Raw genomic sequence first — 57,671 nt, forward strand, 5'->3', positions numbered from 1 at the left:
TAAAACCGAATGAAGTAGCTGAAATGGCTGACTTTTTAATTTCAGAAAAGGCTAAATCTATTTCAGGACAAATTTTCGAAATGGATTATGGAATAGTAACTTTTAAATTATAACAACAAACTAATAAACATGATAAAAGAAATAAGAAGCTACGAAAAAATTGAACAATACGATACCGAAATAACAGAAACATTAGCCGATAACTATAGAGTAATTATTGAAAATCTAGGAGAAGATGTAAACCGAGAAGGCCTGCAAAAAACACCAGAACGTGTTGCTAAAGCCATGCAATATTTAACACACGGATATGAATTAGATCCGTTAGAAATTTTGAAATCGGCATTATTTACCGAAGATCACCAACAAATGATTGTGGTAAAAGACATTGAAGTATATTCTATGTGTGAACACCACATGTTACCTTTTTTTGGAAAAGCACATGTAGCGTATATTCCAAATGGAAAAATTGTAGGACTCAGTAAAATTCCAAGAGTGGTTGATGCCTATGCCAGAAGAATGCAGGTTCAGGAACGATTGACTGATCAAATTAAAAATTGTATTCAGGAAGCCTTGAATCCGCTTGGTGTTGCTGTTGTAATTGAAGCACAACACATGTGTATGCAAATGCGAGGAATTCAAAAACAAAACTCTGTTACCACGACTTCTTCTTTCACTGGTGCTTTTGAAAAAGACAAAACTAGAAAAGAATTTATTAGTTTAGTTTCGAATAAATTAAGTTAACTTTAACTCGTTGGGTAAAATTGCTTTGGATAATAAATTTTAGTCGGTTAAAGTAAGTTTTCAAAAAATGCGAACAGCTTTTTCTGAAAATTTGCATCGAATACAGGGAAATTTAGAATAAATGTTCTCGACAAATTTTATGCTTCATTCCATTGCACAAAAAACATTCAAACTGAAATTTTTGATAATTTTACCCAACGACTTAACTATAATTAAAAAACATGAAAATTCTCTTAACAGGTGCAACAGGCTACATAGGAAAACGACTTCTGCCCATTTTAGTAACACAGGGACACGAGGTTATTTGTTGCGTAAGAGATAAAAATCGGTTTTATTGCCCCAAGGAATTTGAAAATAACGTCAACGTGATTGAAGTTGACTTCTTAAATAATCAAAGTTTAAGTGCCATACCAAACAACATTGATGCGGCTTATTATCTAATACATTCCATGTCCGGCGCTGCTTCTAATTATGATGAATTAGAAAGTCTTTCGGCTAAAAATTTTGTCGAAAGAGTCAATCAAACATCTGCTAAACAAGTTATTTATTTGAGCGGAATTGTAAACGACCAATCGTTATCCAAACATTTATCTTCCCGAAAAGCCGTAGAAACCATTTTGAATACTGGGAAATACGCCACCACAACCCTAAGAGCTGGAATTATTGTGGGTTCTGGCAGTGCTTCTTTCGAAATCATTCGGGATTTAGTGAACAAACTTCCTGTTATGATTACCCCAAAATGGCTGAATACTAAATGCCAACCCATTGCTATCAATGATGTGTTGGATTTTCTATCTAAATCTTTATTGAATCCACTTACATATCATCAAAGTTTTGATATTGGCGGCCCTGATATTCTTACGTATAAAGAAATGCTTTTGGCTTTCGCCAAAGCTAAAAATCTAAAAAGATGGATTATTACGGTTCCAATAATGACACCCAAATTATCTTCGTATTGGTTGTACTTTGTTACTTCAACATCATACAAACTGGCCGCTGCATTAGTAAGTAGCATGAAAGTAGAAGTTATTTGTAAAGACAACAAAATAAACCAACTGCTACATATTGAACCAATGTCCTATGAACAAGCCTTGTCTAGGGCTTTAGTAAAAGTTGAAGAAGATCAAGTAGCATCAAGCTGGAAAGATTCCCTCATTAGTGGACGATTCGAAAATAATCTTTCAGATTTCCTTAAAGTACCCAAAAAAGATTGTTTTATCGATAGAAGAAAAATGGAAATTGAGAACCGGGAATTCACAATTGAGCGCATCTGGTCCATTGGTGGAGAAACCGGCTGGTATTATGGCGATTGGTTATGGAGCATAAGAGGTTTTGTAGATAAACTATTTGGTGGCGTTGGATTAAGACGTGGCCGAACTAACCAACACAGTATTCGGTCGGGAGATGTTCTGGATTTTTGGAGGGTATTGTATGCTGATAAAGAAAAGGGGAAATTAGTGCTTTTTGCCGAAATGAAATTACCAGGAGAAGCATGGCTAGAATTCAAAATTATAAAAAACACCCTTTATCAATCGGCTACTTTTAGACCAAGAGGAATTTGGGGCAAATTATATTGGTATTCAGTTTTGCCATTTCATGGCTTTATTTTTAAGGGAATGTTAGAGAAATTGATTCGCTAATTTTTCAAAACATATTAAGTTCTATAGGCTTAATTTTCTTAAATCCCTTAATGGTCTAAAAATATCGCAAAACATTTACTTCAAAATCCCTGCTTTATAAGTAGCAATCGCTCGATCTCGAGCCATAGCATGATCGACCATAGGCTTTCCGTAACCCAAATCAAATTCGGGAATCCATTTTCGAATGTATTGTCCTTTTTCGTCAAATTTTTTCAATTGAATATCAGGATTAAAAACGCGGAAATAAGGCGCAGCATCGCAACCTGTTCCTGCGGCCCATTGCCAATTTCCTACATTGGCAGACAAATCATAATCCAATAATTTTTCGGCAAAATAGGCTTCTCCCCATTGCCATTGAATTAACAAATGCTTGCATAAAAAACTAGCCACCACCATTCGAACCCGATTGTGCATGTAACCCGTTTCATTCAATTGACGCATACCTGCATCGACCATAGGATAACCAGTTGTTCCGGAACACCAGCGTTTAAAATCTTCTTCGTTATTACGCCACTGAATTCCATCGTAAGCTGATTTAAAATTTTGAGTCATTACTTTAGGAAAATGATACAAAATTTGCATAAAAAACTCTCTCCAAATTAATTCACTCAAAAAAACTGCATTATTTTGGGCTGCAAAACCTACCATTTCACGAATACTTACTGTACCAAAACGCAAATGTGGAGAAAGATATGAAGTAGCATCCACAGCTGGAAAATCTCGAGTATCCTGATAGGTTGTAATTCCTTTAAAAGAATACGGTTTTACTTTTATTTTACTTTCGACAAAACCAATTTGTTCTAAAGAAGGGAAAGGAAAATGACTTTTAAAAAAATTAGAATAATAAATTGTAGTATCATATTCTAAAACAGTCTCTTTGTTGTAAGCCGCTAACCACTTATTTTTGTATGGTGTATAAACGGTATAAGGCAAACCATCCTCTTTAGTAATTTCTTTTTCCTCAAAAATCACTTGGTCTTTGAAAGAAAAACTAATCGTATTGTTGTTCTCAAATATTTGACAAATAGATTCGTCTCTTAGAATGGCATAAGGTTCATAATCTTTATTAAAAAAAACTTCTTTGACGTCAAATTGAGTAATTAATTCTTGCCAAATGTCTTGTGTTTTTCCTTTTTTGACCAATAAAGAACTCCCACTTTTATGAAGTGCTATATTAATTTGTGCCAAAGAATCGTGAATAAAACCAACTCTAGCATCATTTTTAGGCAAAGAATCTAGAATAGCATCATCAAAAATAAACAGAGGAATTACGGGGTATTTTGATTGCAAAGCATGAAACAACCCAATATTGTCCTGAAGCCTCAAATCACGTCTGAACCAAAAAAAGGAAACAGCAAACTTTGTCATTACTTAGCGTTAAATAATTCGTTTACTTTTTTCTCTCGGTATTCAAAAATTTCTTTGAGTTTATTTTTTACAATCAAAGTATTCATAATGCGACCAATAAAACCCAAAGGCAAAGCATAATGAACTAAATCAGTCATTTTAACTCCATTTTGAGTGGTTTCAAAAAAATGCTTGTGATGCCACAAAACATAAGGTCCAAAACGCTGTTCGTCAATAAAATAACTATTTTCTTTAACAAAAGTAATTTCGGTAACCCAAGGCAATTTGATTCCTAAAAGTGGGGAAACTTTGTATTGAATAATTTGTCCAGCATACATGTTTTTCTCATCAAAATCTGTAATCTGAAATCCCATTGTCTCGGGAGTTATTTTTTGTAAGTTACGTGGACTAGAAAAAAAAGCCCAACATTCTTCAAGCGTAGCGTTTACATGTTGAACTGTTTGTTTAGAATATACTTTCATTTGGTGATTTAAATTAGTTTGTGTTAGAGGAAACTTGATGGTCGAAAAAGATTATATTTTATAGTATTTAAAGGGTACAAAAAGCATCCCAAAACATTCGCCATCTTCTTTACCAAGGTGCTTGTGGTGCACTTTATGAGCTTTACGCAAACCTATAAGATATTTGTTTTTAGTATTCTTAAACCACTTAAAACGTTGATGAATTAAGACGTCATGAATCATAAAATAACATAAACCATAAAGCATAATACCTAATCCTATGAAAAATAAATAATTCAAACCTCCTTCGACACCATAATAAAACAATGTAATACTAGGTATTGCGAAAATGACAAAAAAGATATCATTTCGTTCAAAAACATGCTCGTATTTAGGTTGATGATGATCGGCATGGAAATACCACATTAGTCCGTGCATCAAGTATTTATGAGTTAACCAAGTAACTCCCTCCATGATTATAAAAACACCTATAGTAATCAAAAATGAAATCATTTTTTTGCTTTTTTAAATTTTTAAATTATTGAACCAATCGCAATTTATAAGTAACAAACGACTGTGCTAAAAGTGTAGCTTTAGTATAATTAGAAACTCGTATTCTGGTACTTCCTATTTCCTTACATGGCGTATTTTCTAATTTTTTTAGCAATTTTTTGTAATATACATAGGCGGTGTAAACGCCAAACTTAGCTTCAATAGGCAGTTTAACAATACCTTGATAGGCCACCCTGAAATCTTCGTTTATTTCATTGATAATCATTTCTTTAGATTTTTCATCAAAAGAATTCAAATCTACACCAGGAAAATAATTTCGATTTAAAATCAAGTTATCATCTTTAAGATCGCGTAGAAAATTTACTTTTTGAAAAGCAGAACCCAATCGCATGGCTTCGTCTTTCAAAGCCTCGTATTTACTGTCTTTTCCATCCACAAACACTTTTAAGCACATAAGTCCTACTACATCAGCCGAACCGTAAATGTATTCTTCATATTCACTTTTAGAATTATAATCTAACTTGACTAAATCCATTTTCATACTTTTCAAAAAAGCCTGAATCAAATCGTCTGATATATTGTATTTTTTTACCGTTTTTTGAAACGAATTCAAAATAGGATTCAAACTAATTCCAGAATGGTATGCTTTGTAATAATCGGTTTCGAAATCATTAATCAAATTTTCTTTGTCAAAACCATGAAAAGAATCTACAATTTCGTCAGCAAAACGTACAAAACCGTAGATACTATAAATGGCATCTCTAATACTCGGCGAAAGCATATATACCGCCAATGAAAATGAAGTACTGTAATCCTTAGTAACTAACTTACTACATTTAAAGGAAACATCGTCAAATAGTTGTTTCATAAACTATACTTTTAGAAATTGTTTGTCTATTAAATTAGATACTAACTTTCCAGAAATCAATGCCGGAGGAACTCCCGGTCCTGGTACGGTTAGCTGTCCTGTGAAAAATAAATTTCGAACTTTTTTACTTTTTAGTTTTGGTCTTAAAAAAGCAGTTTGTAATAATGTATTTGCCATTCCGTATGCGTTTCCTTTGTAAGAATTGTATTCTTCGACAAAATCGTTTTTACAGAATGATTGTTTAAATATAATATTTTCTTTTACTTTCTGTTGCGTAATAGTTTCAAAACGCGATATTATTTTATCAAAGTAGCTCAATCTCAACGCTTCTGAATCATTAATTCCGGGCGCTAGTGGCACTAAAAAGAATGCTGATTCCATGCCTTCTGGCGCAGCTGTTTTATCTGTCAACGAAGGGAAATTAGCATAAAACAATGGCTCGGATGGCCATTTAGGCTCATCATAAATATCTTTAGCATGCTGATTAAAGTCGGTGTCAAAAAACAGAGCATGATGCGAAATATTGTTTATTTTTTTGTTGAAACCAATATAAAATAACAAAGACGAAGGCGCAAACACCCTAGTGCTCCAATATTTTTCATCATATTGACGATATTCTTTCTCTAATAGGGTTTCGGTATGATGGTAATCAGCACCACTTAAAATCAAATCTGATTCGATTCTTTTTCCATTTACAACAATAGCTTTAGCTGTTTTATTTTCGACAATTATTTTTTCAATATTTGAATTTATAAAAAATTGTACTCCTAATTCTCTAGCCAAACTTTCCATAGCACGCACCACATCAAACATCCCTGTTTTAGGATGCCAAGTTCCAAGTCCAAAATCGGCATAATTCATAAAACTATAAAAAGAAGGCGTATTAGATGGCTTGGCTCCAAGAAATAAAACTGGAAATTCTAAAATTTGAATTAACTTTTCATTCTTAAATTTCTTGCGGACATCTCTACTGATATTGCTAAAAAACTGACCAATTTTCTTTGTCGTTTCAAACGTAACTAATTCTAACGGAGAAACTCCAGGGCGATACACTAAATCCTTTATAGCAATATCATAATTGCTTTTGGCTTCAGCCATAAAATCACGAAGTGTTGTACCACTCCCTTTTTCAATAGCTTCAAAAGTTGCAACTATTTCATCTAGATTATCAGCAATAGCTATAAATTCATTCACTCCAAAATACACACGATAAGCGGGTGACAATTTTATAAGCTCATAATAATCTGATGTTTTCTTTCCAAAATCGGCAAAAAAACGATCAAAAACATCTGGCATCCAATACCAACTCGGTCCCATATCAAATGTAAAACCATCTTTTTTCAATTGTCTCGCCCTACCTCCTATTGTTTCGTTCTTTTCAAAAACTAAAACTTCGTATCCGCTTTTTGCTAAATAACAAGCTGCTGACAACGCAGAGAACCCTGAACCTATAATTGTAATTTTTCTTTTCATTTGTTTAACAAATATATAAAATTATTAAACAAAATTACAGCCTAACTGTTAATTCTGCTATTGAATTAAAAACAGATATCTTCTTTAAAAGTGATTCTGATTTAATATCTGAAACTAACCTTCCAGTAAACCATAATTCAGTCGAATCATCTAATAATTCATCCACCATTTCTTGAACGTAATCATTGACTTCATCTCTATCCGGTTTTACTGTCAAACAAGAAACATAAACAATGGAATCAAAATGTTTTTTTAAATCTTTCAAACTACTAATAGGCATACTTTCACCTAAATAAATACTTTTGTAGCCCTCTAACAAAATTTCATAATGCAAATACATTAGACCTAATTCGTGAATTTCATTGAGAGGTAGCGACAAAACAAAAACTTTGTCCTGTCTAGAGGCTTGTAAAACCTGCAGTTTTTCTGAATTTAAAATTATTTTTTGCCTAATCAAATAACTTACAAAATGCTCGTGAGCGGGCGAAATAGTATCAGTTTGCCACAATAAACCAATTTCTTCCAGTAGTGGAATAAACACCTGATGAAAAATTTCTTTAAAGGATTTTTCTTCCGACAGCCAATTGTACGTGTTAAAAAAAAGTTGTTGATCAAAATTCATCATCGCCATTTTAAAAGCATTGATAGCGTGATTTTTTGAGTTTTTAGTAGATATAATTTGTTTTACAAGTACCGGGATTTCAGTTTCAGCCAGAGAAGCTATTTTTGAAATTTTATAACCGTAATCGTGTAAAAAAGTAATATTGAGTAGTTTTTGCAAATTGCATAAATCATACAATCTAATATTTGTATCAGTTCTCATAGGTTCAAGAATTTGATATCTTTTTTCCCAGATACGGATAGTATGTGCCTTTATTCCTGAAAGATTTTCAAGATCCTTAATGCTAAAAACATTTTTTATATTGTTCATTTATTTCTGTATAACATTAAACAAATGTACGTATTTTTTATTATTAATGTGATAGGAATAGTAAATTTAAATAATAAAGACCATAAAAGCAGTATGGCATAAAAAATATATCACACAATAAACCTCTTTACCATCTAATATAGAACTATACTAAGGACAAATTGTTATAAATAATGTTATTGTTTGAATTAAGTAGTATTTTTGGCAGCAAACAAATGAACTTTAAAAAAATAATATGAAAAAAGTATGCTCCCTTATAATCCTATTTAGTCTTTTTAGTTGTGCCGAAATGCAACAAGTACTCAGTCAGATGCCTCAAGCAGGTACAATGGGAATGACTGATATATCCGGCGGACTAAAAGAAGCCTTAAATAATGGTATCACAAAGCAAGTCAGTAAATTAACTACTACAGATGGTTTTTATAGAAACGAAGTTGTGAAAATCTTACTTCCAGAAGAGTTAAGAAAAGTAGATACAGGATTAAGAAGAATTGGATTAAGTGCTTTAGCTGACGAAGGTTTAAAAGTAATGAATCGCGCTGCCGAAGATGCCGTAAAAGAGGCCACACCTATATTTATTGATGCGGTAAAAAACATGTCTTTTGCAGATGCAAGAGGGATTTTATTAGGCAATGACACTTCTGCTACCAATTATTTAGAAAATAGTACTTCGACATCTCTATACAGCAAATTCAATCCTGTTATCCAAAACTCTTTCACAAAAGTGGGAGCTGATAAAGTCTGGACAAACATTATTACTAAATACAACAGCATTCCACTAGTAACTAAAGTCAATCCAAATTTGACGGACTATGTTACAAAACAAGCCATGAATGGTGTATTTAAAATGGTAGCGGTTGAAGAAAAAAACATTCGAACAAATATCAGCGCCAGAACATCGCCTTTATTACAGAAAGTGTTTGCTATGCAAGACAACAAATAAAAACCCATTTTTAAAACCAGTTGTTTTGTAAAAAAATAAGATTAGTTTTGATTTCTTAAAACATAAATAATAGAATTAATTTCGATAAACAGTTAGTAAAACAGGATTATCGAAAGAATGAAATAATGATAAAAATGCAAAAAATAACCATATTGATCCATTGCGAAGATCAAAAGGCAATTATCGCCTCGGTAACTAATTATATTGCTTCTATCGAAGGAAACATCATTTATCTGGACCAGCATGTTGATGCTAATGAAAATGTTTTCTTCATGCGTTTAGAATGTGAATTCAGTACTCAAAACTGGGATTTAGAATTAATAAAAAAAGATTTTCAAGTAAATCTAGCTGATAAATTTAATATGTCATGGGAAATTTACACCCAAGAATACAAACCCAGAATGGCACTTTTTATTTCTAAATACGATCACTGTTTATATGACATCTTAGGGCGATATAGCGCTGGAGAATTGCCATTAGAAATTCCGTTGATTATTAGTAATCACGAAGATTTAAAAGCAGTAGCCGATCGTTTTGGAATTCCTTTTCATCATGTTCCTTTTAACAAACACATCAAGGAGGAAGGAGAGAAACAACAAATTGCATTATTAAAAGAATACAATATCAATTTTATTGTACTAGCCCGATACATGCAAATTATCACTCCTAATTTGATAGCATTGTACAAAAATAAAATTATCAATATTCATCATTCGTTTTTACCTGCATTTCCAGGAGCGAAACCGTATCATTCGGCTTTTGCCCGTGGCGTTAAAATTATTGGCGCTACAAGCCATTATGTAACCGAAGAATTAGATGAAGGACCAATTATTGATCAAGATATCACTCGAGTTTCTCATAGTCATTCTATTGAGGATTTTATTGTAAAAGGACGTGACTTAGAACGCAGCGTGTTGGCTAGAGCCATAAAACTTCATGCAGAACGTAAAACAATGGTTTACAATAACAAGACTGTAATTTTCTCTTAAATAATATTGTTATTTATTGAAAAAATATTTAAAAGTTAACTTATAACCAACAAAGTAATAACATATCCTTAACAGCTTATCCCGCCGTTATGTGGCATCTTTGCAATGTAATGAACTGGTTATTTATTATATTTGGTTTTGGTTAGTTAAAACAGTGCTAGTATTTTTGAAATACTAGCACTTCTTTATTTAAGGACTTTCTTGTTTTATTTATTAAGATGATTTAGAAAAAATAAACCTCCTAAAATCAACACTTCTGTTGATTTTAGGAGGTTTATTTTTTTAGATTTAGATTCGCAAACAAAGAGCTAAACTTATTATAAAAAGAACTTGAAATTTAATGTGAGAACATCATAACTTTGCGAAAAAATTTCTGCTATGAATGGACTTTTGAAAGAGACAACTGAAATTAAGAAACTACAAAACGAGTTTAAAATCCTTACTGGGATCATACAGAAGGAAACGAATACAACTAAAAAAGAAACAAAAAGAATTGGTTCTTGAAGAATGTGAATTATAAGTTTTGGTGCAATTTTTTAAAATAATCTAACGCTTTTAATAATCGACTTCCATGCCAAGAAAACATTTCTCCATCGACTAGAATTATATTTGATAGGCTACAAAAATGAGTCATTTCTAATGCCTCTTTCTCTTTGAAAGGATACGGTTCTGAAGAGAGTAGTACCAAATCTAAATCATCTACTGTATTTATTTCCTGAAGATCAATCACAGGATATCTGGATAGGTTTGCAAAAACATTCTCAAAACGGTTTAATTGCAATAATTCATTAATAAAATTGTTGGAACCCGCAACCATATAGGGATTTTTCCAAATAAAATAAGCTACTTTCCGAATTGGTTTTCTGTCGATAAATTGCTTAAAATCGCTCAAAGCAAAAACTAAACTGGCATTCCATTGCTGGGCTTCTCGAGTACAATCAAACAGATGACCAAAATCGCTTATCATTTTTAAATTATCTTCAATGGTAACAATATCAGTTACCCAAACGCTGCATATCAGGCGAAGATTTTCTACTATTTCTAAAGTATTTTCTTCTTTGTTGCAAATAACAATATCGGGAGTCAGCGCTTTAATTTTATTATAATCTACTTTTTTTGTTCCTCCAACAATTGCTTTTTTAGTTATTAACTTTTCTGGATGAATACAAAATTTCGTAATCCCCACAATTTTTGACTCTAAACCTAAATCCACCAACAATTCGGTTTGCGAAGGAACTAAGGAAATAATACGTTGTGGCACTTTATCAAAAGTATGTAAGATTCCAATATTGTCGATTAATGAGTACTGCTCCAATAGATTCAATTTAAAATTTGAATAAAAAAACCACTAAAAAGCATTGCTTCTTAATGGTTCTATATGAATTAAAAAAACTAATTTTTATTATTTAGATTCCAATATTGCTGCCATTTCTTGTTGGATTTTCAAAGCTTCTTCTCGCGCTTTGTCTGCAAAATCAACGTCTTTAGAAGCGTAAATAATTCCTCTGGACGAATTAATCAGCAATCCTACATTAGCATTCATACCGTATTTGCAAACTTCAGATAAACTTCCGCCTTGAGCGCCAACACCGGGAACTAGTAAAAAACTATCGGGAACTATTTTTCTGATTTCGGTAAAATATTCTGCTTTGGTTGCTCCTACCACATACATTAAATTCTCACTGTTTTTCCATGTTTTAGAAGTTTCTAAAACACGTTTGTACAATTCTTTCCCGTCCGTATCAAGCGTTTGGAAATCAAAAGCCCCTTCATTAGAAGTTAAGGCTAACATTATGGTATGTTTGTTTTCGAAAGCTAAAAAAGGTTCTACTGAATCTTTTCCCATATATGGAGCAACAGTAATACTATCAAAATTCAAATCTTCAAAAAAAGCTTTGGCATACATGGAAGAAGTATTTCCTATGTCACCTCGTTTAGCATCAGCAATGGTAAAAACATCAGGATAATTTTCGTTGATGTAATTGATCGTTTTTTGCAAAGACCTCCAACCTTTTATTCCATAAGCTTCAAAAAAAGCAGTATTGGGTTTGTAAGCAACGGCTAGATCATGAGTTGCATCAATTATTGCTTTATTAAATTCAAAAATAGGATCTTCTAATGCTAAAAAATGTTGAGGAATTTTATTTAAATCGACATCTAATCCTACGCATAGGAACGATTTTTTAATATTGATTTGCTCAATTAGCTGCTGTGTAGTCATTGATTATTTTTTACAAAACACAAAGTTACAAAGCCATTCCTTATTTCTATAAGAATTAGATAAGTTTATCTATAAAATTTTAATTTTTGATGAAAAACTTATTTAGAAAAATTCTTAATTAAGAAACTCTTTTATTACTTTTACTAAAACTTATAAAAATATTAACCTTGAAGTTATTTTTAAAAACAGATACGCATTTTCTAATCAAAAAAGTATTAGAAGAAAAATTAGATGTATTTAAAATTAAGTACAATCTAATTAATAATAATGAAATTTTATTTTTAGAAACTATTGACACCGCTATTTATGATAAAATAGCTTCGGTATTGAATGACTATGGTTTTGAAATTATTGAAAATCAGAAAAACATTATTGTTCAAAAAATAAAAGAAACTATTATCGAAATGATTTTTAACGATGAAGCACCGGCGGTAAAAAGTTCTGTTTATTTAGCCGAAAAATTAAATCATAGTTATGGTTATCTTTCGAATATTTTTTCGGAAGTTACCTATACTTCAATTGAGAATTACATCATTATTCAGAAAATTGAATATGTAAAAAAACTCATTGCTCATCATGATTTGACTTTAACCGAAATTGCTTTTAAGCTCAACTATTCTAGTGTTGCGCACTTAAGCTCGCAATTTAAAAACACTACTGGAATTACTCCTTCGGCATTCCAACGTATCATGAAAAAACGTACCCAAATTACCAATCAAAATATAAACTAAACCTAATCCTACTATGCAAAAAGATTTCATCTTAATTACACTTGCAGATGATGACGAAGACGACAGAATGTTTTTTACAGAAGCCTTTGAAGAGTTAAAAATCAATACTGTTGTAAACACTGTAAATAATGGTGTGGCTTTAATGAATTTCCTTAATGCTCCCGAGAGTATTTTGCCTAATATTATTTTCCTGGATTTAAATATGCCTTTGAAATCAGGTATTGAATGTTTAAAAGAAATTAAAGCCGATCCCAAGTTTAACAATATTGTGATTGCCATTTACTCGACTTCCTCATCTGAAGAAGATATCGAAGACACTTTTGTACTTGGTGCCAATATTTACATAAAAAAACCAAATCATTTTGGAAAGCTAAAAGAAGTTTTATCAGAAGTAGTTACCCTTAACTGGCAATATATTACTTCGGGATTAGATAAAGATAATTTTTTATTACGTATGTAACCTATGTTTCAATCTAAGTTATTTAATTCTATTGGATTTATCAGAGCTGTGTTTTTAATTGCTTTTTTTATTTTAATTTTTTTAGCATCTGTAACTTACAGACATATAAAAGAATTAGATAAAATAAGTGATTCGATTATTAACACTTATGAGATTTCTATCGAATTAGGACAACTTATCTCTCATATAAAAGACGCCGAAACAGGTCATCGCGGTTATATTATTACTAATGATTCGCTCTATTTAGAACCATTTATAAGTGCGAGAAACAAGATTAATCATTCTTTTCAAACTCTAAACAATACCGTAAAACACGACACTACAAAACAAGAACGACTCAAGCGGATATATGATTTAGTAGACAAACGTTTTTCTTTTTTTAAAAACCGTTTTTCCAGTAAAAAAGAATTCAACACTGATTTTAAAGATGGAAAATTAGTTATGGATTCCTTAAGAACGGAGATTGATAGCATGCTAAGCACCGAAAACAAACTTTTGAACTTAAAAGGAAAACTCTATAAAAACAACAACTCCAATACTCCTTTAATTATTTTCTCCACTTTCCTAATTTCTATTTTGATTTTAGGCTTGGGTTATTTGCGCATTATTAAAAACTACAAAGATTTAATGAATCAAAACATTAGATTAAAAATATTTGACGAATCGAGTAAACAAGCCGAAATACTTGGAAAATACGGAAGTTGGATGTTTAATTTGGAAGATAGAACTTTTAATTATTCTGATAATAAATTTCGTTTGTTAGGCAGCATTCCACAATCTTACCTACCCACTTTTGAAAATTTATTAGATAATATCCATCCTGAAGACAAAGAAATTCTTTCGGACGCTTTTGAACAAATAGAAGAAAATGAAAGTTTCCCATTGATTCGGTATCGAATAATTAAAAAAGACACGCTCGATATACGTTATTTTAGAACTACTGCTAGAATATTTATTGACCGATTAGGCCATAAAAACGTTTTAGGTACTACTCAAGACATTACCGAAGACTATCATAAAACCCAGTTAATAAAATTAAGAAATAAAGAGTTAGAACAAAACAACAAGGAATTAACTGAATTCAATCATGTGGCGAGTCATGATCTACAGGAACCACTCCGGAAAATTCAAACTTTTATCTCTCGAATTGAGGATCGAGAAAAAGAGAGTTTATCTCAAACAACAAAAGGGTATTTTGAAAAAATTCAAGAAGCTTCTAATAGAATGCGTATCTTAATTGACGATTTATTACAATATTCCAGAACCAATCGTTCCGAAAATAAATTCGAAATTACCAACTTAAACACCATTGCCAATAATGCTATAAGTGAACTTTCGGAAAATATTGCTGAGAAAAAAGCAGAAATAATTTTTGAAAACCTCCATGAAGTTCATGGTATTCCCTTTCAACTCGAACAGCTTTTTATCAATATTATAGGAAATTCTCTAAAATATTCAAAAAAAGATGTGCATCCAGTTATTACAATAACTTCATCTAAAGTAAAAGGTTCTAAAACCCCTATTTTAAATGACAATTCGAAAAGAGAATATATAAAAATTACTTTCAAAGACAACGGACTTGGCTTTGAACAAAAATATGCCGAAAAAATATTTTTGCTTTTCAATAGATTACATGACAAAAACGAATTTCCTGGAACAGGTGTTGGATTAGCTATTTGCAAAAAAATAATTGAAAACCATAAGGGTTATATTTTTGCCAAAGGTTTACCTAACCAAGGCGCAACCTTCAAAATTTATTTGCCTATTTACAAAACAACAATTGTATAATATTATTAAAAAATCATATAAATTAAATTAAGTGAATTTTATTTATTTTTGCACAAATCCTTAATGATGAACTCCCTAAAATTAAAAAACTATATTTTATTTTTTATACTGCTCTGTATCTGCAGTATGATGCTAACATACTGTAATAAAAAAACGAAAGAAATAGAACAAATTCAAGAAATAGAAACAATAGACGATGGAGAAAAAACGGTTGTTAATACAAAAATAAGTGAACCTGTCCTAACTCAAATTACAGAATCGAATTTAAAAATAGTAGCTATTGCCCAAAAAGCTCAGGAAGCTACCATGTCTAACAGAACTAGAACTATTTTAGTAGAAATTGAAAAAAAACATCTCCAACTAAAAAATAAGATTCGAAAAATTGCCAAAGATAATTTTATCATCATCCCAAACACCTTGTATGATACCAGATTAATAAAAAATTTTATTGCAGAAATAAACACTACATCTTATTTAAAAAAATTAGAGAATTCGTTGCTTATGGAATTAGATCTTTATAATGAGATAAACTTAAACAGTCAAAACAACGATTTAAAAAAATTAACAGAAGAAGCAATTCCAGTTATCAAAAAAAACATAGCAATTGTTAAGACCGAACAAAAACGATTAGAATAAGTACTAAAGAACGAAAAACACAGAACTTACTTTTTTTTAGTTACAAATACATTTATAGAAATAAAATTTGACGAAACACCTTTTATAAGGTGTTTTTTTATTTTACTAGAATATGGAAATTTTATAAAACTCTAAAAATATACTGTAATAAATATGATTCAGAGTTGTTGCAACTTTGTACCGTAGCCTAGGAACTACTTAAACTTTATAATTAATCATTAAAAATACAACTATGAAAAATTTATTTTTATCTGGAATTGTTTGCCTATCATTTGTAAGCTTTACTAAAGCACAGGAACTGAGTCCTTCCATAGGTATTAAAGGTGGAGTTAACTTTACTAACCTTTATACTGAAGACGTTGATGATAACAATGTTTTAACCAGCTTCAACGCAGGTTTATTTGTTAATTTGCCTGTTACTTCGGCAGTATCGATCCAACCTGAGCTTAACTTTTCTAGAAAAGGATCTGAATTAGTTTATGACAATGCTTTTGCATCAGGAACAACAAAATTAAAGCTGAACTATTTAGAAATGCCCGTTTTATTAAAACTTAATGTAACACCTAATTTCAATGTTCATTTTGGTCCTTATGCCGCATATTTAATAGACGGACAAGCTACTAATGAGAGTGACAGTGGTTCTTTTAATTTTGAAGAAAACATTGACAACGACGACTTAAACAAATGGGATTATGGTTTAGCAGCTGGTGTTGGACTTGATTTTGGTTCAACTTCATTAGGTGTTCGTTACAATTATGGATTGCAAACCATTGGTAAAGAAAGAACTTTTGCAGGTCAAACTTACACATTTCCAGACTCAAAAAATAGTGCTTTGAGTGTGTATGTTGGTTTCAAACTTTAATATTTATTAATCAAAAAAAAACAATCATGGGAAATATTCTCTATCTAGTCGCAGTATTATTAGTTATATTCTGGGCTTTAGGATTCTTCGTTTATAGCATTGGAAGTTTAATACACATCTTATTAGTAATAGCTATTATTGCAGTATTGATGCGAATTATTAGTGGCAGACGACTTTAATTAATACCATTTTTAAATAATTAATAACTTAAAATATAAAATTATGAAAACAAATAAAGTAATATTAGGTGTAATTGGCGGATTAGCAACAGGAGCAATTTTAGGAGTTCTTTTTGCGCCAAATAGTGGAAAAAATACAAGAAAAAAAATTGCTGATAAATCTAAAACCCTTAAAGACAACACAAAAAAGGATTTAGACAAATTGATGCAAAAATTAGAAGACAAATACCAATCTGTTTCTGAAACTGCAAATAATTTTTTGCATGAAGGAAAAGCGAAAATAGAAAATGAAATGGCTAAGAAGAACTAAGCTCTATTATTTCATACCATAACTTTTTACAAAAAAAATAGAATTCAAATACAATACATTATAAAATGAAGAATGCAATTAAAAATTTAGCTTTACTAGCTATATTAGTCCTAGGTACTACAAAAGCTGTAGCCCAAGATATCCCTAATGATACCTACGAACAAAAATTCAAATTAGGTATAGGAGCTACCGTGGGTTATCCCTTTCAAGATCCTTATAAATTAAATGTTGGTGGTGATGTGCGTTTACAATATGATTTATCAAAACAATATTCGCTTACAGCAACCACAGGTTTCAACAATTTGTTTGTTACTGGAGACAATAATGATTTAGGATACATCCCTGCCAAATTAGGATTTAAAGCTTTTGTTCTAAAGGACCAATTCTATTTAATGGGTGAAGCTGGTGCTGCTTTTGCAGTAACAAACAATCATAATCAAACCTCTTTGTTGCTTAGTCCAAGTATTGGTTATGCTACAAAATACATCGATATTAGTGTACGCTATGAGTACCTACCAGATTTTCCTACAGTAGAAAACAATACTGCTGATAAAGGATTAGGTCAAGTGGCTTTGCGTCTTGCATACGGATTTAATCTGTAAAAAAAATAAGCGAGTTACATTTTTTGAATGTTACTCGCTTTATAAAACATTTTTTAATTAAAACTATTAAACTATGAAAAATTTAAATAGATATCTTACATTAATTGCTCTAGCTGTAATTGTAACTTCATGTAAGGATGAAAAACAAGAGTTAGCTAATCAAAAAGTAGAGGATTTTAAAAAGTACGTGGACTCTATAAATGACGTAGCTACCGAAAAAACTTCTGAAAATTGGGAAATTATCCAAGCAAAATACGATAAAACTAAAACGGAAGCACAAGAAGCTATTGATCAGTTAGAAAACAAAATGGATATGGATTCCATTATGTTAAAAACAAATAATAAATACGAAGAATACAAAGCAAAGGTAATTCTAGAAAAAGATGCTATTGTAAGAAACAATTTTAGAAACAGTTTCTTTACCACAAAAGTTAATGACGATATGAAATTTGAATGGGTAAACAAAGACAATATTGCCGACGTTTATTCAAATTTTGTAAATACTGCTGAGAAAAACAAAGATTCTTATTCTAGAGAAAATTGGGATGAAATCAAGTTATTGTATGAAGCATTAGATACCAGAAAAAATACTGTTGAAAAAGAAGGTTTATCTTCAAAAAACAACATCAAAATTGCTGGTCTCAAAATAAAATTTGCTACCATGTATAGAATTAACAGAGCATCTGCTAAATCAAACGAAAATATTGAAGCTAAAGAATAATTTTAGTTAATACATAAGTCAAAACGGCTTCAATTTTTTAGAAATTGAAGCCGTTTTTAATATAAAAAAAGCCCTAAACTTTCGTTTAAGGCTTTCTACATAATTTTTGATTGTATTATTTTCTACTTCTGATTTTTCTAGCCAAAAGTGTGTTTTGTAATAACATAGCAATGGTCATTGGCCCCACTCCTCCTGGAACGGGAGTAATGAAAGATGATTTTTTGCTTACTCCATCAAAATCAACATCTCCTTTTATAACATAACCTTTAGGATTTGATGCATCATCCACACGAGTAATTCCCACATCAATAATAACTACCCCCTCTTTTACCATATCGGCTTTTAAAAATTCTGGAACTCCTAAAGCCGTAATAATAATATCAGCATTTTTAGTGTATTCTTCTAAATTTTTAGTTCTACTGTGTGTCAATGTTACTGTTGAATCTCCAGGATATCCTTTGCGACTCATTAAAATACTCATTGGTCGACCCACAATGTGGCTACGTCCAATAACTACAGTATGTTTTCCTGAAGTTTCTACTTTGTATCTTTCTAACAACTGCATGATTCCAAATGGTGTTGCTGGTAAAAATGTTTCCATTTCCAAAGCCATTTTTCCAAAATTAGCCGGGTGAAAACCATCAACATCTTTATCGGGATCAATTGCCATTAATATTTTTTCTTCGTCAATGTGTTTTGGCAAAGGCAACTGAACGATATAACCATCTAAATTATCATCTTCATTCAATTCTTTGATTTTTGCTAATAATTCCCCTTCTGTTGTTTCTTCTGGCAAAGCCACTAAAGTAGAATCGAAACCAATTTGCTCGCAAGAACGCACTTTACTTCCTACATAAGTCAAGCTAGCTCCGTTGTTTCCCACTATTACTGCAGCTAAATGAGGAACTTTTTCTCCATTGGCTTTCATTTGTTGTACTTCGACAGCAATTTCTTTTTTAATGTCTTCCGAAGTTTTTTTTCCGTCTAATATTTGCATAAGAACAGTTTGTTGTTTATCGTTTTTAGTTTGTTGTTTTTGATGTAATTTCAAATCTGAATTCTGTAAACTGCTCACTGAAATCTAAAATCTGAATACTTTTTTACTTCATCCCCGGCATACCTCCTGGCATTCCTTTCATTCCGCCCATCATTTTCATCAGGTTCTTTCCACCTGGCCCTTGCATCATTTTCATCATTTTACTCATTTGGTCAAACTGTTTCATCAACTGATTTACTTGCTCAATCTTAGTTCCAGAACCTTTAGCAATTCTTGCTTTTCTTTTTACATCAATCAAAGCTGGTTTTTTTCTCTCAATTGGAGTCATCGAATATATGATAGCTTCAATATGCTTGAAAGCATCATCTTCGATTTCTACATCTTTCATGGCTTTTGAAGCTCCTGGTATCATCCCAACCAAATCCTTCATGTTACCCATTTTCTTTACTTGTTGAATTTGAGTTAAGAAATCATCAAAACCAAATTCATTCTTAGCAATTTTCTTTTGTAATTTTCTAGCTTCCTCTTCATTAAATTGCTCTTGTGCTCTTTCTACCAACGAAACAACATCTCCCATTCCAAGGATACGTTCCGCCATACGATCTGGATAGAAAACATCAATAGCTTCCATTTTCTCACCAGTACCTACAAATTTAATTGGTTTATTAACCACCGATTTAATAGACAAAGCAGCTCCACCACGAGTATCACCATCTAATTTGGTTAAAATAACTCCATCAAAATTCAAGATATCGTTAAACGCTTTTGCAGTATTTACCGCATCTTGTCCTGTCATCGAATCCACAACAAACAAGGTTTCCTGTGGTTTAATTGCAGCGTGAACACGAGCAATTTCGTCCATCATTTCCTGATCCACTGCTAAACGTCCCGCAGTATCGACAATTACTACATTAAAACCATTTTCTTTAGCATGCTTAATTGCATTTTGTGCAATTTCAACTGGGTTTTTATTCTCTGGTTCTGAATATACTTCAACACCAATAGCATCTCCTACAACATACAACTGCTGAATAGCCGCTGGACGGTAGATATCACAGGCAACCAAAAGTGGTTTTTTATTCTTTTTTGTTTGAAGATAATTAGCCAATTTTCCAGAAAAAGTAGTTTTTCCAGAACCTTGTAAACCAGACATCAAAATTATAGAGGGAGTTCCTTGCAAATTAATTCCTGCTACATCACCTCCCATTAATTCAGTCAACTCATCTTTAACCAACTTTACTAACAACTGTCCTGGTTGTAAAGTAGTTAACACGTCCTGACCTATGGCTTTGTCTTTTACTCTGGCAGTAAAATCTTTGGCAATTTTAAAGTTCACATCGGCATCCAACAGCGCACGACGCACTTCTTTCAAAGTATCGGCAACATTTACTTCGGTAATTTTACCGTGACCTTTTAGTATATGAAAAGCTTTATCTAATTTTTCGCTTAAATTATCAAACATAGTATTGTTTTTTTTGGAGTTGCAAATATAAGATAAACGGTTAAAGTTAAAAAGTTTAAAGTTCAAAGTTTTTTAGACTTCTCTTATTTTTTTCTATTCGAGCCCAAACTAAAAAGAGGCTGGAAAAATCCAACCTCTTTTTGACAAAAAAATAAAAAAACCAAGTAATTAAGTTCATGAACACTTTGTTGATAGGAACACCAAAGCGTAAACGCTAATTCAATTCTTAAAAGTGAAACAAATATATAACTATTTTTATTTATTCTAAATAAATACTGAGTATTTTATTTGGCTTTTTATATTCCCTAAAACACATAATTACAACTAATTAAAAACAGAAAACTTAATTATTTAAAAAAAAATAAAAATCTGGTAGGGTAAATGATTTTCAAAATGTTTCATTAACAAACGATAACTATTTAAATTTAAAAAAAATGAAAAACAAAAATTTATTACTCGCCATTTTAGGACTTTCCTTATGCACTGTATCTTGTAGCAACGATGACACAAAAAATGAAGGAGAGAATGTCAAACTTATTGCTAAATCAACCTATGGGAGCAATAGTGTAAAAACTGCCAAAACAACTGCAAAAAACAACTCGACTGTAGAGGTAACTTCCTTTAAAATTAACATCAAAGAAATCGAATTTGAAATGGACGATGACTTTTCTTCAGGAGATGGTTTTTATGATGATGATGATGACATCGAATTAAAAGGACCTTTTGAATTGAGTATTCTTGGTGGAGCAACAGAAATTGTAGGTCTAAATATTCCGAATGGAGTTTATGAAGAAGTTGAATTTAAAATACACAAAAGCAACAATAGTTCCAGTGATATGTTTAACAAATCAATAAAAATGGAAGGAACTATAAATGCTGTTCCGTTTATTTTTTGGCATAATGTAGAAGAAGATTTTGAAATTGATTACGAAGACACCAATCAACAGCTAGTAGTAACCGAAAATGCAAAAGTAAATGTGGTCTTTGATTTTGATTTGAACGCAGTACTTGCCAACGTTGATTTAAGCAGTGCCGTTGATGGGAACAAAGATGGTATCATTGAAATTAGCCCAAATGATCCTGATGGAAATCGCTCATTGGCTAACAAAATAAAAGATAAAATTAAAGATTTTTGTGATCTAGAAGACTAAAATTTTCTGCCAAAAACTTAATGTTATACCTTAAAAAAACCGTTGCTTAATAGCACGGTTTTTTTTGTTTCCAAAAGTTGGAAGAAACATTTTAATCAATACGAGATGATTTTTCATTAATCGATTAAGATTTAACTACTCCGTTCATTGCATAAATATGAAGTAATTTTAAATGTAAACTGTTGTTTTGATTAGGAATACATTGGCTTAAAAAAAGCATAACAAAGGGTCAAAAAAAAGCCTTTTGAAAAACTCCTATAACAAGCTAATCAAATAGAAACTTTATTGTAACCAACATTCAATTCTAAATAATACAAGCCAAAAAAAAGCAAGACTTTTGAAAAACTCCTTTGACAAGCTAATAAAATGGAAACTTTATTGTAACCAACAATCAATTCTAAATAATACAAGCCAAAAAAAAGCAAGCCTAGAGATAAAGCTTGCTTAATAAAAGTCAATCGCCTTTGGGCAGAATGTATCTTTAATATTGCTATTGATAACGGGTTAATTTTTTGAAAGAGTCAAATAACTCGGATCGTCATCATCGGTATTTTCTTTAAATCGAATAGAATTATTAGAAAATTCTATGACTTTCCAATCTTCCTCTAATTCAGACAAATCATCATCCATAAAAGAAAAGTCTATAAAATCTCCAGAAGCAATTGTTGTGTAAGACCATGATCCCGTTGAATTTTGATTCGTTTTTATAACAGAAGTCGTATTATTGGCATTAAAAACAAAAGAATATCCTGCATACTCATCGGTTTCATCGTCATCATCATCATAAAAATAACCTACACGCCATGAACCTGATTTTAATATTTCTAAAAAAGAAGCTGTACTACCGCTATTGCATTGTGGAATGGCACTTTCGATAAAATTCTCCAAAGCGTTATTGTCAGCTATACTAATTGAATTTCCTAGGGCATTAACTCCCATTATAGGATACGTGATTTCAGTAAGATCTGTTTTTTTTAAATTAGTTACAAAACTAAAAAACTGACTGCTATTTCGTAAAACAAGCGTACTGGCCAATTGATTATTCACATCATACAAGTTCAAGGTTATTGGATACACGATCCTTACACAACTTATTTCGGCTAAATTCGATTCTGGAGTACAGTTGTTTTTCGCATTCTGAAACTCAAGCGATGTATTAATGTTTTTTACAGTACCATTTTTAAACACAATGGCTATGGGATAAACAAAATTAACTATATCATCATCAGTAGTGGAAACATCCTTCTTATCTTGTACGGTTTGATAATCACTACTAGTATTGACAACAATTGTTTGGGAATTTACTATAACAGTAACGGGCAATTGCACTGCAAAACAACTCGTTCCATCCAAAACATTGTCTAAAAAAGTAGGAACCTGAGTCATTCTAGCAATAAGTTGAGTCAGGGGAGAATTAGCAACCAAAGCATTAGGCGCTGGGTCATTGGCACCACCAATTATTATTTCTTCTTCACGTTGACAGCAAATCAACAATGCAAAAGATAAAATAACCAAAAACAGAAGTTTTACTTTCATGATATAAAAGGAATTACAAAGTAAATTACGTTTCATTAAACATACAAATTTAGTCTATTTTACTAAAGGCTACATCAAACTTAAACGTAAAATCAAAAATCATTTTTTTTCAAATACACTCTAAAAGTTCCTAATACAAGGACTTTATTTTCAAAAAAATCACACCACTGTTCGCACTATTTTTTTGAATTCGTGTATATTTGTATATACAGTAAACAGATGAATAGCAGCTTACCCTACCCTTACGTTAATTTTTATTCGATTTAGTATGTCTGAAATTTGTCAAGAATCTATTTTTTCAGCTTTTTTTAAAAAGCATGTTGTTTCGCTACGCAATTTTTTAATATACAAATTTGGTCAAACAGAGCAAGCAGAAGATTTGGTACAAGATGCTTTTATCAAACTTTGGCAAAATTGTGCTGATGTGCCTATTGATAAAGCCAAATCTTATTTGTACACCTTAGTCAATAATGCTTCGCTTAATGTGATAGCACATGAAAAAGTAAAATTAAATTACAGCAACACACACTCAAATGCCGAAATAGAGTACAAAAACCCTGAATATATTTTAGAAGAAGAGCAGTTTAAAAACCAATTACTAACCGCTATCGAACGCCTTAATGAAACCCAGCGAGTTGCTTTTTTAATGCATCGAATTGACGGAAAAAAATATACCGAAATAGCCGAAATATTAAACATCTCTGTCAAAGCAGTTGAAAAACGCATTCATTTAGCATTAACCGAATTACGCAAAGAATTTAAAAATTTTAAGTAGGGTAATTACACTCTCAATTGTTATAGTAGAAAGCAAAGCACATGAAAGAAAACTTTACATTAGCAAAATGGCTAGACGGTACAATAGCTGACGAAGATTTAGCACAATTGAAGCTAGAAGAAGATTTCTTGGTACTTGAGAAAATAAAAAAGCATTCGGCAAATTTACAAACCACAGGCTTCGATCCTGAGGCTATGTTGCAAAGCATATTGGATGCTAAAGAAACGGTAATTCCAATCCAACAGCAAAATGTTAGCAAAAATCCTTTTGCCCTATTTTTAAAAATAGCTGCGGTTTTAGTAATAGTATTAGGGATCTGGTTGACGTATGATGCGACCAATCCGGTAACATATACTGCTACTAACGGCCAACAAACCCGTTTTGTTCTTCCCGATCATTCTCAAGTAATTTTAAATGCTGGTTCTCAAATTACCTACACCAAATGGAACTGGAATTCGAATAGAAATCTTGATTTAAAAGGAGAAGCTTTTTTTAAAGTCGCTAAAGGACAAAAATTTACGGTACACACCGCATTAGGAAACGTATCGGTTCTAGGAACACAATTTAACGTAAAATCCAGAAACAAAAGACTTGATGTAAGTTGTTTTGAAGGAAAAGTAGCTGTTGCTTATAGTGATAAAATCGAAAAAATAACAAAAGGACAATCAGTAACAATACTAAACAATCAAAAAGTAACTACTACAGCTACCTACCAAAAGCAACCCTATTGGCTAACCCAAAAACTACATTTTGAACAAGCTCGTTTACAAGACATACTGCAAGAAGTAGAACGACAATACAACATAACAATTACGTACAATACCAACATAAGCAACCAATTATTTACTGGAGAAATACCTGCTAACAACATCAAAGTGGCGCTCCAGATGATTAGTAGTACTTATGGAGTAAGCATCAACAAAAAAGACGATAAAAACTACCAACTCATTGAATCTTTTGAAAGTAAATAAATCGATTGCTGCACTTTTTTTGCTGTTAGTTATTTTTTTTGATGCCAAAGCCCAAAACAAAGCGGCTTTCGAAAACTTGAAAACCGTATTAAAAAAAATAGAAAAACAACATCAAGTTCATTTTAGCTACCTCGAAAAAGATGTTGCTGGAGTCTCTGTACAATCGCCAGCAAAAGAAAAAACAATTGAGAGTAAAATCGATTTTTTAATCCAAGAAACTGAGTTAAATTTTGAATTTATCACTAGCAATTACATCGCTATTAGTCACAAATCCAAAACAACAACAATTCGGTTTCAACTGAAAGATGCAACAAACACAATACCAATTGAAGCGGCAACTATAAAAATTAACGGCAGCAAAAATACTATTACCAGTGATGCCAAAGGACTATTTGAAATAGACCCAAAAACCGTTTTTCAAATTGAAATTTCACACATAAACTATCTCAGCAAAGGAATCACAATTAACACAAACGAAACAGCAAAACCACTAAATATCATCTACTTATATCCTTTAGTCAACGAGTTAAAAGAAGTCGTAACAGCAAACATATTAACCAACGGAATTTCAAAAAAAACAGACGGGAGCTTAGAAATCAAACCTAAAAAATTTGGTCTGTTGCCTGGTTTAGTAGAACCTGATGTCTTTGAAACTTTAAAACAAATTCCGGGAATCGTTAGTGCCGATGAAACTTTATCCAACCTCAACGTGAGAGGCGGAACCCATGATCAAAATTTATTTTTATGGAATGGTATTCGCTTGTTTCAAACAGCACATTTTTTTGGATTAATTTCGGCCTTAAATCCTAATCTGGCTCACAATATTAAGATATTTAAAAATGGAAGTTCTGCTTTTTATGGAGAAGGCATTTCGAGCGTAGTCGATATCGCTACTCAAAACCGAGATTCCGAAAAAGACCCCACCAGCATTGGTGCCAATTTAATTAGTGCTGATTTTTTTACCCAAATAAAAATAGCTCCTCAAACAGCTGTCGAAATCAGTGCCCGACGCTCGCATACCGACGCATTCCAATCGCCAACTTATAAAAGTTATTACAAAAAAATATTTCAAAACACGGCTATTTCGAATGTAACCAACAATGAAATAGTGGATTATAATAACAAAGAAAATTTTTATTTTTATGACGCTACTGCTCAGATTACACAAAAAATAAATTCTAAAACGCAAGCAAATCTATCCTTGATTGCCATTTCTAATTCACTCGAATTGAACGAGTTTAAAACCGAAAACGACATTCTTGTGACCAAAAATAGTAGTTTAAAACAAGCCACTTATGCAGGAGCACTTAGCGTCAACAGCTATTGGAACTCCAATTTTAGAACCGAGTTAGAGGCTTATGCTTCTGTTTACAATATCAATTCCACCAACGAATCTATTACAAATAATAGAAATCTAAATCAAGAAAATACGATTGTTGATACTGGAATTCGAATTAAAAACTACAATACCATCAGCAATACTCTAAAATTTCAGTCAGGTTATCAGTTTAATGAAATTGGGATTCGAAATTTTGACCAAATTAATATTCCTGCTTTTTTTAGAAGTGTAAAAGAAGTACTCATTTCGCATGCCTTGATTGGTGAGCTTTCGTACCAATCAAACAATAATAAAATCAAAACTACTCTTGGAGTTCGCAATAATTACATGGCTTCATTGTCTAAAAACAGCGTGGAACCTAGGCTGCAATTTCACTACAACTTTTCAGATTCATTTTCGACAGAAATTCAAGGAGAAAGAAAAAGCCAGTTAAGTTCCCAAGTAATTGATTTACAACAAGATTTTTTAGGTATCGAAAAACGCCGATGGGTGTTGGCCAATGATGCGGATATTCCTGTCATGTTTAGCAATCAATGGTCTGTTGGATTTACTTTTAAAAAAAATCAATGGTTGGTTATTTTAGATAATTTTTACAAGCAAGTATCGGGAATCACTAGCAAAAGTCAAGGATTTCAAAACCAATTAGAGTTTTTGAGAATTAATGGAAATTATACCGTTTTAGGCACCGAATTATTGGTTCAAAAGCGAATTCATCATTTTACAACTTGGATGAGTTATTCCGTTTTAAGAAACGATTACGAATTTGAATCGTTTAATCCTAGCATTTTTCCGAGTAACTTTGAAATTAATCACAACTTGACCACAGCATTGATTTATGACTATAACCAAATGAAATTAGCACTTGGCAGTACTTTTTTTTCTGGGAAACCGAATACTTTACCACTCAGCACAACAGCTATTTTTCCTACATTGGACAAACCTGAAATTGCTTACGATTTGCCCAATTCCTCAAATTTGACTAATTATTTTCAAATTAATGTATCAGGAAGTAAAAGTTTTAAGTTCAATAAAAACAATGTCTTGACAGTAGGCGTATCGGTTCAAAATATTTTTGATACCAAAAACAATATCAATCAAAACTTTAGAATCAACAACAATTTAAACACCATAGAAAAGGTCGATACCTATTCGTTATCACGAACTTTCAACGCTTTTCTAAGGTGCTCACTATAAGTTGTAAACCGCAATTTACATTCGCTCAGGAACATTAATTCCTAACAATTTAAACGAAGCAGCAATAGTATCGGCTACTTTTTTGGACAGTTGCACTCTGAATATTTTAATGTCTAAATCGGCTTCCCCTAGAATTGGTACAGCCTGATAGAAGGAATTGTATTCTTTTACCAAATCATAAGTATAATTAGCCAATAAAGCCGGACTATGATTTTGTGCTGCGTTTTGAATTACTTCTGGAAACAACTCTAATTGTTTCAATAATTCTTTTTCTTTTTCGTGCAAAGTCGTTACTGTTGAAACATTCGAAAAATCAAAATCAGCTTTTCTTATAATCGATTGGATTCTGGCGTACGTATATTGAATAAACGGACCTGTATTTCCAGCAAAATCAACTGATTCTTCAGGATTAAACAAAATACGTTTTTTAGGATCTACTTTTAAAATGTAGTATTTCAAAGCTCCAAGACCAATAGTTTTGTACAATTTAGTTTTCTCTTCGTCTGAATAACCGCCTAATTTCCCTAATTCTTCCGAGATTTTTTGAGCCGTATCGGTCATATCCTGCATCAAATCATCAGCATCAACTACAGTTCCTTCACGAGATTTCATTTTTCCCGAAGGCAAATCAACCATTCCATAAGACAAATGGAAAAGATTTTCAGACCAGTAAAAACCTAATTTTTTCAGAATTAAGAACAAAACTTTAAAATGATAATCTTGTTCATTTCCTACGGTGTAAACCATTCCGCCTACATCTGGGTAATCTTTCACTCGCTGAATTGCTGTTCCAATATCTTGCGTCATATATACTGCAGTTCCGTCAGAACGCAATACAATTTTTCGATCTAAACCTTCATCTGTCAAATCAATCCAAACTGAACCGTCAGGATCTTTTTCGAAGATTCCTTTCTCTAATCCCATTTGAACTACATCTTTCCCTAACAAATAGGTATTGCTTTCGTAGTAATAACTATCAAAATCAACCCCCATACTTTTATAAGTTGCAGCAAATCCATCATAAACCCATTGGTTCATTTTTTTCCAAAGCGCTATAACCTCTTCATCTCCTGCTTCCCATTTTAACAACATTTCCTGGGCTTCAAGTATAATTGGCGCTTGTTTTTTAGCTTCTTCTTCTGTTTTTCCCTGAGTGATTAATTGGTTGATTTCTTCTTTGTAAGCCTTATCAAAAGCCACATAAAAATTCCCAACTAATTTATCTCCTTTTAATCCCGTTGATTCCGGTGATTGGTCTTTTCCAAATTTTTGCCAAGCCAACATCGACTTACAAATATGAATTCCTCTATCGTTAATGATTTGAGTTTTATAGACTTTTTTACCCGAAGCTTTGATAATTTCAGCTACCGAATAACCCAATAAATTATTACGAACATGACCTAAATGTAAAGGTTTATTCGTGTTAGGCGAAGAATATTCTACCATTACCGCCTTGTCTTCTGGATTTGGAGTCACAAAACCATATTGCTCATTATCTTTAATTCCGTTGAAGAAATTCAAATAATAAGCATCAGAAATAACAATATTCAGAAAACCTGAAACCACATTAAAACCACTTACCTCAACTACATTTTCAACCAAATAGTTTCCAATTTTATTTCCTAACTCAACCGGATTACTCTTTGTGATTTTTAACAAAGGAAAAATTACCATCGTAATATCGCCTTCAAATTCTTTACGTGTTGCCTGAAATTCAACTTTATCAATCGAAATATCAAATAAAACCTGAATTGCGTTTTTTATAGATGGCGTAAGCGTTTGTGATAATGTCATTATGTTGTTTTTAGGTGGGCAAATATAATTCTAATTCGTGAATTTTGGTATAGCAAATTACACATTATATCATATTTAATTATTATGATAATAAAACACTAACAAAACGCCTATTGAATGAAAAAATATTACTTTTGTGCTATGTTAAACACAATCAGAAACAAGAAAGGACTTCGTTTATTTTGTGCTTTTATGGCACTCTACCTACTGAATTGTAGTGTGGATACTAGTGACATTCGTCCAAGTTATGTTCCTGAGGATTTAAGTTTTAACGACCAAGAAAGTCTTATCGAAATTATTGTCGAAAAAGTTTTTAAGTTTGAAAATGCAATACCTGAAAACGAAGATACTGATACCGAAAACAACCACATTTTAAAAAAAACAATCTCCAGTGCTTTTTATATTCTACCCAGTTTTAAAATAAATAACAACGAAGAAATCTACGATTCCAATTCAGGTAACATAAATTATAACGAGACCCTTGTACTGATACCTTATTTCGAAATTTACTCTCCTCCACCCGAAATTTAATTTGTTTTTTCATGTTTTTATGCGATTTTGTTTTCTTTTTTTAGAAAACAAAGCATTTTTTGTACCATAGTGATTAGAACTAAATCATCATCAATATTGGTATAATATTCAACAAAATAAAACCAATTAAAATGACAAACAACACTTTAAAAACGGCTTTTTTTTCACTATTAGCCCTACTCTTAATTATTTTCAATACTAACGCTCAAACAGAAAGGGAGTCAAAAAAAGCTACTCTTGACAGTCTTTATATTCAAGAAGTAGAAAACAAACACGAACTAGTCAAAGTTTTACATGCCGAACCCTTATATATTGATTTAATACGAGATCTTGGTGCCCGAAAAGGGGAAAGAGAATGGAATGTTGGTCTTGGACTTACTGATAATAACACTTATGACGAATATTTAGCCTTAGTAGAATATGAATGGGCACCCATCGATCGACTGGGATTAGAAGTAGAACTTCCTTTTACTTTTTATCCTTCGGCTAATTCAACAAACGTACCAAGCAGTAAACTTAATGGCCTAAAACTGGCCACTCAATATTCCTTTTTTGTATCCGAAAAACTAAAAACATCCATGGCAATAGGTTATATTCATGAATTTGAATTAACTGCCTTCAATAATTATAACAGTAGTAAACTTTTTACTGGAAACATTTATAATCCTTTCTTTGTAGTGGCAAAACGTTGGGGAAATAATTTCCACACCCTTTTGTACACTGGCCCTGCTATCCAGCATCACTTTGACGATCATCAGTCAACCACTACATCATGGCAAATCAACAGCAATTTTCACTATATGATTCCAGGAACTAGAAATTTTATTGGTTTGGAATTCAACAAAGAAGTAACATCCAATGATTTTGAAATGACCATAAGACCACAAATGAGAGTAGAAGTCACTGATCATCTTTTGGTTGGTATTGTTACGGGAATTCCTATTAGTAGAGAAAACGAACGATTTAGCTCTTTCTTGAGATTAATTTATGAGCCAAAACATTAAATAATTAAGAAACCCCAATTTTAAATTTTCAAAATTGGGGCTTTCTTTTTTATCTAAAAATCAACTGCTTTCTGTCTTCCTACTCCCATCTTCCTACTTCCAACTTCCATCTTCTACCATTTAATAATAGCACTTGCCCAGGTAAATCCGCTACCAAAAGCAGCCAAAACAACAGTATCACCTGATTTTATTTTGCCAAGTTCCCAAGCTTCAGTCAATGCAATAGGAATCGAAGCGGCAGTTGTATTACCGTATTTTTGAACATTATTATAAACCTGATCGTCATTCAAACCGAATTTCTTCTGGATATACTGCGAAATTCTCAAATTAGCCTGATGCGGAATCAGCATGTCAATATCGGAAACTTTTAAATTATTAGCTTCTAAACCTTCATTAATGACTTCGGCAAAACGAACTACAGCGTTTTTAAATACAAATTGCCCGTTCATGTGTGGAAAATAACTTTCGTCATTAGGATCGTTATCAGCTAAAATATCATTCACCCAGCGGCCGCCCATCCCTGGAGCTGTCAATACCAATTCTTCAGCATGAATTCCTTCGGAATGCAAATGTGTTGACAAAATTCCTTTCGATACATCTTCTTCACGACTTAAAATTGCTGCTCCTGCTCCATCGCCAAAAATCACCGAAACGCCGCGTCCGCGAGTAGTCATGTCTAATCCGGAAGATTGTACTTCGGAACCAATGACCAAAATATTTTTGTACATTCCTGTTTTGATATATTGGTCGGCTACCGAAAGTGCATAAACAAAACCCGAACATTGATTTCTAACATCTAATGCTCCTATGGTTTTTAATCCCAAATCTCGTTGTACCAAAACCCCTGGTCCTGGAAAATAATAATCCGGACTTAGAGTAGCAAAAACAATAAAATCGATATCATCGTTGGAAATCCCAGAACGTTCAATAGCAATTTTAGCTGCTTTTACGCCCATAGAAGTGGTGGTGTCTTCTCCTGGAATGATATGTCTGCGTTCCTGAATTCCGGTTCTTTCCTGAATCCATTGGTCATTGGTGTCTATAAGTTTTGTCAAATCGTCATTAGTAACCACATTCGAAGGTACATAAAAACCTAAGCCCGAAATTTTGGAATGATACATAGCTTTATTGTTTAATTTAAAAATTAAATATAATAAAAAAACCAGTCTAAAAACTGGTTTGCGCGTTCAATTAGGGTTTATTTCATTAAACGGTTTGATCTTCTACAACGGCGTCAACAGCATTTTTTTTAACCGATTCAATACCGTTCTCACGAGAAGCAACTGACTCATACATTTCACTACTTCCAATAATTTGACCATTAGCAGCCTTTAGATTAAAGTAAGGTTTGCCATTTGAAGATTCTTTACGATCGTAGCGACCATCTTCAGGCGCATTTTTTCGAACCGATTCGATTCCGTTATCACAAGCAGTTTTAGTTGTATAGCCTTCACTTGCTAAAATTGTCTGACCATTCCCTGCTTTTAAATTAAACTGAAACTCACCATTAGCTCTTTTTGTAATTACAAATTTCCCCATTTTCAAAAATTTTTAATTTATTGATTATTGTTTATGATAAATACTTATTTTACAATATTTTAATTAAAATTAATAAAAAAAATGATACGAAAATTTAAAATTTCACCTAAGAAATCATCAAATTAACTTCTTGATTCATTTCTAGAGGAGATTCGTGTTCGAAAAAAATTACTTTTCGATCAAAAACGGCTTTGATAAGGTAATAACTGCCTTTAAAATAAGATTGTTTGACTAAAACATTCATCAAACCATTTTCGGCTATTTTTAATTGATGTGGATACAATAAGACCAATTCATCCAAATCTTCATCAACTGTTATTAATTGGGATAATTTGAGTTCGTTTACTTCTCCAAAAAGAGAAGCCACATATTTATTAATAGGATTGTTGTATAAATCATGAGAATTGGCTTTGTCAACCATTTTTCCGTTTTGCAACACTATTGTTTCATCAGCAAATGAAAGTGCATCGGTACTATCGTGAGTGGCAACTATAACCGTGATTCCTTCTGCTTTTAGGTAAGCAAACAAATTACGTCGAAGTGCATTTTTTCTAAAGTTATCAATATGACTAAAAGGTTCGTCCAATAGTAAAACTTCGGGTTCTAGCGCTAAAACTCTAGCCAAAGCCACACGTTGTTGTTGACCACCGCTTAAGTATTTTGCTTTTACATTGGCAAACTCGGTCATTTCTACAATTTCAAGTAATTCTTTGATGCGTGCTTTTTTCTGATCTGGAAACGCATTCGACAAATATTTTCCCACATTCTCCGCAACAGTAATATACGGCATCAAGTCAAAATCCTGTGACAAATATTTCATATATGGCATTCCTGGAACTAGATTAAAACTGGTTCCTAAAACCTGCTGTTCGTTCCAAAAAATTTGTCCTTCGTCTAAATCATACAAACCATAAATTAATTTCAGTAAAGTACTTTTACCACAACCGCTTTCGCCGATTACAGCAATATTTTGTCCTTTTTCAACTGAGAAATGAATGTTTTGAACCACTGGTTTTTCGGTATAACCAAAGGAGATATTTTGAACTTGAAGCATTTTAAAAGAATATTTTTTTTGAGAGTGCAAAGATAGATTTCTTTACTATAAAAAAAGGATAAAATATAGAAATATCTATAAAAACACATCACAGAGAATCTCAAAATAACAACCATAAATTGCACAAAATTTCACAAATTAATCTATAGAAATTTGTGCGATTTTCGGTTAAAAAAAAAGTCGTTCCAAAAACTGGAACGACCTAATCTTATTTTATATAAAATACTAAAAACTAGTTTCCTGCTTCTTTCTCTGCATCTGCTTTCATTTTAGCATTAGCCGTAATTGCAAATTCTACACGACGGTTTTGGCTTCTTCCTTCTACAGTACCATTATCTGCAATTGGGTCAGCAATTCCCATTCCTGTAACACTAAATCTGCTAGAAGAAATTCCTTTGCTTACCAAGTAATTTTTAACTGAAGCCGCACGCTCTCCCGAAAGTTTCATGTTAAAATCTGCTGGACCAGTACTATCCGTGTAACCAAAAATAGTAATATCTGTGTCTGGATATTCGTTAAAAACAGCAACTAATTTATCTAGGTTTGTTTTAGCAGCAACAGTCAGACTTGATTTATTAGTATCAAAACGCACTGCATTTTCGTTCAAAACCAGTTGGATTCCCTCACCAATTCTTTTTACCTCAGCACCCGGAATGGCTTGATCAATTTGTCTAGCTTGTTTATCCATTTTATTACCAATAACTCCACCGGCAACTCCACCAACAACTCCACCAATTACAGCACCCATAGCCCCTTTTCCACCTTTTCCAAGATTATTTCCTAAAATCCCACCAATAATTGCTCCACCAGCTGCGCCAATACCAGCACCTCTTTGTGTTTTATTAGTGTTTTTTATTGCTTCACAACTCGTAAAAACTGAACCTGCAATCATTACTATAGCTAATGCTAATACGGATATATTTTTCATATTTATTTCTTTTTGTTACTTTATAATTTTCGGGATTAGTTTACGCGTTGAAATTGGTAAACAACATTGGTTAATTTTCCACCCACATCGATTCTGTCAATCAATTGGAAAGAGCTTTCTGTTAAATTAGCTACACTTAAAACATAACCATCTCTCACTTTTTTAGCTTTTTCGCCAGCATCTAAAACTTTCAAAACAAATTCTCCATTAGAATTCACAAACCATGTAATAGGTGAGCTAAAAGTAGGACAATCGTATTTAGTTAAAGCCATTGTTCCTTTATTGTTGTTAGAAACAAACTTCCAAGTACTTCCTTCAAAACATTTTGAATCAGCGATCTGAAAAGAATTTACTTTAATATATTCTGAACCTGGATAAGACACAGAACTAATTACCCAATTTCCCTTTACTCCAACTTGGATTTTCCTATCTAACTTAGTTGCAGTAACTGAAGATGTTTTGCACGAAAATAAGGCAAGCGCAATTGCTGTAATAAAAAATATTTTTTTCATCGTTTTTATCATTTTAATATTAAACTTAAAGCAAAGATACAATCTAAATTCACACATTTTGTTTCAAAATGTTATTATTTTATTACACAATTTACTGTTAAGACAATTTGTCACTTCCATTAGAATTGGTACTTTATTTGAAGAATCTCAAACAGATTGTAAAACATTATAAAAATTTTAAATATGACAACTGGAAAAATTAACGTTTCTGTGGAAAATATCTTTCCACTTATCAAAAAGTTCTTATACAACGATCACGAGATCTTTTTACGTGAATTAATTTCGAATGGAACAGATGCAACATTAAAATTAAAACACCTAACCAATATTGGTGAAGCTAAAGTAGAATATGGCAATCCAATACTTGAGGTAAAAATTGACAAAGAAGGCAAGAAACTTCACATCATTGACCAGGGAATCGGAATGACATCAGAAGAGGTTGAAAAATACATCAACCAACTGGCTTTCTCAGGTGCCGAAGAATTCTTAGAAAAATACAAAGACACGGCTAAAGATTCAGGAATTATTGGTCATTTTGGTCTTGGTTTCTACTCTGCTTTTATGGTAGCTTCTAAGGTGGAAATTATCACTAAATCATACAAAGACGAGCCTGCTGCACACTGGATTTGCGACGGAAGTCCTGAATTCTCATTAGAACCAGCTGACAAAACGACTCGTGGAACAGAAATTATCCTTCACATTGCCGAAGATTCATTAGAATTTTTAGAAGAACACAAAATCAAAGAATTGCTGAACAAATACAATAAGTTCATGCCAATTCCGATTAAATTTGGAACTAAAACCAATACTTTACCAAAACCGGAAGATGCTCCTGAAGATTACGTAAACGAAACGGTTGAAATTGACAACATCATCAACAACCCAAATCCAGCCTGGACCAAACAACCAGCTGATTTAAATGAAGAAGATTATAAAACCTTCTACCACGAATTGTATCCAATGCAATTTGAAGAGCCGTTATTCAACATTCACTTAAATGTAGATTATCCGTTCAACCTAACAGGAATTTTATATTTCCCAAAATTAGGTTCGGATATGCAAATTCAAAAAGACAAAATCCAATTGTACCAAAATCAGGTTTTTGTAACGGATAATGTAGAAGGAATTGTTCCTGAATTTTTGATGATGCTTCGCGGAGTAGTGGATTCTCCAGATATTCCTTTGAATGTTTCCCGTTCAGGATTACAGGCAGATGGAGCAGTGAAGAAAATTTCGAACTACATCACTCGTAAAGTAGCCGATAAATTGAAAACTTTATTCACCGAAAACAGAGCCGATTTTGAAGCCAAATGGAACGACATCAAAATTGTTTTAGAATACGGAATGCTTTCGGAAGATAAATTTTATGAAAAAGCAGGTGCTTTTGTATTGTACCCAACGGTAAACGACAAATATTTTACCCTTGACGAACTAAAAGAAAACCTAAAAGATACGCAAACCGACAAAGACGGAAAACTTGTTATTCTATACGCTGGAAACAAAGAAGCGCAACACGCTTACATTGAAACAGCTGAAGAAAAAGGATACCAGGTTTTGCTCTTGGATTCGCCAATTATTTCGCATTTAATTCAAAAATTAGAAGCCGATAATCAGAATCTGACTTTTGTTCGTGTAGATTCAGACCATATTGATAACCTAATCAAGAAAGAAGAAACTACAATTTCTAAACTTTCTGATGAGGAAAAAGAAAGCTTAAAAACATCTTTAGAAACTTTTGTCCCTAAAACCTATACGGTTCAACTGGAAGCTTTAGACAGTCAGGCAGCGCCATTTATCATCACGCAACCAGAATTTATGCGTAGAATGAAAGAAATGAGTCAAACTGGCGGTGGCGGAATGTTCGGAATGGGCAACATGCCAGAAATGTATAATTTAGTAGTCAATACTAATTCGCCTTTGGCATCTACTATTCTAAGTACAGAAGACAAAACCGCTCAGGAAAGCTTAGTCAAACAAGCCTTAGACCTGGCCAAATTATCTCAAAACTTACTTAAAGGAGAAGCTTTAACGGCTTTTGTAAAGCGTAGTTTTGAGTTGATTAAATAGTTTATTTGGTTATTTGGTTATTCGTTTAACTGATGCAACACAACCTGCTAGTGCAAACTGGCAGGTTTTTTTGGTTTTAAGATATTACAATCTTTTCTAAAATAGCTTTTGTAGTTTCTATAACCCTGTTAGCGTTTAAAACGCTAACAGGGTTGAGTTGCAAAACATTCATTTTAAAAAATAAATTCTGTAAGAATATTTTAATATATTTGATTTAAAGAATAACTCAAAAAAGAATAAAAATCAATTATGGACAATTATAATGTAGAAATATGCACCAATTTAGTGAATTAGTTTATAGAAGTACTGCATTTTCTCTAGGGACATTAGAGGAAATAGAATCTAAAGTAATTGAAGAATTACAGACAAGTGGTGGTTCCACTACTCTTGTTAAGACTCTACAAATGATTCAATTGCAAAAGACAATCATCGCAATTGGTATATTTTCTTTATTTGAATCTATTTTACAAGAAGATTTAAGTTGCAAGAATGGATTTGAAGAAGCGAAAAAAATTATTTATCAATCTGGAAATACTGAACTTAAAAACCGTTTTGAAGATTTTATCTATGCCATTAATACTCTAAAACACTGAAAAGGCAGAAGTTATAATGCGTTAGTTGCTAAATCAGGTTCATTATCTTTTAAAGTAAAACTGTCCAGAGAAGATTTTTTTGATGAAGGTGACGTTTCTGAAATTTCGACTTTAATTGAAGTAAATGATGAATTTGTATTGGACTGTGCAAGATTAATTGAGGAGGTTTATGATGAAATTAGAAAAGTAAATCCAGACTCTTTTATTTAAAACCCGATAGCGTAGATTTACAATCCCTCAACGAAAAGCAACTTTGTCGAGTTACTAAATGAGATTCCTCATTCTTCGGAATGACAAGATAGCGGATAAAACTGCTTAAAAACGTTCTTTTACACAAACTAAAACCGCCCATTTTGTCATTCCGACGAAGGAGGAAACTCCACAATACTTTTCCATCCAGATGGTAAAGATTTGCAATTCCACAAAGATGAGCAACTTTGTAAAGTTACTAAACAAGATTGCTCCGTTCCCCGCAATGAATAGATTGTAGGTATAAGAAAACGAAAAATGAATTGGGCTGGGCTTTAGACCAGTTTCAAATAAAGATTTCCAAATGGCTTTAGCCTAAAAAACAACTATTTTGGCCAAAACCATAACTTGTAAATTATTTCATCGAGCTAGAGCCAAATGTCATTAAGTTAAGGATAGAATGATAATTTGATTGCAGATTTTTGATTAACGATTTTTGATTTCAGATGTGCGAAACTCGTAAAATCGAGGGATTTTTATTTACAAACACAAAAATCTGAAATCAGCAATCGTTAATCTTCAATCAAAAATCCCTTAACTTAATGACATTGAGCTAAAGCCATACGCAATTCATACCTTTACATAACCCGATTTGATTAAAACCATGCTCGAAAAACAAACCTTATATTTTAAAAATGCTTCCGAATGGAGGGCCTGGCTGCATGAAAACCACGATAAACACAAAGCGGTCTATTTGATTTTTTACAAAGTAGCACACGAAGCCGAAAGCATGCGTTGGGAAGAAGCCGTAAAAGTGGCTATTTGTTACGGTTGGATTGATTCTACGGTTAGAAAACTGGATGAACACCGAAGACAACAACTTTTTACTCCCAGAAAAGACAAAAGTATTTGGAGCAAAATAAACAAAGGATACATCGAAGATTTAATTGCTGCCAACTTAATGCACGAAAGTGGTTTAAAAAAAATAGAAACTGCCAAGAAAAATGGTTCCTGGAAAAGTTTAGATGCAGTGGAAAACCTAGAAATCCCAGAAGATTTACAACAGGCTTTTGCTAAAAACCCAGTTGCTTTTTCAAATTATGAAAACTTCAGCAAATCTTATAAAAAAAATTATTTATATTGGGTAAGCCAAGCCAAACGCCCAGAAACAAGACAATCTAGAATTACTCAAGTCATCGATTTGTGCGAACGAAACTGTAAAATGAGAGGATAAAAATCATTTAATAATACAACTGTCACACTGAGCTTGTCGAAGTGCTTTTTACAATATAAACGATGTCTTAGACTCCCGAAGCTTCGGGACAGACTGACATTACAAAACAATTATCATTATGAAAAAGAAATTATCATCATCAGAAACCGAAGCACTTTTAGAAATAGTGAAAGAGCGTTTTGAAAAAAACAAGAATCGTCATGAAGAAATGGAATGGAATAAAGTTCAAACTAAATTGGAAGCGAATCCTGAAAAACTGTGGTCGTTAAATGAAATGGAAAGAACAGGCGGCGAACCAGATGTTGTCCATTATGATAAAAACACTGATGAATATACTTTTTATGATTGTTCGGCTGAAAGTCCAAAAGAACGCAGAAGTCTTTGTTACGATCGTCAGGCATTGGATTCCAGAAAAGAAAACAAACCCAAAAATAGTGTGATGGATTTGGCTACGGCCATGGGAATTAGACTTTTATCACAAGAACAATATAGAGAGTTGCAAAAATCAGGAAAATTCGATACCAAAACATCGAGTTGGATTGAAACGCCTGCCGAAATTAGGAAATTAGGTGGCGCTCTTTTTGGTGATTTCCGTTACGGGAATGTATTTATTTACCATAACGGCGCTGAATCGTATTATGCTGCCCGAGGATTTCGTGGCGCTTTAAAAATTTAGATAATTTAAAATTTTATTAATTGATAAACTCAAAAAAACATGATGTACACTTTAATTGGAATGAGCTTACTTTTTATTGCCATCGGATTTATTGTAACCGAGAATAATGCCAAATACTTGCTTGCGGGATACAACAACATGAATGACGAAGAGAAAAAGAAAGTAGACCTAAAAACATATATTACTTATTTTAGAAAGTTTCATGTTTTTTTAGGCTTTTCGTTTTTCGTCATTGGAATGCTTGTGACTTATTTTATTGATGAAAACGTTACAAGTATTTTCATTGCAGTCTACCCTATTGTAGCCTACATTTATTTTATTGCCACAAGTACTAAATATTTTAATGCCAAAAAAAATAAATTTGGAGCTTACCTTCTAGCAGTAGTTTTGATTTTTATAGTTGTGATATTTATTCGTGATTATAAAGAAACTAAACTCATTTTAAATTCCAATTCAATTGAATTTCAAGGAAATTATGGCGAAATCGTACCTTTTAGTACAATCAAAAGCATTCAATTAGTCCATGAAAAACCAAAAATTATTCGAAGAACTAAAGGATTTTCTGCTGGAACTATTAAAAAAGGCTATTACAAAACTGATAAAGGCGAAGTAGTAAAACTAATTTTAAATGCCGAAAACAAACCTTATATCCTTATAACCAAGTCGGATGGTAAGAAAATTTATTATGCTGCAAAAGAAGAATCAAACGAAAAATTGTTTGAGCAAATTAAAACGATCCCCGCAAAATAACACCAAAATAAAAGCAGGTATTCTATAATTTTAGAATACCTGCTTTGTAACTATTCAGCATATTCATAATTTCCAGTCTCCAGCTTTAGCTGGAGGAATAGGGTCAATGTCGAATTGGCTTTAGCCAAAATAGTCTGCTTTTTGGCTAAAGCCATTAAAAACCAGCTGAATTTTATTCCTCCAGCTAAAGCCGGAGGCAATTAATGTTTTAAATTAGGATATGCTGAATAGTTACCCTGCTTTTTTATAAATACAATAGATATTGAATTCTCTATTAGAATTTTAAAATATACAATCGGTTACCATCTCTTTCTGTCCCTTTGGTTGGCGAAAGTGTTTTGGCTTTAATTTTATTTGTAGCATCACTCCAAACTCCGAAATCATCGTCATTAATAATACCAATTGTATTTGAGTTTATTAACCAAATACCTTCTAATTTATCATGTGGATAATCCCCTAAATATTTAAAAACATCTACCGCAAGCGTTTTTGTAACTGGCTTAATATTGGCTGCTGCCAAATCTTCCCAAGTATTAGCTTCTAATGCTTTTCCATTCACTAAAAGACCATTTTCAGCATTAAAATCAGTTCCTGAAACATCGGTAGCTTCGCTAATATCAATTTTGTAGATATGTTTCATCACTGCTCCGTCCCCACTAAAATTACCATCTCTTTCTATAATTAAAAATTGAGTAGCACTCAAAGCAGTAATCTCTGAATTGGAATTGTTATCAATTTCTTGTTTGTATAAATATTGTTTGGTTTTTGCTGTTGCAATATCAAAAGTAACGATACGAGTTAAAGTTTTATTTATTGCTCCAACGTTAGACGGGTTATACAAACGAGATTGCATAATCCCTACTAAAGTTTTTTCATCTGGAGTTATTGCTAAACCTTCCATTCCTCTGTTTGCCCATCTTTTAGCAAAAACTGCTGGCAATTTACGAGTTCCAGTATTGATTCCCACTGGACTAATTCTTTCTAATTGCACTCCTGTACTACTGTAATGTACAATGTGTGGCCCATATTCGTCAGATACCCAAAAAGTACCATCTTTCATTGCTACTAAACCTTCAGAATCCAAACCGTATTCATCAGTAGTTAATACAGCGCCAGTTAAATCATAAGCTATTTCTCCTGTTGAGCCAAAACCAGCAGGATTTGGTCTTCCACTAATTGGAGTTCCCGATGGTGTTTTAAAAAGTATCTCTGCTAACTTTTCTACCGTTCCATCATTATTTAATCTAAAATGACCAATGCGTGGCGTGTAATTAGGCGATGGGAAATATTTTCCACCAGTAGCATCTGTATTTGGTCCTCTGTCAGTCATAGCATAAAATTCTCCTTCCTTTTTTGGATGAGCACAAGCAGCCGAACCAAAACCGCCATTGCGAATTTCTACATTGTTACCTGTACCCAATACAGTATAAGGCAAAGCAATACCTGTATTAGCAACAACAGGAAGCACAAATTTGTCTTTATCTTCATTATTGTCACAAGAAGAAATAACAGCTGCTGAAAGCAAGCATAGAGTAAAATTTAAAATTTTCATACGAATTACAGTTTTTGTTAAAGCAACAAAATAACAGATGAAAAAGGGCTATACAGTTAAGAATAGGTTAACAAATCATAATTTTATGACAAGAATTTTACTTACAAAAATTTTAGAATTCAATATCTTACCTTTCAAATTTTAAACCGGTTGAGTCCCTTACTAAAAAACAAAAAAGCCGTCTCGCTTTTTATAACGAGACGGCTTTTCGATATCTTCAATATATTAAAGACCTAATCGTACGCTTGGGGCACGTACACCTATTTGGGTTTTCACCGAAGTATTACTCGGTGTTCTTTGATAATTAGGTTGGTTGTACTGGTAATAATAAAATCTTGCGTGGCTGTAAAAAGCATCGCTGTGATGACAATGTGTATCGCAGGAATAATGATGCGAAGCATAAACGTCTTTCTTACTGGCAATATAAGCACGATAGGCTTTTCTATTCCTTTCCTTCAACTCTTTTTCGTAGGCTTTTTGTTCTTTCCAAAAGGCTTTTTCCTCGGCTTTGGTTTTAGCCGTAAATGCCAACTCAAATTTCGCGTCTTCGGCTCCTCTTTGTTGGTAATATGTAATTTTAGTTTCAGCCTGTACATTATTTTCTTGTGCCTGTACTGTTCCTATCGTTCCTAAAAAAAATAGTGCTAATATGGTTTTAATCGTTTTCATAATTTTTATTTTTAGTTAGCGTTATATTATTATGCTAATAGTAAGACAACTATAAATTGATTTACCCCACCCTGAAAAAATTAAATTTTGCGTTATAATTGAATAAAAAAATAACTCATTAAACCTTTTCCTTTCTTTATTATCTTAATTAGTAACAACCTAGAAAACAAACCATCCCGAAGCTTCGGGACTAAATCCCATACATTATGAATTCTAATTCACTTTGGTCCCTCCGTTTAGGCTTTTCAAACAAGCAGGCAGCAGCAATTGAAAAAATGGGAATCAACAAATTCCTGGACGCTTCATTCAAAACTAATTTTGACAATAGTATTCCCGATTTTTTAAAAGACAGCCCAAAAACATTAGCCGATTTTCGAGAACTAAGACAAAAAAGCCGTGCATTAAACCAAGATCAAAAACAAGAATTTCAAAAACAAGAAGGACTTATTTCAATAGAAATGAAATCCTGGTGGATTAATAAAATGATGACCGAAAGCTATCCGCTACGTGAAAAAATGACCTTATTCCTGCACAATCATTTTGTATCCACTTACCAAAAGGTTAAGATCAATTATTGGATTTTTGAACACAATCAACTGCTTCGAAAACATGCTTTTGGCAATTTTAGAGAATTGACGAAAGCCATGGTAAAAAGCAATGCCATGCTGCGCTATCTGGACAATGTGGACAATCGAAAAGGCAAAATCAACGAAAATTTAAGCAGAGAATTACTCGAGCTTTTTACTCTTGGCATAGGGAATTACAGCGAAGAAGATATCAAAAATGGTGCAAAAGCATTAGCCGGTTTGGGCGTGGGAGATCATGGCGGTGTTTATCGAGACAAACTCACAGACGATTCTGAAATTACCTACTTAGGACAAAAAGGACATTTTAAATCGGATGAAATTGTAGCTATTATTTTTGAACAAAAAAACAGTCCTTACCTTTTTACTAAAAAAATATTGCAATGGTTTATTTACGATAATCCGAGTCCAGAATTGGTGAGGTATTATGGCGATTATTTTAGAAAAAAAGATTTTGAAATCAAGCCCTTGTTAGAGAAAATTTTTACCGAAGAATTTGATAGAAATACGGGAGGTTCAAAAATTAAAAATCCTTTGGAATACAATTTACAACTGATTTCAGAATTACATATTACACCAAAAACCACCAGACCAATTGTAGCTTTTCTAAAAAGCCAAGGCATGGATTTATTAAACCAACCCAATGTAAAAGGCTGGGAAGGTGGAAAATCTTGGTTGACTTCACAAATTTATTTGCAGCGCAACAATCTTGCAGATTTGTATTGCAGCGGACGAGAAAATTTCAATCAAAAAGCAGCCGCAAACATGATGATGGACGAAAATCCAAATAGTAATCGTCCAGGAGCTAGAAAAACAACCATCCATTTGGATTGGAACAAAGGAACGAACAAGCAAATCATTAGTGATTTATCCGACAGATTGCTGTTTCAAGTAGACAGTGACGCCCAGAAAGATTTTGAAACCATCTTAAAATACGATTTTGATGCCCAGGCTCAAAACGCAGATCAAGCGGTTTTAAGACTTTTTAATGCCATAATAAAAGAACCTGAATTTCAATTAATTTAAAAGTAAGCAACTAAACCAATCAATCATGAACAGAAGAAATTTTCTATCGCTTACAGGAACATTAACAGGCGGAACCTTGTTGCTTCCTAATTTTTTGTTTTCTTATGGTTCTCAAAAAAACCTGATTATAGGGGAACAATGCCTCGTTTTTATACAATTGAACGGTGGAAACGATGGTTTAAACACCTTCATCCCTTTTGATGATCCTTTGTATTATGATTTACGTCCAAAAATTGCCATTACAAAAGAGGATGTCATTTCGAAAACCAAAGGAATGGGATTTCACCCTGCCTTGAAAGGATTCGCCCAAATGCAGCAAAACGGAGATTTATCGGTAATTCAAAATGTGGGTTATCCTGAACCGAATCGTTCTCATTTTAGAAGTCAGGAAATTTGGCAAACCGCCTCTGATTCTAATAAATATGTGAATGAAGGCTGGCTGGGTCGTTATCTTGATTTGCAATGTGTAACCCATACTCCAACGGCGGGAATTAACATCGATTCTATAGACAATCTTTCTTTAAAAGGAGACAGCCCCAATTCTATTACCGTAAAAGATCCCAACCGATTTAAGATAAAAAATATCAAAGAAGAAACAGGCGTGTTATCTGAGAATTCTTCGTTGGATTTTGTTCGAAAAGTAGCCAATTCCGTTTTAGAAGGATCAGAAGAAATTCAAAAAGCATTGACCAAATCGACTACTGAAATTAGTTATCCTAAAAGTGCATTGGGTAAAAATCTGGAATGGATTGGCCGATTGATCAAAGGTAATTTGAATTCGAAAGTCTATTACACTTCGCAGGGAGGTTATGATACTCATGACAATCAATTGGTAATTCAAAACAACAAATTCAAAGAACTAGATGGCGCGATTTATAGTTTTTATCAAGATTTGAAACAATCCAATTTGCTTGAAAATGTAACCATAGTTGTTTTTTCAGAATTTGGACGAAGAGTCAAAGACAACGGCAATGGAACCGATCACGGAACTGCTGCTCCAATGTTTGTTATTGGTGGACAAAACCGAGGAAACATCATAGGAAACAATCCCAATCTTTCTGATTTATCACAAGGCGATTTAAAACACCAAATCGATTTCAGATCCGTTTATGCCAGTTTATTGAAAGAAAAAATGGCGTTTGATTACACAAAAATTGGAATAAAAAGTCCACATTTAGAAGGATTGTTTTAACAACATTATAACCGTTTTTATTCTTGTTTATCTTATGCTATAGCCTACTTTTGCAAGTTCAAAAAATGAAGCATGATTCGGAATAAAACTTTAAAAGGCGTACTACTAGTAGGATTAGGAGCAAGCAGCTACGGGATGTTAGCTTCATTTGTTAAAATGGCCTACCAGGAAGGATATACCACTGCCGAAGTGAGTGGTTCTCAATTTTCATTAGGCCTTTTAGGCGTTTTAATTCTTAATATCATTCTATTATTCAAAAAAAATGATACAGAGATAAAAATTTCTAAAAAACAGATTTTCCAGCTTATTGCTGCTGGAACTTCAATGGGTTTTACTAGTGTTTTCTATTATTTATCAGTAAGATACGTTCCTGTTTCTATTGGGATTGTTTTATTGATGCAAACCGTTTGGATGGGTGTTTTACTCGAAATGCTCTTAGATAAGGCAAAACCTTCATTACAAAAAATCATCTCAGTCATAATTACCTTGATAGGAACTGTTCTGGCAACTAATTTATTGAGCAGCAACCTGACTTTAGACTGGCGTGGTTTCTTTTGGGGAATATTAGCTGCAGCTGCATTTACTACTACTATGTTTAGTGCTAATAGAATTGCTTCTGAAATTTCTTCCATAAAACGTAGCTTTTTTATGCTTATTGGCGGAACATTAATTGTTATTGCATTTGGATTTATTACGCAAGTAACTCCTTTTAATGTTAGCATTTTCATGAAATGGGGAATTATTTTGGCATTATTTGGCACCATAATTCCACCTTTATTATTAAATACTGGTTTCCCACTTACTGGAATTGGTTTAGGAAGTATCGTTTCAGCAATAGAACTCCCTGTTTCCGTAGCTATGGCTTATTTTTTATTATCCGAAAAAGTAAATGAACTACAATGGTTTGGTATTTTTTTAATAATTGCTGCCATTGTTTTAATGAATATTCGTTTGAAAAAATAATATTAATTTCCAGTTAAATAACCAAGTTAAAAAAAACACTGAAACAGTTCAAAAAACTACGCTAAGCTTTAAAAAAATAGGATTTTTAAAAAAATAAAAATTGATACAAAAAAAATATATTTTTGAATAAAGTAATTATTTTTTTCACTAATATTGACACATAATATAATTTCATTTTTTAATTTAAAAAAACTATTTAGAATTAATTTTCACCTGATGAAAAAGAGTAACCGTAAAGAACTGAACTGGGAACAAACTGAAAAACTTGTTACATTGGCCTTAGAGGAAAAAAATCCTTTTGAAATTATAAAAAAAGAGTTTGGATTGGCTGAAAAAGAAGTTCTGGAAATTATGAAGAAAAAGATGCCTCTGGAAAAATATGAAATGTGGAAAAAGAAAGCTACCGCAACGAAACCTAAACCTAAACCTCTTAAAATTGATGATTTTGACGATGATTTAGATGGAAAGTATTATATCAAAAATAAATTAGACTAATTTTTTAAAGCACTCTTAATCATGAGTGTTTTTTTATTTCTTTTTGTCTGTTTCTATTTCAGACAAAACAATTACACAAAAACGATAGACAATGAAAAGAATAGTATTTGCATTTGTATTGACCTCCATGCTTTGGAGCTGTAAAACAATCTACTCGACATCAAATAAAGAAGTAGTTCAAGCAACCATCAATCTCAATGAAGTTAAAAACGATCAAGTTTTAGTTACTGTAAATGCACCACGTATTACTACTAACGAAATTATTTACCGCATTCCGAAGACGGTTCCTGGAACCTATTCTGAAGACAACTACGGAAGATACATAGAAGATTTAAAAGCTTACGATAAAAAAGGGAACCTTTTAGAGGTAAAAAAACTAGACGAAAATTCCTGGACTATTACAAAAGCTCCAGCATTAAGCAAAATTACCTATTTAGTTAATGATACTTTTGACACCGAAAAAGGCAATGGTTTTGGTAAAGACGATGTTTTTTCTCCAGCGGGTTCGAATATCATTGCTGGCGAAAACTTCATGATAAACACGCACTGTTTTATTGGGTATTTTGACAATTTTATGTCTACACCATACCACGTGACCGTAAGCCACCCCGAAAATTTATGGGGAAGCACTTCGATGACAGATCAAGACAGCAGCACTACAACGGATCTATTTGTTACCTCACGTTATGCCGAATTAGTAGAGAATCCCATCATGTATTCAAAACCTAACAATACTACATTTAATGTAGATGGCATGGATATTCAAATTAGCGTTTATTCGCCTACAGGAAAATACACTGCCGAAAGTATTACCCCTGAGATGAAAACAATGATGACCGCACAAAAAAACTTTTTAGGAAAAATTGATGCAACTAAAAAATATACTATTCTTTTATATTTATCAAGTTTAAAAGAAGATGATGCTCGGGGTTTTGGTGCACTAGAACATCCTACAGCAACCACGGTAGTTTTGCCTGAAATTATGGAAAAAGAGGAACTGGTAAAATCGATGATGGACGTGGTTTCACATGAGTTTTTTCATATTGTAACTCCATTGACAATTCATTCTAAAGAAATTCAGTATTTTGATTACAACGCACCTAAAATGTCCGAACATTTGTGGATGTATGAAGGGGTGACTGAATACTTTGCTAATCTTTTCCAAATTAATCAAGGTTTGATTACAGAAAAAGATTTTTACAATAGAATGGCTGAGAAAATTAAGGAAGCTAATGCGTTGAACGATACTATGCCTTTTACCGAAATGAGTGCAAATGTACTTCAACAACCTTACAAAGACCAATACCTAAATGTGTACCAAAAAGGAGCTTTAATAGGTATGTGTATCGATATCATTATTAGAGAAAAAAGCAATGGCGAAAGAGGAATTCTTGATTTAATGCAAAAATTATCTAACGAATATGGTGTTTCAAAACCGTTTAACGATAGCGAACTCTTTAATAAAATTACTGAATTGACTTATATTGAAGTAGGCGATTTCTTAAAAAATTACGTGGCTGGTTCTACCCCTATTCCTTATGATTTATTTTTAGCCAAAGTAGGTTTAACAAAATCAACAAAACAAATTCCTGCAGCCGTTTTTATAAAAGACAAAACACCTTACATCACAGTAAATCCAAACAATAACGAAATTAGTGTACTTCCAAATATTGAACTGAATGAATTCTTTAACAATCTTGGATTAAAAGGAGGAGATATCATCTTAGAAATCAACAACATTGCTTATTCTTATGAGAATATTTACGACATGATTAATGAAAGTAGTAAATGGAGTGAAAACGATGCAATTAGTATTAAAATCAAACGCTTAGATAAAGAAGAAGTACTAAAAGGGACGGTAAAATTACCTTATCAAGACAAAATACACATTGAAGCTACTGATGTTTCTAAAAAACAATTAAAAGAAGCTTGGCTAAAAGGATAATTATTAAAAATTATAAATCCAAAAAAAAAGCGCAAAACGATTCCTCCGCTTTTTTAATTATTTTATTTACTTTCACAAAATTACACTAATCAATGAAAAAATCAATTCTTGTTTGCATCGCCGTATTATTAATTGCAGCCTGTAACAAAACAGAAACTAAAGGAAATTTACACATTACCGGAAATGTAAAAGGATTAAAAGAAGGAACTTTGTACATTCAAAAAGTGGTAGATACCACCCTAATTGCCATCGACACCATCAAAATTGACGGGAGTTCCCATTTTGAAAGTAATATTGATTTAAAATCGCCCGAAATGCTTTACCTCTTTTTAGACAGAGGCGTTAGCAATTCATTAGACAATAATCTTATGTTTTTTGCTGAACCAGGAGTAATTAACATTGAAACAAACTTAGATGCGTTTCTTTCTGAGGCAAAAATAACAGGTTCAAAAAATCATGATTTGTTCGAAGATTATAAAAAAACAACTTCAAGATACAAGGATGAAAACTTAACACTTATTGAACAAAAATTCAAAGCCATTAAACGAAAAGATCCAAAAGCTATTGACAGTCTCAGTAAAATGCAAGATTTAAATCTAAAACGCAAATACCTTTTTGCAGTTAACTTTGCTATGAATAACAAAGATCACGAAATTGCTCCTTACATTGCCCTTGCCGAAGTGTATGATATTAACATCAAATATTTAGATACCATTCAAAATGCAATGACTCCTAAAGTAGCTCAATCACTATATGGAAAAAAACTTACCGAATATATTAATACGCTAAAAAAAGGGAATTAATTTATTATCAAAATCAATCAAAAAGCAAAGGGCATTTCAGTAATATTTGAAATGCTTTTTCCTTTTTATACCTAATGATATTGTTCTTCAAAAAAACAATTACAAATAGAACAGTTATTAGCATCAAAAAACCTCAATATTTTATACTAAAAACTAAAATTTTCCCAAAAAATTAAATAAATTAGCTATCTAACCTACTTGTAAATTATGTGGAAAAAATTATCCTTCAAAAAACAATTAATCCTAATTCTTTTTATACCCATTTCGGGATTATTGTATTTTACCATTTTTGACATCTATAAAGCCTACCAAAATTTTTCTAGTATTGAAAGTAGTACTCAAAACATCGATAACATTACCAATCTTTCTGAAGGTATAATGTTAATTAATGACGAGAGAACCTTAAACACCTATTCCAAGTTTGACGCCAGTAAAAAAGCAGAATTCAAACTAAAAATGTCACAAACAATAGAGTGGTTTTCTAAACAAAACACTACTGATAGTATTGTGTTAAAGAATATGTATGAAGCAAGAAAAATAATCAATACGATACACTACGATATCGAAAACAATTCTAATTCTTCGCTAAAAATATTTAATGATTATATCCTTTTAAACAACCTTATAAACAATCTGATAGAGCTAGAAATTGCTGATTGTAAAAATCCCACAATTGCTAGATTAGCAAATAATATCAAATCGTATATTGACACAAAAGTAGCTGCTAACCTGATAAGAGGCATTGTATTAGATAAGTTAACCGATGACAGCATTAACGCTAATTTATATGGTTATTTTGATAATATAAAAAACGCCAATAAGAATGCCGATTTTAAATTAGAAAACAACAACGAATCTAAAATCAATGATGAAATAATACAATTTAAAAAATCGGCTGAATACCAATCATTTTTAATTACTTCCGAATCTATTCTCAATAATGCTTTTAAGATTAGCCCAGAAGTATGGTGGAATCAATCGGCTCAAATAAACAATAAGCTTAATGATTTAAAAATCAAAAAACTAAACTACATAAATGAATTAGGAAAACAGGAAAAATTGCGTGCTATAAACAGTTCAATTACCTCGATCCTTCTCCTAACACTTTTATTAGCGACAACCGGAATTGCTATCTACAAATTGATTGTTAACACCTCTAATTCTCTAAATTTAATTTCTACCAAAATTGGAAAAATAGCCCTTGGGTATACTGATTTAGATCACAAATTAAAAGGAAATATAGAATTCGATTACATACGTGAATCTGTAAAAAAACTAACTAATGCAATTAAAGAACAAATTGATTTAACAACAAAAATAAGCTCTGGAGATTTTGGAGATACTATCGTAGTAAGAAGCAAATCCGACACATTAAACCAATCACTCAACTCTATGTCATTAAAATTAAAAGATTTTAATGATGAGGCAATTGAGAAAACTAAACTAGAAAATAATATAGTAGAAGTAAATCATGCTATAATTAGTTCTAAAAACATCCATGTCTTTGGGGCTAATATAAGTAAGATTCTAAGTAATCAAACTAATGCTTGTCAAGCCAATTTTTATATTACCGATTACAAAGAGAATAATAATGACCTAATTAAAATTGGTAGTTATGCTGATCATAACAACAGTCCTAAAACAATAGCTTTTGGTGAAGGACTAGTGGGCGATGTAGCAAAATACAATGAACAAAAGTGTTATAATAATTTAACTGCAGCCTATTCATTCCTAGCTTCTTCATTAGGGAAAGCGCCTATTTATAATGTTTTAATTACGCCTGTTTCATACAAGAATTCAGTTATAGGTGTAATCGAAATTGGCTCATTGGAAAACTTTACCGATAAAGATGTAAAATTATTAAACAATTTAAAAGATCCATTAGGCAGTGCTATTGCCGTATTTGTTAGAAACGAAGAATTAAGAGTTTCTAACGAACAAATACATGACAAAAACAATATTTTACAAGTTCAAGAAGAAGAGTTGAGACAAAATAACGAAGAACTCAACAAACATACCTTATTGCTTCAACAATCGGAAGAAGAACTAAAAAATCAAGCCGCCGAATTAGAGCAAACCAATGCCTATCTGGAAGAAAAAAGCCGGGAACTTGAAATTAAAAATTTCGAAATTGAGAAAAAAAACAACGATCTTATTATTGCTCAAGAAGAGTTAAATATAAAATCAGAGGAAATTACGCAAGCCAGCAAATACAAATCGGAGTTTTTAGCTAATATGTCACATGAGTTAAGAACACCTTTAAACAGTATTTTAATTCTTTCGGATATTTTAAAGGACAACACCTCTGGAAATTTGACTACTTCGCAATTGGAAAATTTATCGGTAATCAATACTTCTGGAAAAGATTTATTGAATTTGATTACTGATATTTTGGATATTTCAAAAATTGAAGCAGGAAAAGTCGAAATCTATCCCGAAAACACTGTTTCTGAACGGATTTTTTCTGATATGGATGGGTTGTTTAGAGCTCAAATGGACAAAAAAAACATCAATTTTATAACGACAATTACCGATGATTGTCCAAGAGAAATTTATACCGATATTGGAAAAATTGAACAAATCTTAAAAAACTTTCTATCTAATGCGCTAAAGTTTACTCCAAACGGAGGAACAGTCGAAATGAGTTTTGCTAAACCAAAAGAAAAATTAGAATTTAGTAATCCTAAATTAGCTTCAATTACAAATTCTGAAATTTTAGCCATCGAAATCAAAGATACTGGTATTGGAATATCCGAGGAAAATAAGAAAAAATTATTTCAAAGTTTCCAGCAAGCCGATAGTTCTACCAGCAGAAAATATGGTGGAACAGGTTTAGGTTTATACATATCTAAACAATTAGCTGATCTATTAGATGGTGAAGTATTTTTTAACAGTCAACTGAATAACGGAAGTACCTTTGGCGTTTTAATCCCTACACATTACAAAGGCACTAACATTACCCCTAATTTAGAAACAGCTGATGTTCCAGTTGTTATTCAGGAATCTGTAAAAAAAGAAACTATCGAATCAGAATACCCAAAGCCTAATGAAGAATATATAGACTTATCGGCTGACATAAGCGATGACCGACATAATGCCAACATTGATGATAAGACGATTCTAATTATTGAAGACGATCCTTCTTTTGCTGACGTACTGCTTCAGGTTGCTCATAATAATGGTTTTAAAGCCATTATTGCACATCAGGGTGAAACCGGTTTTCAATATGCTAAAAAGTACAATCCTAAAGCAATAATTCTAGACATGAAACTACCTGGAATTGATGGATGGACTGTTTTGAAATGGCTTAAAGAAGATCAGGAATTAAAACACATTCCAGTTCACGTAATGTCAGGAATGAAAAGAGAAAAATTAGCGAAAGAAATGGGCGCTTTTGATTTCTTAGTAAAACCCATTACTCACGAAAAACTAAAAAATGCTTTTGATTCCATTGATGAGGAAATCAACAAAGTTTACAAAAAGGTACTAATTCTTGAAGATGACGAAAAATTAAATTATTCGATCAAACAATTATTACATGCCAATGACAAAAACACCATTTGTCTCCAAGCTTATTCAAGATTAGAAGCTCAAAACATATTATCAAATGTAGATATTGACTGCGCCATAATCGATTTAGGATTACCAGATTCTAATAACATTAAAGCCATTTCTGAATTAAAAAATATATCAAAAAATAAAAACATCAAAATCATAATCAATACCGGAAAAACCTTATCAGATATTGAACAATTAGAACTTGAAAAAAATGTAGACAGCATTGTTATAAAAACCGAAAATGTAACTGAAAGATTAAAAGACGAAATCTTGCTGTTTTTAAACAAAATAGAAATTGATGAGAAAAATAACTTTAAAGCGACACCTAATTTAGCCGGAGGTGAGATTTTAAAAGACAAAAACATTCTTATTGTTGATGACGACATTCGGAATATTTATGCCTTATCAGCAGCATTAACTAGTAAAGGTGCGTTGATAACCACAGCTTTTAATGGTTTAGAAGCCATAACAGCACTGGAGGAGCACCCTAATTTTGACATAGTTTTGATGGATATTATGATGCCAGAAATGGACGGATTTGAAGCCACCAAAAAAATTCGAGAGAACACAAAATGGAAAAACCTCCCTATTATTGCTTTGACCGCCAAGGCTATGAAAGGTGATCGCGACGAAATATTAAAAGCAGGCGCATCTGATTATCAGTCGAAACCAATTGATATTCAAAAACTTATTTCATTAATCAGTATTTGGATTTACAAATGATAACACTTAACGAGCTGGACGAGTTGCTTTTTACGATAAAAAAACAATTTGATTACGATTTTCGAGATTATTCTAAAGCATCCATGCTTAGAAGAATCCACCGTTTTATGGAGATTAATAACCTGGATAATGCCTTTGATTTAAATTTCGAACTCGTTAATAATCCTACTATTTTTCAAAATTTTATCAATGAAATAGTGGTCAATGTGAGTGAATTTTTTAGAGACCCTAGCTTTTTTAAATCTTTGCAAGAAAAAGTATTTCCCTATTTAGAAAGTTATCCTAGAATCAATATTTGGAGCGCTGGATGCTCTTTTGGAGAGGAAACCTATTCTTTAAACATCCTTTTAAAAGAAAACAAACTCTTTCCTAAAGCTAGAATTTATGCCACAGATATTAGTAATAACGCCATAAAACGGTCTAAAAATGGCATATATAACAATACTAATTTTAAGGAATATACTAAAAATTATTTTGAATGTGGCGGTAAAGAAAACTTGAATGATTATTTTGTTTCTGACGAAAAACACTCCATGATCCATTCTGAATTAAAACAAAACATCTTGTTTTCTAATCATAACTTAGTTGCCGACAGTGTTTTTAAAGAATGCCAACTCATTCTTTGTAGAAATGTTTTGATTTACTTCAATTCTAATTTACAAAATAAAGCATTAGAACTTTTTTATGAAAGCTTACCTATACATGGTTTTTTAGCTATTGGAAAAAAAGAATCCTTACGGTTTAGCTCCGTGTACGAAAATTTTAAAGAAATTGATCGAGAAGAAAAAATTTATCAAAAAATAAAATGAAACCCAAAGTAATTTTAATAGGTGGCTCAGCAGGAGCCTTCAATCCCATTCTGTCTGTTTTAAAACAATTAGACAAGAGCATTAACATTCCTATTGTTATTATTTTGCATCGCTTAAAAAATACTACTTCCTCATTTGAAACTATTTTACAGCAAAACACCCATTATACCGTTAAAGAAATTGAAGACAAAGAAGAAATAAAAAAAGGGTTTCTCTACTCGGCACCAGCAGATTATCATTTATTATTAGAGGACAACATGTGTTTTTCTCTGGACGCGTCTGAACTGATTAACTATAGTCGTCCATCTATTGATGTTGCTTTCGAATCTTTTTCAATGGTACTAAGAGAAAAATGTTTCGGGATTTTGTTATCAGGATCCAATCATGATGGAGCTAGCGGATTAAAAACAATGGCAGAAAATAATGGGATTACAATTATTCAGGATTGTACCGAAGCCGAATTCCCTATGATGCCTAAGGCAGCTAAAACAATATGTAATAAACATAAAGAACTAAATACCAAAAATATTATAAATACATTGAATAATGAATTCAGCTAACAAACATACCCTACTACTAATAGATGACAAACCAGCAAATTTAATTGCATTAAAAAGCATATTAGAAAAACCCAATAGAGAAATAATTACCTGTAATTCTGGAAATGAAGGATTACAAATATTACTAAAGGAGAAAGTTTCACTTATTTTAGTTGATGTTCAAATGCCTGAGATGGATGGTTATGAATTTGTGGAAATTACAAAACAACATCCCAATACTGCCAATATTCCAACCATTTTTGTAACTGCAATAAGTGAGGAAGCCAAATACATCAATAAGGCATACGACTTAGGAGCAATCGATTTCTTATTCAAACCATTAGTTAGCGAAATTACTCGAAAAAAAGTAGATTCTTTCTTGAAAATATGGGATTACGATCAAGAATTAAAAAATTTAAACGAAAAATTAATAGCTAAAAATGGAGAATTAGAGCAATTTGCTAACATCATAGCACACGATTTAAAATCGCCTTTAAACAATATTACATCTTTGATTGAATTCATCGAAGAAGAACATTTAATGGAAGTCAACCAAGAAGCAACCGAAATGTTTGATATGGTAAAAACTTCGGCTAGATCTATGTCTAAATTAATTGATGATTTATTACATTATTCTAAAAATGTAGAAAACAATCAAGGAAAAGAAACAATCAATATTTTTAGTGAAGTTAATGCTGTTATAAAATTAATCAATCCTAATAGCAATACTAGAATAACGAAGGAAAATTTAAACCATAATATTAATTTTCAACCCGTCGCATTCAAACAAATTATTCAAAATTTAATTTCGAATGCTGTTAAATATAATGATAAAGAAATAACAGAAATAACCATTACTTTCAATGAAGAATTACACCAAATTTCCATAAAAGACAACGGCCCAGGAATTCCTGAAAATCAAGGGGAAAAGATATTTCAAATGTTCTATACATTGGGACAAGCCTCAAGAGGAGATTCGGGTACAGGAATGGGGTTAAATCTTGTTCGGAAATTAGCCGAAAGAAACGAAGTTAAAGTATATCTTAATACTGAATATAAAGACGGATCTGAATTCATTATTTCCAATTTAAAAATATCCTAAATCAAAAAGGAGTTACTTATAACAAGCAATTCCTTTTTGATTATCTTTTTAATGCAAAATGAGATTTGAATTCTTTAACCGTTTCATTTTCTATATAATGAACCACAAACCAGTAATCATCAGCTGGTAAAAAATATCCATTATATGTGCCATTCCAACCATCACCATTAGGACTTATTTGTTTTAAAAACTTACCATAACGGTCAAATATCCTAATGTAAGCACTAGATTGAAAACTGAGTTCTGTTACATTCCAATAATCATTAAAACCATCATTATTAGGCGTGAAAAACTTTGGATAATTGATTACCAAAATATCGTTCTTAGTGATGGGCATACTACAACCCGCTTGATCCGTGACAGTTATAGAATGCGTTCCTGATGCTACATATTCAAAAACGGGACTGGATTGAAATGGACCGTCATCTAGTTTATATAAATAATCTCCTCCTAGAGCAACTGCTGAGACCGTAATTTTTTGATTTTCTGCAAAAGCAGTAGTGACTTCCCAGTTAAAATCCGTTAATCTGTCAGAAGGTATTACCTTAACATTTATGGTTTGTGGAGCGGTACACTGTCCAGGATCTGGTGTAAAAGTATAAGAATCGCTATTCATATTGTCAATCGTAGCAGGAGACCAAAATCCTGTCACTCCTGTTGGAGATGTTGGGTCTAAAGTTGGAACACTATTACCAGAACAAATACTGAAATCGCTGAATCCCGGACTAGCTGGATTTACCGCTATAGTCATAGTATAAGGACGTACACATTTATTGGTAGGTGTAAATATATAATTTCTGGTTATTGTATTATCAATTAACGAAGGAGACCAAATTCCGGGATATCCTTCTAATGAAGTAGCAGGCAAAGTAGGTGATTGATTTCCAGCACAAATTGGTCCTATTGGAGTAAAATTTGAGTTTACAAAACTAGAACAGTCTGTTATACAAGTTGCCGAAAGTGTACGATTGGCAACACAGGCAGGCGCATTTACCGCGG

55 protein-coding genes (2 of these 55 running past the window's edge) are annotated in these 57,671 nt (G+C 32.2%); 35 read left to right on the top strand and 20 right to left on the bottom strand.

The window, feature by feature from the left end:
- From AAGV28_RS02490 to AAGV28_RS02500, 3 genes are all read left to right on the top strand, one after another.
- A protein-coding gene (locus AAGV28_RS02490) for an SDR family NAD(P)-dependent oxidoreductase (protein WP_373405249.1) crosses the window boundary here: on the top strand, positions 1 to 113 show its final stretch. Its footprint begins 571 nt before the window's first position; only the last 113 of its 684 coding nucleotides appear in the window; its start codon lies off the left edge, out of view; the stop codon is at positions 111 to 113.
- A gap of 16 nt (positions 114 to 129) precedes the next feature.
- Complete coding sequence (gene folE / locus AAGV28_RS02495; RefSeq protein ID WP_373405250.1) at positions 130 to 741, top strand: GTP cyclohydrolase I FolE; 612 nt, start codon at positions 130 to 132, stop codon at positions 739 to 741.
- A 221-nt stretch (positions 742 to 962) separates the two neighbouring features.
- Complete coding sequence (locus AAGV28_RS02500) at positions 963 to 2,381, top strand: SDR family oxidoreductase (RefSeq protein WP_373405251.1); 1,419 nt, start codon at positions 963 to 965, stop codon at positions 2,379 to 2,381.
- Positions 2,382 to 2,456: 75 nt separating this feature from the next.
- Here the strand turns inward: AAGV28_RS02500 and AAGV28_RS02505 are convergent, their stop codons facing one another.
- Genes AAGV28_RS02505 through AAGV28_RS02530 form a run of 6 tightly spaced genes read right to left on the bottom strand, consistent with a single transcriptional unit; the run spans position 2,457 to position 7,974 of the window.
- Positions 2,457 to 3,749 (bottom strand): cryptochrome/photolyase family protein, encoded by a 1,293-nt coding sequence (locus tag AAGV28_RS02505; protein WP_373405252.1) that lies wholly within the window; start codon positions 3,747 to 3,749, stop codon positions 2,457 to 2,459.
- Positions 3,749 to 4,210, bottom strand: coding sequence for an SRPBCC family protein (locus AAGV28_RS02510; protein WP_373405253.1), 462 nt, complete (start codon positions 4,208 to 4,210; stop codon positions 3,749 to 3,751). The genes AAGV28_RS02505 and AAGV28_RS02510 overlap by 1 nt, the downstream gene beginning before the upstream one ends.
- Positions 4,211 to 4,261: 51 nt before the next feature.
- On the bottom strand, positions 4,262 to 4,702 hold the full coding sequence (locus AAGV28_RS02515; RefSeq protein WP_373405254.1) for a sterol desaturase family protein: 441 nt from the start codon (positions 4,700 to 4,702) through the stop codon (positions 4,262 to 4,264).
- A gap of 25 nt (positions 4,703 to 4,727) precedes the next feature.
- Entirely contained in the window at positions 4,728 to 5,570 is an 843-nt protein-coding gene (locus AAGV28_RS02520; RefSeq protein WP_373405255.1) for a phytoene/squalene synthase family protein, read from the bottom strand.
- 3 nt (positions 5,571 to 5,573) lie between these two features.
- The gene (locus AAGV28_RS02525; RefSeq protein ID WP_373405256.1) at positions 5,574 to 7,043 is read right to left on the bottom strand and encodes a phytoene desaturase family protein; all 1,470 of its coding nucleotides are present in this window, start codon (positions 7,041 to 7,043) and stop codon (positions 5,574 to 5,576) included.
- A gap of 34 nt (positions 7,044 to 7,077) precedes the next feature.
- Positions 7,078 to 7,974, bottom strand: a complete 897-nt coding sequence (locus AAGV28_RS02530; protein ID WP_373405257.1) for a MerR family transcriptional regulator — start codon at positions 7,972 to 7,974, stop codon at positions 7,078 to 7,080.
- A 235-nt stretch (positions 7,975 to 8,209) separates the two neighbouring features.
- Between AAGV28_RS02530 and AAGV28_RS02535 the strand changes: the two genes are divergently transcribed.
- Both AAGV28_RS02535 and purU read left to right on the top strand, forming a co-directional pair.
- Positions 8,210 to 8,917, top strand: coding sequence for a DUF4197 domain-containing protein (locus tag AAGV28_RS02535; RefSeq protein ID WP_373405258.1), 708 nt, complete (start codon positions 8,210 to 8,212; stop codon positions 8,915 to 8,917).
- Between the two features lie 134 nt (positions 8,918 to 9,051).
- Complete coding sequence (purU, locus tag AAGV28_RS02540) at positions 9,052 to 9,906, top strand: formyltetrahydrofolate deformylase (protein WP_373405259.1); 855 nt, start codon at positions 9,052 to 9,054, stop codon at positions 9,904 to 9,906.
- Positions 9,907 to 10,420: 514 nt separating this feature from the next.
- Here purU and AAGV28_RS02545 read toward each other — a convergent pair.
- The gene (locus AAGV28_RS02545) at positions 10,421 to 11,221 is read right to left on the bottom strand and encodes an ABC transporter substrate-binding protein (protein WP_373405260.1); all 801 of its coding nucleotides are present in this window, start codon (positions 11,219 to 11,221) and stop codon (positions 10,421 to 10,423) included.
- Between the two features lie 87 nt (positions 11,222 to 11,308).
- Positions 11,309 to 12,127 (bottom strand): orotidine-5'-phosphate decarboxylase, encoded by an 819-nt coding sequence (gene pyrF / locus AAGV28_RS02550; RefSeq protein ID WP_373405261.1) that lies wholly within the window; start codon positions 12,125 to 12,127, stop codon positions 11,309 to 11,311.
- A gap of 167 nt (positions 12,128 to 12,294) precedes the next feature.
- Between pyrF and AAGV28_RS02555 the strand changes: the two genes are divergently transcribed.
- From AAGV28_RS02555 to AAGV28_RS02595, 9 genes are all read left to right on the top strand, one after another.
- Positions 12,295 to 12,858: a helix-turn-helix domain-containing protein gene (locus AAGV28_RS02555; RefSeq protein ID WP_373405262.1), complete on the top strand. Its 564-nt coding sequence runs from the start codon at positions 12,295 to 12,297 to the stop codon at positions 12,856 to 12,858.
- 13 nt (positions 12,859 to 12,871) lie between these two features.
- Positions 12,872 to 13,318, top strand: coding sequence for a response regulator (locus AAGV28_RS02560; protein WP_373405263.1), 447 nt, complete (start codon positions 12,872 to 12,874; stop codon positions 13,316 to 13,318).
- A gap of 3 nt (positions 13,319 to 13,321) precedes the next feature.
- The gene (locus AAGV28_RS02565; protein WP_373405264.1) at positions 13,322 to 15,106 is read left to right on the top strand and encodes a sensor histidine kinase; all 1,785 of its coding nucleotides are present in this window, start codon (positions 13,322 to 13,324) and stop codon (positions 15,104 to 15,106) included.
- 126 nt (positions 15,107 to 15,232) lie between these two features.
- Positions 15,233 to 15,742 carry a hypothetical protein gene (locus AAGV28_RS02570; RefSeq protein ID WP_373405265.1) on the top strand — a complete coding sequence of 170 codons (510 nt, stop codon included), beginning with the start codon at positions 15,233 to 15,235 and terminating at the stop codon, positions 15,740 to 15,742.
- A 232-nt stretch (positions 15,743 to 15,974) separates the two neighbouring features.
- Positions 15,975 to 16,604, top strand: a complete 630-nt coding sequence (locus AAGV28_RS02575) for a porin family protein (protein ID WP_373405266.1) — start codon at positions 15,975 to 15,977, stop codon at positions 16,602 to 16,604.
- 26 nt (positions 16,605 to 16,630) lie between these two features.
- Positions 16,631 to 16,783 (top strand): lmo0937 family membrane protein, encoded by a 153-nt coding sequence (locus AAGV28_RS02580; protein WP_373405267.1) that lies wholly within the window; start codon positions 16,631 to 16,633, stop codon positions 16,781 to 16,783.
- Positions 16,784 to 16,826: 43 nt separating this feature from the next.
- Complete coding sequence (locus AAGV28_RS02585; RefSeq protein ID WP_373405268.1) at positions 16,827 to 17,093, top strand: YtxH domain-containing protein; 267 nt, start codon at positions 16,827 to 16,829, stop codon at positions 17,091 to 17,093.
- A gap of 65 nt (positions 17,094 to 17,158) precedes the next feature.
- The gene (locus AAGV28_RS02590) at positions 17,159 to 17,695 is read left to right on the top strand and encodes a hypothetical protein (RefSeq protein ID WP_373405269.1); all 537 of its coding nucleotides are present in this window, start codon (positions 17,159 to 17,161) and stop codon (positions 17,693 to 17,695) included.
- Between the two features lie 73 nt (positions 17,696 to 17,768).
- Positions 17,769 to 18,416: a DUF6565 domain-containing protein gene (locus AAGV28_RS02595; protein ID WP_373405270.1), complete on the top strand. Its 648-nt coding sequence runs from the start codon at positions 17,769 to 17,771 to the stop codon at positions 18,414 to 18,416.
- A gap of 115 nt (positions 18,417 to 18,531) precedes the next feature.
- Here the strand turns inward: AAGV28_RS02595 and AAGV28_RS02600 are convergent, their stop codons facing one another.
- On the bottom strand, positions 18,532 to 19,413 hold the full coding sequence (locus AAGV28_RS02600) for a bifunctional 5,10-methylenetetrahydrofolate dehydrogenase/5,10-methenyltetrahydrofolate cyclohydrolase (protein ID WP_373391013.1): 882 nt from the start codon (positions 19,411 to 19,413) through the stop codon (positions 18,532 to 18,534).
- A 103-nt stretch (positions 19,414 to 19,516) separates the two neighbouring features.
- Entirely contained in the window at positions 19,517 to 20,875 is a 1,359-nt protein-coding gene (gene ffh, locus AAGV28_RS02605) for a signal recognition particle protein (protein WP_373391014.1), read from the bottom strand.
- 434 nt (positions 20,876 to 21,309) lie between these two features.
- On the opposite strand from ffh, the gene AAGV28_RS02610 reads away from it, so the two are divergent.
- Positions 21,310 to 22,026 carry a hypothetical protein gene (locus tag AAGV28_RS02610; protein ID WP_373391015.1) on the top strand — a complete coding sequence of 239 codons (717 nt, stop codon included), beginning with the start codon at positions 21,310 to 21,312 and terminating at the stop codon, positions 22,024 to 22,026.
- Between the two features lie 504 nt (positions 22,027 to 22,530).
- Here the strand turns inward: AAGV28_RS02610 and AAGV28_RS02615 are convergent.
- Positions 22,531 to 23,598, bottom strand: coding sequence for a hypothetical protein (locus tag AAGV28_RS02615; protein ID WP_373391017.1), 1,068 nt, complete (start codon positions 23,596 to 23,598; stop codon positions 22,531 to 22,533).
- 232 nt (positions 23,599 to 23,830) lie between these two features.
- On the opposite strand from AAGV28_RS02615, the gene AAGV28_RS02620 reads away from it, so the two are divergent.
- The 3 genes from AAGV28_RS02620 to AAGV28_RS02630 are packed head-to-tail and all read left to right on the top strand — an operon-like array spanning position 23,831 to position 27,841.
- Positions 23,831 to 24,337: an RNA polymerase sigma factor gene (locus AAGV28_RS02620; RefSeq protein ID WP_373391018.1), complete on the top strand. Its 507-nt coding sequence runs from the start codon at positions 23,831 to 23,833 to the stop codon at positions 24,335 to 24,337.
- A gap of 41 nt (positions 24,338 to 24,378) precedes the next feature.
- Entirely contained in the window at positions 24,379 to 25,308 is a 930-nt protein-coding gene (locus tag AAGV28_RS02625) for a FecR family protein (RefSeq protein ID WP_373391019.1), read from the top strand.
- Entirely contained in the window at positions 25,295 to 27,841 is a 2,547-nt protein-coding gene (locus AAGV28_RS02630) for a TonB-dependent receptor (protein ID WP_373405271.1), read from the top strand. The genes AAGV28_RS02625 and AAGV28_RS02630 overlap by 14 nt, the downstream gene beginning before the upstream one ends.
- 15 nt (positions 27,842 to 27,856) lie before the next feature.
- Here AAGV28_RS02630 and argS read toward each other — a convergent pair whose 3' ends face one another.
- The gene (gene argS / locus AAGV28_RS02635) at positions 27,857 to 29,635 is read right to left on the bottom strand and encodes an arginine--tRNA ligase (protein ID WP_373405272.1); all 1,779 of its coding nucleotides are present in this window, start codon (positions 29,633 to 29,635) and stop codon (positions 27,857 to 27,859) included.
- 117 nt (positions 29,636 to 29,752) lie between these two features.
- On the opposite strand from argS, the gene AAGV28_RS02640 reads away from it, so the two are divergent.
- Positions 29,753 to 30,166, top strand: coding sequence for a hypothetical protein (locus AAGV28_RS02640; RefSeq protein ID WP_373405273.1), 414 nt, complete (start codon positions 29,753 to 29,755; stop codon positions 30,164 to 30,166).
- A gap of 131 nt (positions 30,167 to 30,297) precedes the next feature.
- The gene (locus AAGV28_RS02645; protein WP_373391023.1) at positions 30,298 to 31,170 is read left to right on the top strand and encodes an HAEPLYID family protein; all 873 of its coding nucleotides are present in this window, start codon (positions 30,298 to 30,300) and stop codon (positions 31,168 to 31,170) included.
- A 113-nt stretch (positions 31,171 to 31,283) separates the two neighbouring features.
- Here the strand turns inward: AAGV28_RS02645 and AAGV28_RS02650 are convergent, their stop codons facing one another.
- The 5 genes from AAGV28_RS02650 to AAGV28_RS02670 form a co-directional block, all read right to left on the bottom strand.
- A complete protein-coding gene (locus AAGV28_RS02650) occupies positions 31,284 to 32,291 on the bottom strand; it encodes a 3-oxoacyl-ACP synthase III family protein (RefSeq protein ID WP_373405274.1) in 1,008 nt (335 codons plus the stop codon).
- Positions 32,292 to 32,376: 85 nt separating this feature from the next.
- Positions 32,377 to 32,709, bottom strand: a complete 333-nt coding sequence (locus tag AAGV28_RS02655) for a YegP family protein (protein ID WP_373405275.1) — start codon at positions 32,707 to 32,709, stop codon at positions 32,377 to 32,379.
- A 106-nt stretch (positions 32,710 to 32,815) separates the two neighbouring features.
- Positions 32,816 to 33,763, bottom strand: a complete 948-nt coding sequence (locus tag AAGV28_RS02660) for an ABC transporter ATP-binding protein (protein ID WP_373405276.1) — start codon at positions 33,761 to 33,763, stop codon at positions 32,816 to 32,818.
- A 232-nt stretch (positions 33,764 to 33,995) separates the two neighbouring features.
- Positions 33,996 to 34,691 (bottom strand): OmpA family protein, encoded by a 696-nt coding sequence (locus AAGV28_RS02665; protein WP_373405277.1) that lies wholly within the window; start codon positions 34,689 to 34,691, stop codon positions 33,996 to 33,998.
- Between the two features lie 35 nt (positions 34,692 to 34,726).
- The gene (locus AAGV28_RS02670) at positions 34,727 to 35,203 is read right to left on the bottom strand and encodes a hypothetical protein (RefSeq protein WP_373405278.1); all 477 of its coding nucleotides are present in this window, start codon (positions 35,201 to 35,203) and stop codon (positions 34,727 to 34,729) included.
- A 183-nt stretch (positions 35,204 to 35,386) separates the two neighbouring features.
- On the opposite strand from AAGV28_RS02670, the gene htpG reads away from it, so the two are divergent.
- The 5 genes from htpG (at position 35,387) to AAGV28_RS02695 (ending at position 40,712) form a co-directional block, all read left to right on the top strand.
- Positions 35,387 to 37,270, top strand: a complete 1,884-nt coding sequence (gene htpG / locus AAGV28_RS02675; RefSeq protein WP_373405279.1) for a molecular chaperone HtpG — start codon at positions 35,387 to 35,389, stop codon at positions 37,268 to 37,270.
- A 272-nt stretch (positions 37,271 to 37,542) separates the two neighbouring features.
- Positions 37,543 to 37,863: a hypothetical protein gene (locus AAGV28_RS02680; RefSeq protein ID WP_373405280.1), complete on the top strand. Its 321-nt coding sequence runs from the start codon at positions 37,543 to 37,545 to the stop codon at positions 37,861 to 37,863.
- An 853-nt stretch (positions 37,864 to 38,716) separates the two neighbouring features.
- On the top strand, positions 38,717 to 39,286 hold the full coding sequence (locus AAGV28_RS02685) for a YdeI/OmpD-associated family protein (protein WP_373405281.1): 570 nt from the start codon (positions 38,717 to 38,719) through the stop codon (positions 39,284 to 39,286).
- 118 nt (positions 39,287 to 39,404) lie between these two features.
- On the top strand, positions 39,405 to 39,962 hold the full coding sequence (locus AAGV28_RS02690; RefSeq protein WP_373405282.1) for a DUF4256 domain-containing protein: 558 nt from the start codon (positions 39,405 to 39,407) through the stop codon (positions 39,960 to 39,962).
- A 39-nt stretch (positions 39,963 to 40,001) separates the two neighbouring features.
- Entirely contained in the window at positions 40,002 to 40,712 is a 711-nt protein-coding gene (locus AAGV28_RS02695; protein WP_373405283.1) for a DUF3784 domain-containing protein, read from the top strand.
- Positions 40,713 to 40,986: 274 nt separating this feature from the next.
- Here the strand turns inward: AAGV28_RS02695 and AAGV28_RS02700 are convergent, their stop codons facing one another.
- Complete coding sequence (locus tag AAGV28_RS02700) at positions 40,987 to 42,264, bottom strand: esterase-like activity of phytase family protein (RefSeq protein WP_373405284.1); 1,278 nt, start codon at positions 42,262 to 42,264, stop codon at positions 40,987 to 40,989.
- Positions 42,265 to 42,489: 225 nt separating this feature from the next.
- Entirely contained in the window at positions 42,490 to 42,933 is a 444-nt protein-coding gene (locus AAGV28_RS02705) for a hypothetical protein (RefSeq protein WP_373405285.1), read from the bottom strand.
- A gap of 206 nt (positions 42,934 to 43,139) precedes the next feature.
- On the opposite strand from AAGV28_RS02705, the gene AAGV28_RS02710 reads away from it, so the two are divergent.
- The 10 genes from AAGV28_RS02710 (at position 43,140) to AAGV28_RS02755 (ending at position 56,672) form a co-directional block, all read left to right on the top strand.
- Positions 43,140 to 44,543, top strand: a complete 1,404-nt coding sequence (locus AAGV28_RS02710) for a DUF1800 domain-containing protein (RefSeq protein WP_373405286.1) — start codon at positions 43,140 to 43,142, stop codon at positions 44,541 to 44,543.
- A gap of 25 nt (positions 44,544 to 44,568) precedes the next feature.
- Entirely contained in the window at positions 44,569 to 45,735 is a 1,167-nt protein-coding gene (locus tag AAGV28_RS02715) for a DUF1501 domain-containing protein (RefSeq protein ID WP_373405287.1), read from the top strand.
- A 72-nt stretch (positions 45,736 to 45,807) separates the two neighbouring features.
- A complete protein-coding gene (locus AAGV28_RS02720) occupies positions 45,808 to 46,698 on the top strand; it encodes an EamA family transporter (RefSeq protein ID WP_373405288.1) in 891 nt (296 codons plus the stop codon).
- Between the two features lie 216 nt (positions 46,699 to 46,914).
- Positions 46,915 to 47,193: a DUF2805 domain-containing protein gene (locus AAGV28_RS02725; RefSeq protein ID WP_373392275.1), complete on the top strand. Its 279-nt coding sequence runs from the start codon at positions 46,915 to 46,917 to the stop codon at positions 47,191 to 47,193.
- Between the two features lie 91 nt (positions 47,194 to 47,284).
- A complete protein-coding gene (locus AAGV28_RS02730) occupies positions 47,285 to 49,138 on the top strand; it encodes a M61 family metallopeptidase (RefSeq protein WP_373405289.1) in 1,854 nt (617 codons plus the stop codon).
- A 92-nt stretch (positions 49,139 to 49,230) separates the two neighbouring features.
- On the top strand, positions 49,231 to 49,941 hold the full coding sequence (locus AAGV28_RS02735; protein ID WP_373405290.1) for a DUF4369 domain-containing protein: 711 nt from the start codon (positions 49,231 to 49,233) through the stop codon (positions 49,939 to 49,941).
- A 207-nt stretch (positions 49,942 to 50,148) separates the two neighbouring features.
- Positions 50,149 to 54,222, top strand: coding sequence for a response regulator (locus AAGV28_RS02740; protein WP_373405291.1), 4,074 nt, complete (start codon positions 50,149 to 50,151; stop codon positions 54,220 to 54,222).
- Complete coding sequence (locus tag AAGV28_RS02745; RefSeq protein ID WP_373405292.1) at positions 54,219 to 55,031, top strand: CheR family methyltransferase; 813 nt, start codon at positions 54,219 to 54,221, stop codon at positions 55,029 to 55,031. The genes AAGV28_RS02740 and AAGV28_RS02745 overlap by 4 nt, the downstream gene beginning before the upstream one ends.
- On the top strand, positions 55,028 to 55,591 hold the full coding sequence (locus AAGV28_RS02750) for a chemotaxis protein CheB (protein WP_373405293.1): 564 nt from the start codon (positions 55,028 to 55,030) through the stop codon (positions 55,589 to 55,591). The genes AAGV28_RS02745 and AAGV28_RS02750 overlap by 4 nt, the downstream gene beginning before the upstream one ends.
- Positions 55,578 to 56,672 carry a sensor histidine kinase gene (locus AAGV28_RS02755; protein ID WP_373405294.1) on the top strand — a complete coding sequence of 365 codons (1,095 nt, stop codon included), beginning with the start codon at positions 55,578 to 55,580 and terminating at the stop codon, positions 56,670 to 56,672. Before AAGV28_RS02750 ends, AAGV28_RS02755 begins: the two co-directional genes overlap by 14 nt.
- A gap of 40 nt (positions 56,673 to 56,712) precedes the next feature.
- Here AAGV28_RS02755 and AAGV28_RS02760 read toward each other — a convergent pair whose 3' ends face one another.
- Positions 56,713 to 57,671, bottom strand: partial view of a T9SS type B sorting domain-containing protein gene (locus tag AAGV28_RS02760; protein ID WP_373405295.1) — the 3' portion only. The gene runs 505 nt beyond the window's last position; only the last 959 of its 1,464 coding nucleotides appear in the window; the start codon falls outside the window, past its right edge — the gene reads right to left on this strand; its stop codon occupies positions 56,713 to 56,715.

Source organism: Flavobacterium zubiriense (assembly GCF_041729725.1).
GTDB lineage: Bacteria > Bacteroidota > Bacteroidia > Flavobacteriales > Flavobacteriaceae > Flavobacterium > Flavobacterium zubiriense.

Bases quoted from the DNA above. Each gene is read 5' to 3' on its own strand.
- AAGV28_RS02520 (WP_373405255.1), bottom strand. From the start codon at position 5,570: ATGAAACAACTATTTGACGATGTTTCCTTTAAATGTAGTAAGTTAGTT.
- AAGV28_RS02620 (WP_373391018.1), top strand. From the start codon at position 23,831: ATGTCTGAAATTTGTCAAGAATCTATTTTTTCAGCTTTTTTTAAAAAG.
- AAGV28_RS02650 (WP_373405274.1), bottom strand. From the start codon at position 32,291: ATGTATCATTCCAAAATTTCGGGCTTAGGTTTTTATGTACCTTCGAAT.
- AAGV28_RS02505 (WP_373405252.1), bottom strand. From the start codon at position 3,749: ATGACAAAGTTTGCTGTTTCCTTTTTTTGGTTCAGACGTGATTTGAGG.
- AAGV28_RS02645 (WP_373391023.1), top strand. From the start codon at position 30,298: ATGACAAACAACACTTTAAAAACGGCTTTTTTTTCACTATTAGCCCTA.
- AAGV28_RS02560 (WP_373405263.1), top strand. From the start codon at position 12,872: ATGCAAAAAGATTTCATCTTAATTACACTTGCAGATGATGACGAAGAC.
- AAGV28_RS02655 (WP_373405275.1), bottom strand. From the start codon at position 32,709: ATGGGGAAATTTGTAATTACAAAAAGAGCTAATGGTGAGTTTCAGTTT.
- AAGV28_RS02745 (WP_373405292.1), top strand. From the start codon at position 54,219: ATGATAACACTTAACGAGCTGGACGAGTTGCTTTTTACGATAAAAAAA.
- AAGV28_RS02695 (WP_373405283.1), top strand. From the start codon at position 40,002: ATGATGTACACTTTAATTGGAATGAGCTTACTTTTTATTGCCATCGGA.
- AAGV28_RS02615 (WP_373391017.1), bottom strand. From the start codon at position 23,598: ATGAAACGTAATTTACTTTGTAATTCCTTTTATATCATGAAAGTAAAA.
- AAGV28_RS02710 (WP_373405286.1), top strand. From the start codon at position 43,140: ATGAATTCTAATTCACTTTGGTCCCTCCGTTTAGGCTTTTCAAACAAG.
- AAGV28_RS02735 (WP_373405290.1), top strand. From the start codon at position 49,231: ATGAAAAAATCAATTCTTGTTTGCATCGCCGTATTATTAATTGCAGCC.
- AAGV28_RS02530 (WP_373405257.1), bottom strand. From the start codon at position 7,974: ATGAACAATATAAAAAATGTTTTTAGCATTAAGGATCTTGAAAATCTT.
- AAGV28_RS02515 (WP_373405254.1), bottom strand. From the start codon at position 4,702: ATGATTTCATTTTTGATTACTATAGGTGTTTTTATAATCATGGAGGGA.
- AAGV28_RS02750 (WP_373405293.1), top strand. From the start codon at position 55,028: ATGAAACCCAAAGTAATTTTAATAGGTGGCTCAGCAGGAGCCTTCAAT.
- AAGV28_RS02680 (WP_373405280.1), top strand. From the start codon at position 37,543: ATGCACCAATTTAGTGAATTAGTTTATAGAAGTACTGCATTTTCTCTA.
- AAGV28_RS02690 (WP_373405282.1), top strand. From the start codon at position 39,405: ATGAAAAAGAAATTATCATCATCAGAAACCGAAGCACTTTTAGAAATA.
- AAGV28_RS02685 (WP_373405281.1), top strand. From the start codon at position 38,717: ATGCTCGAAAAACAAACCTTATATTTTAAAAATGCTTCCGAATGGAGG.
- AAGV28_RS02510 (WP_373405253.1), bottom strand. From the start codon at position 4,210: ATGAAAGTATATTCTAAACAAACAGTTCAACATGTAAACGCTACGCTT.
- AAGV28_RS02580 (WP_373405267.1), top strand. From the start codon at position 16,631: ATGGGAAATATTCTCTATCTAGTCGCAGTATTATTAGTTATATTCTGG.
- AAGV28_RS02625 (WP_373391019.1), top strand. From the start codon at position 24,379: ATGAAAGAAAACTTTACATTAGCAAAATGGCTAGACGGTACAATAGCT.
- argS (WP_373405272.1), bottom strand. From the start codon at position 29,635: ATGACATTATCACAAACGCTTACGCCATCTATAAAAAACGCAATTCAG.
- AAGV28_RS02640 (WP_373405273.1), top strand. From the start codon at position 29,753: ATGAAAAAATATTACTTTTGTGCTATGTTAAACACAATCAGAAACAAG.
- AAGV28_RS02725 (WP_373392275.1), top strand. From the start codon at position 46,915: ATGAAAAAGAGTAACCGTAAAGAACTGAACTGGGAACAAACTGAAAAA.
- ffh (WP_373391014.1), bottom strand. From the start codon at position 20,875: ATGTTTGATAATTTAAGCGAAAAATTAGATAAAGCTTTTCATATACTA.
- htpG (WP_373405279.1), top strand. From the start codon at position 35,387: ATGACAACTGGAAAAATTAACGTTTCTGTGGAAAATATCTTTCCACTT.
- AAGV28_RS02670 (WP_373405278.1), bottom strand. From the start codon at position 35,203: ATGAAAAAAATATTTTTTATTACAGCAATTGCGCTTGCCTTATTTTCG.
- AAGV28_RS02535 (WP_373405258.1), top strand. From the start codon at position 8,210: ATGAAAAAAGTATGCTCCCTTATAATCCTATTTAGTCTTTTTAGTTGT.
- AAGV28_RS02665 (WP_373405277.1), bottom strand. From the start codon at position 34,691: ATGAAAAATATATCCGTATTAGCATTAGCTATAGTAATGATTGCAGGT.
- AAGV28_RS02570 (WP_373405265.1), top strand. From the start codon at position 15,233: ATGATGCTAACATACTGTAATAAAAAAACGAAAGAAATAGAACAAATT.
- AAGV28_RS02730 (WP_373405289.1), top strand. From the start codon at position 47,285: ATGAAAAGAATAGTATTTGCATTTGTATTGACCTCCATGCTTTGGAGC.
- AAGV28_RS02575 (WP_373405266.1), top strand. From the start codon at position 15,975: ATGAAAAATTTATTTTTATCTGGAATTGTTTGCCTATCATTTGTAAGC.
- AAGV28_RS02500 (WP_373405251.1), top strand. From the start codon at position 963: ATGAAAATTCTCTTAACAGGTGCAACAGGCTACATAGGAAAACGACTT.
- AAGV28_RS02705 (WP_373405285.1), bottom strand. From the start codon at position 42,933: ATGAAAACGATTAAAACCATATTAGCACTATTTTTTTTAGGAACGATA.
- AAGV28_RS02660 (WP_373405276.1), bottom strand. From the start codon at position 33,763: ATGCTTCAAGTTCAAAATATCTCCTTTGGTTATACCGAAAAACCAGTG.
- AAGV28_RS02525 (WP_373405256.1), bottom strand. From the start codon at position 7,043: ATGAAAAGAAAAATTACAATTATAGGTTCAGGGTTCTCTGCGTTGTCA.
- AAGV28_RS02715 (WP_373405287.1), top strand. From the start codon at position 44,569: ATGAACAGAAGAAATTTTCTATCGCTTACAGGAACATTAACAGGCGGA.
- AAGV28_RS02610 (WP_373391015.1), top strand. From the start codon at position 21,310: ATGAAAAACAAAAATTTATTACTCGCCATTTTAGGACTTTCCTTATGC.
- AAGV28_RS02565 (WP_373405264.1), top strand. From the start codon at position 13,322: ATGTTTCAATCTAAGTTATTTAATTCTATTGGATTTATCAGAGCTGTG.
- AAGV28_RS02595 (WP_373405270.1), top strand. From the start codon at position 17,769: ATGAAAAATTTAAATAGATATCTTACATTAATTGCTCTAGCTGTAATT.
- AAGV28_RS02600 (WP_373391013.1), bottom strand. From the start codon at position 19,413: ATGCAAATATTAGACGGAAAAAAAACTTCGGAAGACATTAAAAAAGAA.
- AAGV28_RS02590 (WP_373405269.1), top strand. From the start codon at position 17,159: ATGAAGAATGCAATTAAAAATTTAGCTTTACTAGCTATATTAGTCCTA.
- purU (WP_373405259.1), top strand. From the start codon at position 9,052: ATGCAAAAAATAACCATATTGATCCATTGCGAAGATCAAAAGGCAATT.
- AAGV28_RS02740 (WP_373405291.1), top strand. From the start codon at position 50,149: ATGTGGAAAAAATTATCCTTCAAAAAACAATTAATCCTAATTCTTTTT.
- folE (WP_373405250.1), top strand. From the start codon at position 130: ATGATAAAAGAAATAAGAAGCTACGAAAAAATTGAACAATACGATACC.
- pyrF (WP_373405261.1), bottom strand. From the start codon at position 12,127: ATGACTACACAGCAGCTAATTGAGCAAATCAATATTAAAAAATCGTTC.
- AAGV28_RS02585 (WP_373405268.1), top strand. From the start codon at position 16,827: ATGAAAACAAATAAAGTAATATTAGGTGTAATTGGCGGATTAGCAACA.
- AAGV28_RS02700 (WP_373405284.1), bottom strand. From the start codon at position 42,264: ATGAAAATTTTAAATTTTACTCTATGCTTGCTTTCAGCAGCTGTTATT.
- AAGV28_RS02755 (WP_373405294.1), top strand. From the start codon at position 55,578: ATGAATTCAGCTAACAAACATACCCTACTACTAATAGATGACAAACCA.
- AAGV28_RS02720 (WP_373405288.1), top strand. From the start codon at position 45,808: ATGATTCGGAATAAAACTTTAAAAGGCGTACTACTAGTAGGATTAGGA.